Source organism: Streptomyces sp. NPDC002701 (genome assembly GCF_042889045.1).
In the GTDB taxonomy this organism is placed as follows: Bacteria; Actinomycetota; Actinomycetes; order Streptomycetales; family Streptomycetaceae; genus Streptomyces.
The window spans coordinates 882316-939490 of the sequence record NZ_JBIAQL010000001.1 but is presented as its reverse complement, the minus strand read 5'-3'; the positions used below and the strand labels follow the sequence as shown (position 1 = coordinate 939490).

The 57175-nt window shown below is 71.6% G+C and carries 49 protein-coding genes (1 of these 49 cut by a window edge); 26 read left to right on the top strand and 23 right to left on the bottom strand.

Annotation, left to right across the window (positions count from 1 at the left end):
- The 4 genes from ACFYXC_RS03990 to ACFYXC_RS03975 all read right to left on the bottom strand — a co-directional run.
- Positions 1-944 carry the 5' portion of a cytochrome bc complex cytochrome b subunit gene (locus ACFYXC_RS03990; protein WP_388925142.1) on the bottom strand. It extends 715 nt beyond the left edge of the window, so the window shows 944 of its 1659 coding nt (coding positions 1-944); it begins with the start codon at positions 942-944; the stop codon falls past the left edge of the window.
- On the bottom strand, positions 941-2008 hold the full coding sequence (locus ACFYXC_RS03985) for a Rieske 2Fe-2S domain-containing protein (RefSeq protein ID WP_388925139.1): 1068 nt from the start codon (positions 2006-2008) through the stop codon (positions 941-943). Before ACFYXC_RS03985 ends, ACFYXC_RS03990 begins: the two co-directional genes overlap by 4 nt.
- Entirely contained in the window at positions 2005-2814 is an 810-nt protein-coding gene (locus ACFYXC_RS03980; RefSeq protein WP_388925135.1) for a c-type cytochrome, read from the bottom strand. The genes ACFYXC_RS03985 and ACFYXC_RS03980 overlap by 4 nt, the downstream gene beginning before the upstream one ends.
- A gap of 64 nt (positions 2815-2878) precedes the next feature.
- Positions 2879-3499 (bottom strand): heme-copper oxidase subunit III, encoded by a 621-nt coding sequence (locus ACFYXC_RS03975; protein WP_107017430.1) that lies wholly within the window; start codon positions 3497-3499, stop codon positions 2879-2881.
- Between the two features lie 211 nt (positions 3500-3710).
- Between ACFYXC_RS03975 and ACFYXC_RS03970 the strand changes: the two genes are divergently transcribed.
- Complete coding sequence (locus ACFYXC_RS03970) at positions 3711-4112, top strand: hypothetical protein (protein ID WP_389546506.1); 402 nt, start codon at positions 3711-3713, stop codon at positions 4110-4112.
- Between the two features lie 94 nt (positions 4113-4206).
- Here the strand turns inward: ACFYXC_RS03970 and ACFYXC_RS03965 are convergent, their stop codons facing one another.
- The 4 genes from ACFYXC_RS03965 to coxB form a co-directional block, all read right to left on the bottom strand.
- Positions 4207-5505 (bottom strand): Ig-like domain-containing protein, encoded by a 1299-nt coding sequence (locus ACFYXC_RS03965; RefSeq protein WP_389546503.1) that lies wholly within the window; start codon positions 5503-5505, stop codon positions 4207-4209.
- A gap of 129 nt (positions 5506-5634) precedes the next feature.
- A complete protein-coding gene (locus ACFYXC_RS03960) occupies positions 5635-6033 on the bottom strand; it encodes a cytochrome c oxidase subunit 4 (protein ID WP_388925125.1) in 399 nt (132 codons plus the stop codon).
- A complete protein-coding gene (gene ctaD / locus ACFYXC_RS03955) occupies positions 6030-7763 on the bottom strand; it encodes a cytochrome c oxidase subunit I (RefSeq protein WP_388925122.1) in 1734 nt (577 codons plus the stop codon). Before ctaD ends, ACFYXC_RS03960 begins: the two co-directional genes overlap by 4 nt.
- A complete protein-coding gene (gene coxB / locus ACFYXC_RS03950) occupies positions 7760-8695 on the bottom strand; it encodes a cytochrome c oxidase subunit II (protein WP_389546782.1) in 936 nt (311 codons plus the stop codon). Before coxB ends, ctaD begins: the two co-directional genes overlap by 4 nt.
- Positions 8696-9171: 476 nt before the next feature.
- Between coxB and ACFYXC_RS03945 the strand changes: the two genes are divergently transcribed.
- Entirely contained in the window at positions 9172-10593 is a 1422-nt protein-coding gene (locus ACFYXC_RS03945; RefSeq protein ID WP_388925118.1) for a cysteine desulfurase/sulfurtransferase TusA family protein, read from the top strand.
- Positions 10594-10903: 310 nt separating this feature from the next.
- On the opposite strand, the gene ACFYXC_RS03940 is transcribed toward ACFYXC_RS03945, so the two are convergent.
- Positions 10904-11878, bottom strand: coding sequence for a carbohydrate kinase family protein (locus ACFYXC_RS03940; protein WP_389546499.1), 975 nt, complete (start codon positions 11876-11878; stop codon positions 10904-10906).
- Between the two features lie 161 nt (positions 11879-12039).
- Between ACFYXC_RS03940 and ACFYXC_RS03935 the strand changes: the two genes are divergently transcribed.
- Together ACFYXC_RS03935 and ACFYXC_RS03930 are read left to right on the top strand one after the other, a co-directional pair.
- On the top strand, positions 12040-12303 hold the full coding sequence (locus tag ACFYXC_RS03935) for a hypothetical protein (RefSeq protein WP_388925113.1): 264 nt from the start codon (positions 12040-12042) through the stop codon (positions 12301-12303).
- Positions 12304-12476: 173 nt separating this feature from the next.
- Entirely contained in the window at positions 12477-14063 is a 1587-nt protein-coding gene (locus ACFYXC_RS03930) for a hypothetical protein (protein ID WP_389546496.1), read from the top strand.
- A gap of 140 nt (positions 14064-14203) precedes the next feature.
- On the opposite strand, the gene ACFYXC_RS03925 is transcribed toward ACFYXC_RS03930, so the two are convergent.
- On the bottom strand, positions 14204-14560 hold the full coding sequence (locus ACFYXC_RS03925) for a HesB/IscA family protein (protein WP_388925107.1): 357 nt from the start codon (positions 14558-14560) through the stop codon (positions 14204-14206).
- Positions 14561-14898: 338 nt separating this feature from the next.
- On the opposite strand from ACFYXC_RS03925, the gene nadA reads away from it, so the two are divergent.
- Complete coding sequence (gene nadA / locus ACFYXC_RS03920) at positions 14899-16083, top strand: quinolinate synthase NadA (protein WP_388925104.1); 1185 nt, start codon at positions 14899-14901, stop codon at positions 16081-16083.
- A 68-nt stretch (positions 16084-16151) separates the two neighbouring features.
- Here the strand turns inward: nadA and ACFYXC_RS03915 are convergent, their stop codons facing one another.
- The 5 genes from ACFYXC_RS03915 to ACFYXC_RS03895 all read right to left on the bottom strand — a co-directional run bounded on the left by ACFYXC_RS03915 (position 16152) and on the right by ACFYXC_RS03895 (position 22778).
- Entirely contained in the window at positions 16152-19250 is a 3099-nt protein-coding gene (locus ACFYXC_RS03915; RefSeq protein ID WP_389546492.1) for an efflux RND transporter permease subunit, read from the bottom strand.
- A gap of 205 nt (positions 19251-19455) precedes the next feature.
- On the bottom strand, positions 19456-20136 hold the full coding sequence (locus ACFYXC_RS03910) for a response regulator (protein WP_388925098.1): 681 nt from the start codon (positions 20134-20136) through the stop codon (positions 19456-19458).
- Entirely contained in the window at positions 20133-21443 is a 1311-nt protein-coding gene (locus ACFYXC_RS03905) for a sensor histidine kinase (RefSeq protein ID WP_388925095.1), read from the bottom strand. Before ACFYXC_RS03905 ends, ACFYXC_RS03910 begins: the two co-directional genes overlap by 4 nt.
- A gap of 220 nt (positions 21444-21663) precedes the next feature.
- A complete protein-coding gene (locus ACFYXC_RS03900) occupies positions 21664-21945 on the bottom strand; it encodes a hypothetical protein (protein ID WP_389546488.1) in 282 nt (93 codons plus the stop codon).
- A 35-nt stretch (positions 21946-21980) separates the two neighbouring features.
- Complete coding sequence (locus tag ACFYXC_RS03895) at positions 21981-22778, bottom strand: PspA/IM30 family protein (RefSeq protein ID WP_388925089.1); 798 nt, start codon at positions 22776-22778, stop codon at positions 21981-21983.
- 277 nt (positions 22779-23055) lie between these two features.
- Between ACFYXC_RS03895 and ACFYXC_RS03890 the strand changes: the two genes are divergently transcribed.
- A complete protein-coding gene (locus ACFYXC_RS03890; RefSeq protein ID WP_388925086.1) occupies positions 23056-23682 on the top strand; it encodes a DUF3043 domain-containing protein in 627 nt (208 codons plus the stop codon).
- Positions 23683-23765: 83 nt separating this feature from the next.
- Positions 23766-24467, top strand: coding sequence for a class I SAM-dependent methyltransferase (locus tag ACFYXC_RS03885; protein WP_388925083.1), 702 nt, complete (start codon positions 23766-23768; stop codon positions 24465-24467).
- Between the two features lie 159 nt (positions 24468-24626).
- On the opposite strand, the gene ACFYXC_RS03880 is transcribed toward ACFYXC_RS03885, so the two are convergent.
- Positions 24627-24839 carry a hypothetical protein gene (locus ACFYXC_RS03880; protein ID WP_388925080.1) on the bottom strand — a complete coding sequence of 71 codons (213 nt, stop codon included), beginning with the start codon at positions 24837-24839 and terminating at the stop codon, positions 24627-24629.
- Between the two features lie 218 nt (positions 24840-25057).
- Here ACFYXC_RS03880 and ACFYXC_RS03875 point away from each other — a divergent pair, with 218 nt between their 5' ends.
- Positions 25058-26257 (top strand): bifunctional adenosylcobinamide kinase/adenosylcobinamide-phosphate guanylyltransferase, encoded by a 1200-nt coding sequence (locus tag ACFYXC_RS03875; protein ID WP_388925077.1) that lies wholly within the window; start codon positions 25058-25060, stop codon positions 26255-26257.
- 2 nt (positions 26258-26259) lie between these two features.
- Here the strand turns inward: ACFYXC_RS03875 and ACFYXC_RS03870 are convergent, their stop codons facing one another.
- Positions 26260-27435, bottom strand: a complete 1176-nt coding sequence (locus ACFYXC_RS03870; protein ID WP_389546484.1) for a class I SAM-dependent methyltransferase — start codon at positions 27433-27435, stop codon at positions 26260-26262.
- Positions 27436-27635: 200 nt separating this feature from the next.
- Here ACFYXC_RS03870 and cobT point away from each other — a divergent pair, with 200 nt between their 5' ends.
- Entirely contained in the window at positions 27636-28727 is a 1092-nt protein-coding gene (gene cobT, locus ACFYXC_RS03865) for a nicotinate-nucleotide--dimethylbenzimidazole phosphoribosyltransferase (RefSeq protein WP_389546481.1), read from the top strand.
- A 381-nt stretch (positions 28728-29108) separates the two neighbouring features.
- Here cobT and ACFYXC_RS03860 read toward each other — a convergent pair whose 3' ends face one another.
- The gene (locus tag ACFYXC_RS03860) at positions 29109-29849 is read right to left on the bottom strand and encodes a hypothetical protein (protein ID WP_389546478.1); all 741 of its coding nucleotides are present in this window, start codon (positions 29847-29849) and stop codon (positions 29109-29111) included.
- Between the two features lie 61 nt (positions 29850-29910).
- Here ACFYXC_RS03860 and ACFYXC_RS03855 point away from each other — a divergent pair, with 61 nt between their 5' ends.
- The 7 genes from ACFYXC_RS03855 to ACFYXC_RS03825 all read left to right on the top strand — a co-directional run bounded on the left by ACFYXC_RS03855 (position 29911) and on the right by ACFYXC_RS03825 (position 41486).
- The gene (locus ACFYXC_RS03855; RefSeq protein ID WP_389546475.1) at positions 29911-30753 is read left to right on the top strand and encodes an adenosylcobinamide-GDP ribazoletransferase; all 843 of its coding nucleotides are present in this window, start codon (positions 29911-29913) and stop codon (positions 30751-30753) included.
- Between the two features lie 229 nt (positions 30754-30982).
- On the top strand, positions 30983-32524 hold the full coding sequence (locus tag ACFYXC_RS03850) for a leucyl aminopeptidase (protein WP_389546473.1): 1542 nt from the start codon (positions 30983-30985) through the stop codon (positions 32522-32524).
- A gap of 305 nt (positions 32525-32829) precedes the next feature.
- Positions 32830-34218, top strand: coding sequence for a dihydrolipoyl dehydrogenase (lpdA, locus tag ACFYXC_RS03845; RefSeq protein ID WP_388925059.1), 1389 nt, complete (start codon positions 32830-32832; stop codon positions 34216-34218).
- Positions 34219-34283: 65 nt separating this feature from the next.
- Entirely contained in the window at positions 34284-36122 is a 1839-nt protein-coding gene (sucB, locus tag ACFYXC_RS03840) for a 2-oxoglutarate dehydrogenase, E2 component, dihydrolipoamide succinyltransferase (RefSeq protein ID WP_389546468.1), read from the top strand.
- Between the two features lie 315 nt (positions 36123-36437).
- Positions 36438-37091 (top strand): GntR family transcriptional regulator, encoded by a 654-nt coding sequence (locus ACFYXC_RS03835; protein ID WP_388925053.1) that lies wholly within the window; start codon positions 36438-36440, stop codon positions 37089-37091.
- Between the two features lie 292 nt (positions 37092-37383).
- Entirely contained in the window at positions 37384-40086 is a 2703-nt protein-coding gene (gene aceE / locus ACFYXC_RS03830) for a pyruvate dehydrogenase (acetyl-transferring), homodimeric type (protein ID WP_389546465.1), read from the top strand.
- 413 nt (positions 40087-40499) lie between these two features.
- Positions 40500-41486 carry a helix-turn-helix transcriptional regulator gene (locus tag ACFYXC_RS03825; protein WP_389546463.1) on the top strand — a complete coding sequence of 329 codons (987 nt, stop codon included), beginning with the start codon at positions 40500-40502 and terminating at the stop codon, positions 41484-41486.
- A gap of 16 nt (positions 41487-41502) precedes the next feature.
- Here ACFYXC_RS03825 and ACFYXC_RS03820 read toward each other — a convergent pair whose 3' ends face one another.
- Positions 41503-42471: an SDR family oxidoreductase gene (locus ACFYXC_RS03820; protein ID WP_389546460.1), complete on the bottom strand. Its 969-nt coding sequence runs from the start codon at positions 42469-42471 to the stop codon at positions 41503-41505.
- Positions 42472-42593: 122 nt separating this feature from the next.
- Between ACFYXC_RS03820 and ACFYXC_RS03815 the strand changes: the two genes are divergently transcribed.
- Positions 42594-43112, top strand: a complete 519-nt coding sequence (locus ACFYXC_RS03815; RefSeq protein ID WP_388925149.1) for a DUF4240 domain-containing protein — start codon at positions 42594-42596, stop codon at positions 43110-43112.
- Between the two features lie 36 nt (positions 43113-43148).
- Here the strand turns inward: ACFYXC_RS03815 and ACFYXC_RS03810 are convergent, their stop codons facing one another.
- Complete coding sequence (locus tag ACFYXC_RS03810) at positions 43149-43943, bottom strand: peptidoglycan recognition protein (RefSeq protein ID WP_389546457.1); 795 nt, start codon at positions 43941-43943, stop codon at positions 43149-43151.
- 188 nt (positions 43944-44131) lie between these two features.
- Between ACFYXC_RS03810 and ACFYXC_RS03805 the strand changes: the two genes are divergently transcribed.
- Complete coding sequence (locus ACFYXC_RS03805; RefSeq protein WP_389546454.1) at positions 44132-45316, top strand: MarP family serine protease; 1185 nt, start codon at positions 44132-44134, stop codon at positions 45314-45316.
- Between the two features lie 375 nt (positions 45317-45691).
- Positions 45692-46351, top strand: coding sequence for a TetR family transcriptional regulator (locus tag ACFYXC_RS03800; protein WP_388925034.1), 660 nt, complete (start codon positions 45692-45694; stop codon positions 46349-46351).
- A 28-nt stretch (positions 46352-46379) separates the two neighbouring features.
- Here ACFYXC_RS03800 and ACFYXC_RS03795 read toward each other — a convergent pair whose 3' ends face one another.
- Positions 46380-46868 carry a GNAT family N-acetyltransferase gene (locus tag ACFYXC_RS03795; protein WP_389546450.1) on the bottom strand — a complete coding sequence of 163 codons (489 nt, stop codon included), beginning with the start codon at positions 46866-46868 and terminating at the stop codon, positions 46380-46382.
- 93 nt (positions 46869-46961) lie between these two features.
- Here ACFYXC_RS03795 and ACFYXC_RS03790 point away from each other — a divergent pair, with 93 nt between their 5' ends.
- Together ACFYXC_RS03790 and ACFYXC_RS03785 are read left to right on the top strand one after the other, a co-directional pair.
- The gene (locus ACFYXC_RS03790) at positions 46962-47861 is read left to right on the top strand and encodes a TIGR01777 family oxidoreductase (protein ID WP_389546447.1); all 900 of its coding nucleotides are present in this window, start codon (positions 46962-46964) and stop codon (positions 47859-47861) included.
- Between the two features lie 218 nt (positions 47862-48079).
- Positions 48080-49450, top strand: a complete 1371-nt coding sequence (locus ACFYXC_RS03785) for an NAD(P)/FAD-dependent oxidoreductase (RefSeq protein WP_389546444.1) — start codon at positions 48080-48082, stop codon at positions 49448-49450.
- A gap of 204 nt (positions 49451-49654) precedes the next feature.
- Here the strand turns inward: ACFYXC_RS03785 and ACFYXC_RS03780 are convergent, their stop codons facing one another.
- Positions 49655-51133, bottom strand: a complete 1479-nt coding sequence (locus ACFYXC_RS03780) for a regulator (RefSeq protein WP_389546441.1) — start codon at positions 51131-51133, stop codon at positions 49655-49657.
- A gap of 281 nt (positions 51134-51414) precedes the next feature.
- Here ACFYXC_RS03780 and lipB point away from each other — a divergent pair, with 281 nt between their 5' ends.
- The 4 genes from lipB to ACFYXC_RS03760 all read left to right on the top strand — a co-directional run bounded on the left by lipB (position 51415) and on the right by ACFYXC_RS03760 (position 54730).
- Entirely contained in the window at positions 51415-52203 is a 789-nt protein-coding gene (gene lipB, locus ACFYXC_RS03775; protein WP_388925013.1) for a lipoyl(octanoyl) transferase LipB, read from the top strand.
- Positions 52204-52512: 309 nt separating this feature from the next.
- Positions 52513-53478, top strand: a complete 966-nt coding sequence (gene lipA / locus ACFYXC_RS03770) for a lipoyl synthase (RefSeq protein ID WP_388924702.1) — start codon at positions 52513-52515, stop codon at positions 53476-53478.
- A 302-nt stretch (positions 53479-53780) separates the two neighbouring features.
- Positions 53781-53981, top strand: a complete 201-nt coding sequence (locus ACFYXC_RS03765) for a hypothetical protein (protein ID WP_388924705.1) — start codon at positions 53781-53783, stop codon at positions 53979-53981.
- Between the two features lie 50 nt (positions 53982-54031).
- Positions 54032-54730 carry a DUF4191 domain-containing protein gene (locus tag ACFYXC_RS03760; RefSeq protein WP_189776609.1) on the top strand — a complete coding sequence of 233 codons (699 nt, stop codon included), beginning with the start codon at positions 54032-54034 and terminating at the stop codon, positions 54728-54730.
- A 205-nt stretch (positions 54731-54935) separates the two neighbouring features.
- On the opposite strand, the gene ACFYXC_RS03755 is transcribed toward ACFYXC_RS03760, so the two are convergent.
- A complete protein-coding gene (locus tag ACFYXC_RS03755) occupies positions 54936-55403 on the bottom strand; it encodes an RDD family protein (protein WP_388924710.1) in 468 nt (155 codons plus the stop codon).
- A 199-nt stretch (positions 55404-55602) separates the two neighbouring features.
- Between ACFYXC_RS03755 and glnA the strand changes: the two genes are divergently transcribed.
- Entirely contained in the window at positions 55603-57012 is a 1410-nt protein-coding gene (glnA, locus tag ACFYXC_RS03750) for a type I glutamate--ammonia ligase (protein WP_388924713.1), read from the top strand.
- Positions 57013-57175 lie beyond the last annotated feature (163 nt).

Genomic DNA, 57175 nt, shown 5'->3' with positions numbered 1-57175 from the left:
TGGGCGCCCGTGGACACCTGGTCCGGCCGGTAGGGCCCGAGGACCCAGATCGGGTTGATGGACGCGACCGCGGACAGCATGGCGATGAACCCGAAGACCAGGAAGAAGAAGCCTCCGGCCTTGGCCATGTAGACCGGCAGCAGCGGCATGCCGACGACGTTCTTGTTGGTCTTGCCGGGACCCGCGAACTGGGTGTGCTTGTGGTAGAAGACCAGGATCAGGTGGCCGACCACGAGCCCCAGCATGATGCCGGGCAGCAGCAGGATGTGGATCGAGTAGAACCGCGCGACGAAGTCGCCGCCCGGGAACTCCCCGCCGAACAGGAACATCGAGATGTACGTGCCGACGATCGGCATCGACAGGATGGCGCCCTGGGTGAAGCGGACACCGGTGCCGGAGAGCAGGTCGTCCGGGAGCGAGTAGCCGGTGAACCCGGTGAACATGCCCAGGACGAACAGCAGGAAGCCGAACAGCCAGTTGATCTCACGCGGCTTGCGGAACGCGCCGGTGAAGAACACGCGCATCATGTGCACGAACATGCCGGCCAGGAAGACGACGGCCGCCCAGTGGTGGATCTGCCGGATGAGCAGACCGCCGCGGACGTCGAAGCTGATGTCCAGCGTGGAGGCGAACGCCTCCGACATCAGCTGTCCCTGGAGCGGGACGTAGCTTCCGTGGTACTCGATCTCGTTCATCGAGGGGTGGAAGAACAGCGTCAGATACACACCCGTGAGGATGATGATCAGGAAGCTGTAGAGGCAGATCTCGCCCAGCATGAAGGACCAGTGGTCCGGGAAGATCTTGCGCATGTTGGCCTTGGCCAGGGAGTAGATCCCCAGCCGGCCGTCGGCCCAGTCGGCGACCCGCTCGCCGGCCGGGGCCTTGTCGCGGGAACGCCCCGGCGCGTCGGCGCCCGAGGGGTTCGGAGTGGTCGTAGTGCTCATCCGCGCTCCCAGAATGCAGGACCGACGGGCTCTTCGAAGTCGCCGAGCGCCTCGAGGTAGCCCTCGTCGTTCACACCGATACGCAGCTGCGGCAGGGCGTGACCGGCCGGGCCGAAGATCACTCGGGCACCGTCGGAGAGGTCGAAGGTGGACTGGTGACAGGGGCAGAGGACGTGGTGCGTCTGCTGCTCGTACAGGGAGATCGGGCAACCGACGTGGGTGCAGATCTTCGAGTACGCCACGATGCCCTCGTGGGACCATTCGAGCTCACGCTTGTCCTTGATGTTCTCCGGCTGCAGCCGGACGATCATCAGGGCCGCCTTGGCGATCTCGACCTGGAACTCGTGGTCGTGCTCCTCCAGGCCCTCGGGCTTGGCGAAGGTGAGCGAGCCCACGGCGACGTCGGAGGGGCGCAGCGGCTCGTCGGTGTTCATGTTGACGAGCAGCTTGCCCTTGCGCCACATCGTGTGCCGCAGCTTGTCCTCCGGCAGCGGACCGAGGTCGCGCAGCAGGACGATGCCGGACAGCGGGAACAGGGTCAGCGCGCCGAACATCGTGTTGCGGATGAGCTTGCGGCGGCCGAGCGCGGATTCCTTCGCGCCCTGCTTGAAGTCGGCCAGCACCTTGGCCTTGACCTCGGGCTCCGCCGCGATGGGGTGGCGCTCGTCGGCGATCTCCACGTCGGACATCAGGGTGCGGGCCCAGTGGACCGCGCCCGCGCCGATGCAGAACAGCGCCAGGCCGAGCGTCATGCCCAGGGCGAAGTTCAGACCGCTGATGTGGCCGAGCGGGAAGATGTAGACGATCCGGTCGGCCGGGATCGTCACGAAGGACGCGATGAACCCGACCGTGGCCAGCATCGAGAGCGTGAACAGCAGGGCGACCGTGCGCTCGGAGCGCTTGGCGGCCCGCTCGTCGATGTCCTGGATGCGGTGCTCGTGCGGCGGCAGGCCGGGATCCGCGAACGGGTGCTTCTCGTCCGCCACGCTCACGTCACCGTGCGCGTGCTCGTCGACGGCCCGCGCGGCGGGCAGGTTCTCTTCTGGAATGTCTTGGCTACTCATGACTTCTTGGCCTTTGCGGTCCGGGCGGCGACCCACACGGCGACGGCGATCAGTCCGCCGAGACCGAAGATCCAGCCGAAGAGACCTTCACTGACCGGCCCGAGGCCGCCCAGCTCCAGACCGCCGGGGCTCTCCGAGTCGTCGCTGTTGACCGCGTCGAGGTACGCGATGATGTCCTTCTTGTTCTGCTCCGTCAGCGTGGTGTCGGGGAAGGACGGCATGTTCTGCGGGCCGGTCTGCATGGCCTCGTAGATGTGCTTCGGGTCGACACCCTCCAGCGACGGGGCGTACTTGCCGTTCGTCAGCGCGCCACCCTTGCCGGTGAAGTTGTGGCACTGGGCGCAGTTGGTGCGGAAGAGGTCTCCGCCCTTGGCGATGTCCGCGCCCTTGGGGTCGTACTGCTCCTCGGTCGGCACGTTGGGACCGGCACCCAGCGAGGCGATGAACGCCGCGAGCTGGTCGATCTCGGCCTGCGAGTAGATGTTCTTCTTTTCCGGAACCTGCGCGCCGGGCTGCTGGGCCGGCATACGGCCGGTGGCGACCTGGAAGTCCACGGCCGCGGCGCCCACGCCCACCAGGCTCGGACCGTCGGTGCTGCCCTCACCGCCGGTGCCGTGGCAGGTCGCGCAGCCGACGGCGTAGAGCTTCTTGCCCTCGTCGATGGCGAGGGACTGGGCGGCGGTGTCGGCCTGTGCCTTGTCCGCGGGCGCGAACGCGGTGTACAGCCCCCCGGTGGCCGCCAGCGCGAGGAGTAGGACGACGACCGCCGCCAGCGGATGGCGTCGTCGTGCGGAGAGCTTTTTCACGGATTACCCCGGTGTCAGGATCTTCTGCGTCGATGCTTCTGGAATGTACGCGGGACGGACCCGGCTACTTGATCATGTAGATCGTGGCGAAAAGGCCGATCCAGACGACATCGACGAAGTGCCAGTAGTAGGACACGACGATTGCGGCGGTCGCCTGCTCGTGCGTGAACCTGCGGGCCGCGTAGGTGCGCCCGAGGACCAGCAGGAAGGCGATGAGGCCACCCGTCACGTGCAGGCCGTGGAAGCCGGTCGTCAGGTAGAACACCGAGCCGTACGGGTCCGACGAGAGCGACAGGCCCTCGTGCTTGACCAGCTCGGTGTACTCGTAGACCTGGCCGCCGATGAAGATCGCACCCATCACGAAGGTGACGATGAACCACATCCGCAGCTTCTTCACGTCCCCGCGCTCGGCGGCGAACACGCCCAGCTGGCAGGTGAGGGAAGAGAGCACCAGGATCGTGGTGTTGGTCGCCGAGAACGGGAAGTTCAGGGCGGACGCCATTTCCTTCCAGTGGTCGGGACCGGTCACCGATCGGAGGGTGAAGTACATCGCGAAGAGGGCCGCGAAGAACATCAGCTCGGAACTCAGCCAGATGATGGTTCCGACGCTGGTGAGGTTCGGCCTGTTGACCGACGGGTGCGCGTGCCCGGTATCTACTGTCGTTGCTGTCGCCACGACCGACATTATGTCGGTCGCTTATCCCGCCCTCACCCCGGGGGGTGCCGTTCGGGGTGTCCGCGGGGTGTGTCCAGCCCATATGGCCCATCGAAGCCCTGTCCGAACCGCTGTTGAGCACGGGGGCGAGGGAGTAGCATCCGCGCATCGGACGCTGTCCGTGTCTGTCCCGCCCTGTCTCCACGACCTGTCTCTACGACGCTGACGTCCCGGAGGAAGAATGCAGCCGACCGCAACGGTGCTGGTCTACAGCGACGACTCCAACACCCGCGAACAGGTGCGGCTCGCGACGGGGCGCAGGCCCGCCACCGACGTCCCCCTGGTGGAGTTCGTCGAGTGCGCGACCCCTGCCGCGGTCGTCAAGGAACTCGATCGCGGCGGCATCGACGTGTGCGTGCTGGACGGGGAGGCGGTTCCCGCGGGCGGGATGGGGATCTGCCGGCAGATCAAGGACGAGATCTTCGACTGCCCGCCGGTGCTGCTGCTGATCGGGCGGCCGCAGGACGCGTGGCTCGCCACGTGGAGCCGGGCCGAGGCGGCCGTGACCCTGCCGGTGGAGCCGGTGGAGTTCGCTGCCGCCCTGGCGGGGCTGCTCCGCAGTAAGCGGGCCCTGAGCGCGTAGCGCCGCCGGCGGTCACCTGCGCGGCGGGTGCGGTCCGTTGTGGCTGGTCGCGCAGTTCCTCGCGCCTCTGGGGGCGGGCTCCTGCGGGGCCGCCCTATGCGGACTCCGGGCGGAGTCTCGGGCGGTCCTCCGGGGCGGAGCCCTCCGTGGTGTCCGCCACCAGGGCGCTGCCCTGGCGCCAGTTCTTCCAGGTGAGGTTCCAGTCGCCGAAGCCGTTGCCGAACGGGTCCATCATGTCGCCGTACGAGTTGACGACCTTCACGAGGTCGCCGGCGCGGACGGTGTCGAAGAACCACTCGGCGTTGGCGGTGCTCATGCCGGTGCAGCCGTGGCTGACGTTGGCCGCCCCCTGTGAGCCGGCGGACCAGGGCGCGGCGTGCACGTACTCGCCGCTCCAGGTGACCCTGGTGGCGTAGTAGACGGGCAGGTCGTAGGAGTCGGCGGTGCCCTCGGCGATGCCGATGCTGGTACCGCGCATGCGTACGAAGTACTCCTTGCCCAGCACCACTTTGACGCCGTTTCTGGTGTCGAAACCCGGTTTGCCGGTGGTGACGGGGATCGTTCTGATCGCCTCGCCGTTGCGGTAGACCGTCATCGAGTGCGCGGCGGCGTCCGTCACGGCCTCTATGCGGTCGCCCGTGGTGAGCGTCAGGGGCTTGGCCCGGCCGCCCCAGAGGCGCTCGGCCACCTTGATGCCCGCGAGGTTGCTGTGCGCCCGGACGGTGGCGTGGGCGGGCCAGTACTCCTTCGGGCGGTAGTGCAGCTTCCGGTCGTCCACCCAGTGCCAGGCGCCCTGGACCGCGGGCTCGGAGCGGACCTTCAGGGCCCGCTCGACGACGGCACGCGCCGCCCTGTCCTTGACGGGGGCGCTCAGTTCGGCGGTGACCGGCTGGCCGACTCCGTAGGTGCCCTTGTCGGGTCCGAACGTCACGTCGAGCCGCTTCTTGGTCCTGGGCGTGCTGGTCCCGAAGGCGATGGTCTCGCGTCCGGGCGCGCCGTCCTCGTTCTCGGTGCTCACCCGCACCGTGTAGCGGGCTCCGGCGGCGAGGGGCGAGGTGCTGTGCCAGCGGCCTCCGTCGGCCGACAGTTCGCCCGCGACGTACCGTCCTGCGGCGTCCGTGGCCGTCACGTCGGTGATGCGGCCGCCGGAGTCCTCGGCGGTGATCTCCAGGGGCTTGTCGGGGTCGGCCTTCTTCCCGTCGCTCACGGCGGCGCTGAAGGAGATGTCCTGCCCCGCGTCGTAGGGATCGGCCGAGAGCGGGTGGCCGTCGGAACCGCAGGCGGTGACGGCCATGCCTATGGCGACGGTCAGTGCCGTGCAGCCCGCGGCGGTACGGTGCCGCGGTCGCGCCGTACCGCCGCCGGCGCTCCTGGAGTCAGCTGAGTGGTTCATGCCCCGAGCGTAGGAACCGCGGTCGGCCGCGGCGCGGCGATTGAGCCGTGCGAGGGACACCGCGCGTGGCAAAAGGGGGAAGCCCGGACCTCCTGACCGGTGTCCGGGCTTCCGTGCGCTCAGCGCGTGTTACTGGTTCTGGTTCTCTCCGCGGTAGTACTCGAAGACCCAGCCCCACAGGCCGATCATGATGATCGGGGCCGAGAACCAGAGCAGCCACCAGCCGAAGACGACGCCCATGAAGGCGAGCGCGCCGCCGATGCCGAGAGACAGCGGCTGCCAGCTGTGCGGACTGAAGAAGCCGACCTCACCGGCGTCGTCCGCGACGTCGGCCTCCTTGTTGTCCTGTGCGCCCGTGTCGACCCGCCGGGCCGTGAACCACAGGTAGTAGCCGATCATGACGCTCAGGCCGAAGCCCAGGAAGAGCGCCGTGGTGCCGGCCGGCTCCTTCGACCACACGCCATAGACGATCGCCATGACGAGGATGAAGACGGCGAGCCAGATGAACATCTTGCCCTGGACCTTCACTTGCCTGCCTCCTTGCCACCGGCGAGGGCCTTCTCACCGTGACCGGCGTTCTCGAGCTGGTCGATCGCGGCGATCTCCGGGTGGTGCAGGTCGAAGGCCGGGGATTCGGAACGGATCCGCGGCAGCGTGATGAAGTTGTGCCGCGGCGGCGGGCAGGACGTGGCCCACTCCAGCGAGCGGCCGTAACCCCACGGGTCGTCGACCTCGATCTTCTTGCCGTACTTGGCCGTCTTCCACACGTTGTAGAAGAAGGGCAGGATCGACAGACCGAGGACGAAGGAACTGATCGTCGAGATCGTGTTCAGCGCGGTGAAGCCGTCGGCCGCGAGGTAGTCCGCGTAACGGCGCGGCATGCCCTCGGCACCCAGCCAGTGCTGGACGAGGAAGGTCCCGTGGAAGCCGGTGAACAGCGTCCAGAAGGTGATCTTGCCGAGGCGTTCGTCGAGCATCTTGCCGGTGAACTTCGGCCACCAGAAGTGGAAGCCGGAGAACATCGCGAACACCACCGTGCCGAACACCACGTAGTGGAAGTGCGCCACCACGAAGTACGAGTCCGAGACGTGGAAGTCCATCGGCGGCGACGCCAGGATGACACCGGTCAGACCACCGAAGGTGAAGGTGATCAGGAACCCGGTGGCCCACAGCATCGGCGTCTCGAAGGACAAGGACCCCTTCCACATGGTGCCGATCCAGTTGAAGAACTTCACACCCGTCGGCACGGCGATGAGGAACGTCATGAAGGAGAAGAACGGCAGCAGCACCCCGCCGGTGACGTACATGTGGTGCGCCCACACCGTCACCGACAGCCCCGCGATGGCGATGGTCGCGCCGATCAGGCCCATGTAGCCGAACATCGGCTTGCGGGAGAAGACCGGGATGACCTCACTGATGATGCCGAAGAACGGCAGCGCGATGATGTACACCTCTGGATGCCCGAAGAACCAGAAGAGGTGCTGCCACAGCAACGCCCCGCCGTTGGCCGAGTCGAAGATGTGCGCGCCGAACTTCCGATCCGCCTCCAGCGCGAACAGCGCGGCGGCCAGCACGGGGAAGGCGAGCAGCACCAGGACCGCGGTGAGCAGCACGTTCCACACGAAGATCGGCATGCGGAACATCGTCATGCCGGGGGCACGCATGCAGATGATGGTGGTGATGAAGTTGACCGCGCCCAGGATGGTGCCGAACCCGGAGAACGCCAGACCCATGATCCACATGTCGGCGCCGACTCCCGGTGAGCGGACGGCGTCGGAGAGCGGGCTGTAGGCGAACCAGCCGAAGTCGGCCGCGCCCTGCGGGGTGAGGAAGCCACCGACCGCGATCAGCGAGCCGAACAGGTACAGCCAGTAGGCGAACATGTTCAGCCGCGGGAACGCCACGTCGGGCGCGCCGATCTGCAGCGGCATGATCCAGTTCGTGAAGCCCGCGAACAGCGGGGTGGCGAACATCAGCAGCATGATCGTGCCGTGCATCGTGAACGCCTGGTTGAACTGCTCGTTCGACATGATCTGCGTGCCGGGACGAGCCAGCTCGGCGCGCATGAACAGCGCCATGACGCCGCCGATGCAGAAGAACGCGAACGACGTGACCAGGTACATCGTGCCGATCGTCTTGTGGTCCGTGGTGGTCAGCCACTTGACGACGATGTTGCCCGGCTGCTTGCGCCGGACCGGCACCTCGTTCTGGTAGTGCTCGGTCTCAGCGGCACCCTGAGGTTCGTTGAGGATGCTCACAGTACGTTCGTCTCCCGTTCCTTCTCGTGGTCCGTCTGCTCGATACCGGCCGGGACGTAACCGGTCTGGCCCTTCTCGGCGAGCTCCTTGAGGTGGGCCTCGTAGCGCTCGGGAGAGACGACCTTCACGTTGAAGAGCATCCGGGAGTGGTCGACGCCGCAGAGCTCGGCGCACTTGCCCAGGAAGGTGCCCTCCTTGTTGGGCGTCACCTGGAACGAGTTGGTGTGACCCGGGATGACGTCCTGCTTCATGAGGAACGGCACCACCCAGAAGGAGTGGATGACGTCACGCGAGGTGAGGACGAAGCGGACCGTCTTGCCCTTGGGGAGCCAGAGGGTCGGACCGGGGTTGCCGGTCTGCTGGTTCCTCGTCTTGGGCGTACCGACGTCGTAGACACCGCCGGCGTTCGCCGGGAAGTCCTTCTTGAACCGATCCGGAATCGCGTCCAGGTTCTTGTCGGTCTTCGCGTCACCGGTCGCGCCGTCGACGTTCTCGATGTAGTTGAAGCCCCAGCTCCACTGGAAGCCGACGACGTTGACCGTGACGTCGGGCTTCTTGTCGAGGCTGAGGAGCTTCGACTCGTCGCGGGCCGTGAAGTAGAACAGCACCGAGACGATGATGAGGGGGACCACCGTGTACAGCGCCTCGATGGGCATGTTGTACCGGGTCTGCGGGGGAACTTCGACCTTGGTGCGGCTGCGCCGGTGGAAGAACGCGCTCCACAGGATCAGGCCCCAGACCAGCACGCCCGTGGCAAGTGCTGCGGCCCACGAGCCCTGCCACAGGGAGAGGATCCGAGGAGCCTCTTCGGTGGTCGGGGTGGGCATACCAAGGCGGGGGAAGTCCTCGTAGGTGCAACCGGTGGCGGTCGCCAGGACCAGGCCCGCAGTCAGTGCCTGCAGCAGCTTCCGCCGCATCGGGCGCCGCGGCATGGGGGTACCGCCCGCGCCCTCCAGGGCGTGGGGGAGGTCGGAGCCGTAGGGACTCACGTAGCGCCTTCCCGAGAGTCTCGCCCGCGCGGTCGGCTGCGGCCTTCTCGCTGGTAGGTCGCCGCCCTGCGTCGGGCAGGGGTTTGGATGTTTATGCGGACCAAACCCTACTGGACGCTTTTTGGGGTCGCGCGGGGAGGGTCCCCAACGCGCCGCCACTCACCCCGAAGGGGTGGAACAGGGGGTGGCGGCAGGGATGTGACGCCCCGTTCGCGGGTGCCTGCGGATGCCTGCGGCGCGCCTGGGAACTCGGGTGGGGCGGGGTCGTCGGCGGCTGCGGGCACGCTGTGGCTGATCCCGCAGTTCCCCGCGCCCCCAGGTGCCTGGGGGCGCGGGGAACTGCGCGGGCTACCCCCGCCGGCCCGCAGGCGACGCACAACGCAGGACACCCCCTCCGCAGGGAGCGTTAGCGTTACAGCGTGTCCTACTTCGACGCCGCATCCTCCGCGCCCCTCCACCCCGTCGCCCGCCAGGCTCTGCACGCCTCGCTCGACGAGGGCTGGGCGGACCCGGCCCGTCTCTACCGGGAGGGCCGCCGCGCCAGGCTGCTCCTGGACGCCGCCCGCGAGGCCGCCGCCGAGGCGGTCGGCTGCCGCCCGGACGAGCTGGTGTTCACCTCGTCCGGCACGCGCGCGGTGCATACGGGGATCGCCGGGGCCCTCGCCGGACGACACCGCGTCGGACGCCACCTGATCGTGTCCGCGGTCGAACATTCTTCGGTGCTCCATTCAGCGGAGGCACACCGGCACGCGGGCGGAACGGTGTCCGAAGTGCCCGTTCTGCGCACGGGTGCGGTGTCCGCCGACGTCTACGCGGACGCCCTGCGGCCGGACACCGCGCTGGCCTGTCTCCAGTCCGCCAACCACGAGGTGGGTACGGAGCAGCCGGTGGCCGCCGTCGCCGAAGCCTGCCGGGAGGCGGGCGTGCCGCTGCTGGTGGACGCGGCCCAGTCGCTGGCCTGGGGACCGGTCGAGGGCGGCTGGTCCCTGCTGACCGGCAGTGCCCACAAGTGGGGCGGCCCGGCGGGGGTCGGACTGCTCGCGGTGCGCAAGGGCGTGCGGTACGCGCCGCAAGGTCCCGCCGACGAGCGGGAGTCGGGGCGCTCCCCCGGCTTCGAGAACATCCCGGCCGTCGTCGCGGCGGCGGCCTCCCTGCGGGCCGTACGGGCCGAGGCCGCCGCCGGGTCGGCCCGGCTGCGGGAGCTGACGGACCGGATCCGCGCACGGGTGCCCGAACTGGTGCCGGACGTGGAGGTGGTGGGCGATCCGGTCGGCCGGCTCCCCCATCTCCTCACCTTCTCGTGTCTCTATGTCGACGGAGAGACCCTGCTGCACGAGCTGGACCGCGAGGGGTTCTCCGTGTCGTCGGGATCGTCCTGCACGAGCAGCACGCTGACGCCGAGCCATGTGCTGAGGGCCATGGGGGTGCTGAGCGAGGGCAATGTGCGGGTGTCGCTGCCGCTGGGGACGCCCGCGGGAGATGTGGACCGCTTCCTGGAGGTGCTGCCCCGCGCGGTGGCGGCCGTCCGCGAGAAGCTGGGCGCTCCCGCGTCGGGCGGGGTCGCGCCGGCGGTCCGGGCCGGCGTCTCCGCCCCGGACGCCCTGGTCGTGGACGCGCTGGTCGTGGACGCGCTCGGCAAGCGCTGCCCGATCCCGGTGATCGAGCTCGCCAAAGTCATCGACGACGTCCCTCCGGGTGGCACGGTCCGCGTCCTCTCGGACGACGAGGCGGCCCGGCTGGACATCCCGGCCTGGTGCGAGATGCGGGGGCAGGAGTACGTGGGGGAGGAAGCGGTGGCCGGGGGCACGGCGTACGTGGTCCGCCGCGCCCCGGCCCCCTAGGCGCTCCACGCCGGGGACCTGACCGGCCCGTGGTCGCCTGCGGCCCGGCGGGGGCTGATCGCGCAGTTCCCCGCGCCCCTGAAAACTCAGGAACGCGGGTTACCCATATGGTTCCCCGCGCCCCCGCACCCGCCAGGGGCGCGGGGAACTGCGCGACCAGCCCCCACACACCCGCAGCGAACCGCTACGCGCCACCCCCGCCCGCCCGCCTGAGGCACCCGCCAGGGGCGCGGGGAACTGCGCGATCGGCCCCGAACGCACCCGCGGGCGACGGAGCCACCCGAGCCGTTCCGGCCCCTGGGCAGTGGCCCTAAGCCAGATGCCCCTGAACTTCGGCCGCGGCGTCGTGCCCGTACGCCTTCGTGAACCGGTCCAGGAAGTGCGACCGCCGCAGCTGGTACTCCTGCGTCCCCTTCGTCTCGATGACGAGCGTCGCCAGCATGCAGCCCACCTGCGCGGCCCGCTCGTGCGAGACCCCCCAGGCCAGCCCCGACAGGAACCCCGCACGGAAGGCGTCGCCGACCCCCGTCGGGTCGATCTTCGCGGTCTCCTCCGGGACACCGACCTCGATCGGGTCCGCGCCGACGCTCTCGATGCGCACACCGCGCGCCCCGAGCGTCGTCACCCGGTGGCCGACCCTGGCCAGGATCTCGGCGTCGGTCCAGCCGGTCTTGGACTCGATGAGCCCCTTCTCGTACTCGTTCGAGAAGAGATACGTCGCCCCGTCGAGGAGCAGACGGATCTCGTCACCGTCCATCCGGGCGATCTGCTGGGAGAAGTCGGCCGCGAAGGGGATCGAACGGCTCCGGCACTCCTCGGTGTGCCGGAGCATCCCCTCGGGGTCGTCCGCGCCGATCAGGACGAGGTCGAGTCCGCCCACCCGGTCGGCGACCTTCTTGAGCTCGATGAGCCGGGCCTCGCTCATGGCACCGGTGTAGAACGAGCCGATCTGGTTGTGGTCGGCGTCCGTGGTGCAGACGAAGCGCGCGGTGTGCAGCACCTCGGAGATCCGGACGGACGCGGTGTCGACGCCGTGCCGGTCCAGCCAGGCCCGGTACTCGTCGAAGTCGGCGCCCGCGGCTCCGACCAGGATGGGCGAGGTGCCGAGCTGGCCCATGCCGAAGGCGATGTTCGCGCCCACGCCGCCCCGGCGTACGTCCAGATTGTCGACCAGGAAGGAGAGGGAGACCGTGTGCAGCTGGTCCGCGACCAGCTGGTCGGCGAAGCGGCCGGGAAAGGTCATGAGGTGGTCGGTGGCGATGGAGCCCGAGACAGCGATACGCACGGCTAGGACACACTCCTGCGAGGAGGGGGATTGACAGTTCACGCTACCGGGTCGGCGTTCGACAGACGGTGGGGTCCTGAAGGAGTCCCCGACGCGGAAGCAGGCAAAACTACCCGATAGTAGGGCTTTTCCCTCCGGCTTCCGGTGCATACGGTTCCGGTATGACGAACCCCAGGATCCATGGTGACGCTCCGCTGGGCCCCGACCGCACGGAAGGCGGGCCGCACAAGGAGGACTGGGAGGCCGGGGAAGGCGCCGCGGGCGGTCTCGCGGAACTGCGGGGCGACTGCGCGCGGATGGTCCCGCACTGGGAGGCTCCCGTCCGGCTCACCGCCCGCCCGGTGTCCCCGGCACTCATCCACGGCGTGACCGTGCCGCCGGCCTCCGCCCGTCTGCTGGACGCCATGTCCGACTACGGCGACTGACCGCCGGCGGGCGCACGCGTCCGAACCCGCTCCCCGGGAAGGGAACCGCACGCTCCCCCGCCGCGTCCCACCGCTGTCCCCCGTAAAGGGGAGGCAGGATACGACCCTGCTGTGCCCTGATCCGGTCGGGGACGGGTCCCGTGGGACGACGGCGTGGCGGAAGGAGCAATGCGGTGGACACCGAGCGACCCGACAACGACGCGGCGGGGACCGCCGACGAGGACCGGCCGCGCCGAGGGCGTTCGCCGGTGGTCGTCGCCTCGGTGGCGGCAGCGGTGCTCCTCGTCGGTGGCGGCGGGGCGTACTTCGCCGCCACCGCGTCCGGCGGCTCCGGAGGCGGGAACGGTTCCGGCACGCCGGGCGGCGACGGGACTCCTCCGCCCCTCGCCCTCGACGGCTCCGCACCGAGCGGTACGAGCGGCTCCGGCACGAGTGGGGTGGCTCCCGGCGAGCCCGACCCGAACGGCGCGGTCTACCGCGCCGAGGGCGAGCTGCCCGACGGCCCCTCCTCCGCGCCCGTCTACCGGGCGAAGGGCGCGGTCACCGCGGCGGAGGTGGCGCGGCTCGCCAGGGCACTGGACGTGGAGGGCACCCCGAAGGCGGAGGGTGACGCCTGGCAGGTCGGCGCCACGAAGGACGGGTTCGGTTCCGGTCTGCGGGTGAGCAGGCAGGCGCCCGGCGCCTGGACGTTCAGCCGCTTCGCGCCCGGCACCGACAACTGCAAGGGCACCACCACCTGCGCGAACCGCGGCGCGGGCGTGAGCGAGAGCGCCCGGGGCGCCGCGGTGGACCCGGTGAGCGCGGCCGCCGCGAAGAAGGCCGCGGCGCCGGTCCTGAAGGCGGTCGGCCAGGACGACGCGAAGCTCGACGCGAGCCAGCTCATGAACGCGGTGCGCGTGGTGAACGCGGAGCCGGAGGTCGGCGGGCTGCCCACGTACGGCTGGACGACCGGCGTCCACATCGGCCCGGACGGCCGGGTGGTGGGCGGCAGCGGCCAGTTGAAGGCGCCGGTGAAGGGGGACACGTACCCCGTGATCAGCGCCGAGAAGACGCTCGGCCTGCTGAACGGACCCGGGACCGGCGACGGGCGGGTGGGCATCGGCGGCTGTGCGAGCCCGGCACCCCTGGACACCGGCGGGAAGGCCGGCGGCAAGGACGGGAGCGCGGCGGTCTGCGAGCCGTCGAGCGCGGCGCCGAAGCCCGATCCGGTCGTCGTCGAGGACGCCGTGTTCGGGCTGGCCGCGCACTTCGTGGACGGCCGGCAGGCACTGGTGCCGTCCTGGCTCTTCGAGGTACGGCCCGCGGGGGCGGGCGCCGGCTTCACGGTGACCCATCCCGCGGTGGACCCCGAGTACCTGGCCGGTCCGCAGCCGCCGGGCGCCGGCGCGAGCGGGGACCCCGGCGAGGACCCGACGGCCCGGCCGAGTCCGCGGACGAGCGAGCCCGGCGGTGGCGGCGCGAGCGGGGCGCCCGACACCCGCGAGGTCCGGGTCGACGGCTACAGCGTGGACGGCAAGGAACTGACCGTCCGCTTCACCGGCGGGGTGTGCAGCGAGTACGCGGCGTCGGCGGACGCGGCCGGCGACACGGTGACGGTCCGGGTGACCGAGACCTGGCGGTCGGACCAGCCCTGCATCCTGATCGCCAAGGTCTTCCACGAGAAGGTCGACCTCGGCAAGCCGCTCGGGGACCGCGAGGTGGTCGACTCCGACGGAGACGCCGTACCGGCGGAAAAGGACCTGCCGAACCCGACCGGCTGACGCCGGCCGCCCACCGGCAACCGCCCCCGCCGCCCGGGGACGCGTCCGCCGCGGTACCACGGACGACGCGGGAACGCGGAAGGCGGCGCCCCGTTGGAGGGGGCGCCGCCTTTCTGCGTCGCTCGGGATGCGGCTCGGGACTAGCTGAACGAGTCACCGCAGGCGCAGGAGCCCGTCGCGTTCGGGTTGTCGATCGTGAAGCCCTGCTTCTCGATGGTGTCCACGAAGTCGATGGAGGCGCCGCCCAGGTACGGAGCGCTCATGCGGTCGGTCACGACCTTCACGTCACCGAACTCCTTGACGACATCGCCGTCGAGGGAACGCTCGTCGAAGAAGAGCTGGTACCGCAGGCCGGAGCAGCCGCCGGGCTGAACGGCGACGCGCAGCGCCAGGTCGTCACGGCCCTCCTGTTCGAGCAGGCCCTTGACCTTGGCCGCGGCGGCGTCCGACAGGAGGATGCCGTCGCTCACGGTGGTGGTCTCGTCCGATACGGACATCTGCTTCTCTCCCGGGTTGTACGGAGACTGCTTGCCGACGGTTCCAACCGGCGGGGCCGCGGATTCATTCCGCGCCGTGCGTCAAGTCTTCGGCTTCTCTCTTCATGCTCGCACACCCGGTCGCGAGCGGAAAACGACCTGTGGACAACCCCGCGGCACCCCCACGGGACCGGGACGTGGACCCTTTCGGGATTCACGTCACATCGACGTTATGGGCATCGTCAACATGACGTGAAGCGGTTATGATAGATAACGTCATTTCGACGAAAAGGCGTGTCCTGCTTGACCGCGCCAGACGGACGGTCCAAGTGAGCCGCAGAACAGAAAGGGTGCGTGTCGTGACCACCGCCCAGATCCAGGAGCTCGACGTACAACCGACGCCCCTCGCCCTGCTGCTGCTCGGCCGCGAGGCCGACCCGCGGAGCGAGCGCGGCGTCGAGTGTCCAGGTGACCTGCCCTCGCCGTCCGACCCGGACCTGGTGGAGCGGGCCCGCGCGGCCAAGGAGAAGCTCGGCGACAAGGTCTTCGTGCTCGGCCACCACTACCAGCGCGACGAGGTCATCCAGTTCGCGGACGTCACGGGCGACTCCTTCAAGCTGGCCAGGGACGCGGCGGCGCGGCCCGAGGCCGAGTACATCGTGTTCTGCGGTGTCCACTTCATGGCCGAGTCGGCGGACATCCTGACCTCCGACGACCAGAAGGTGGTCCTGCCGGACCTGGCCGCCGGGTGCTCGATGGCCGACATGGCCACCGCCGAGCAGGTCGCCGAGTGCTGGGACGTGCTGACCGAGGCGGGGGTGGCCGAACAGGTCGTGCCCGTGTCGTACATGAACTCGTCCGCGGACATCAAGGCGTTCACCGGGAAGCACGGCGGCACGATCTGCACCTCGTCCAATGCCGAGAAGGCGCTGAACTGGGCGTTCGAGCAGGGCGAGAAGGTGCTGTTCCTCCCCGACCAGCACCTGGGCCGCAACACCGCCGTGCGGGACATGGGCCTGTCGCTCGACGACTGCGTCCTCTACAACCCGCACAAGCCGAACGGCGGGCTGACCGCCGAGCAGCTGCGGGACGCGAAGATGATCCTGTGGCGCGGGCACTGCTCGGTGCACGGCCGCTTCTCGCTGGAGTCGGTGGACGACGTACGCGCCCGCATACCCGGCGTGAACGTGCTCGTGCACCCCGAGTGCCGGCACGAGGTCGTGGCCGCGGCCGACTACGTGGGCTCGACGGAGTACATCATCAAGGCGCTGGAGGCGGCCCCGGCGGGCTCCAAGTGGGCCATCGGCACGGAGCTGAACCTGGTCCGCCGCCTGGCGAACCGGTTCGCCCCCGAGGGCAAGGAGATCGTCTTCCTCGACAAGACGGTCTGTTTCTGCTCGACGATGAACCGCATCGACCTGCCGCACCTGGTCTGGACCCTGGAGTCCCTGGCCGAGGGCAACCTGGTCAACCGCATCGAGGTGGACCGGGAGACCGAGCAGTTCGCCAAGCTGGCGCTCGAGCGGATGCTGGCGCTGCCGTAGAGCAAGAAAAATTGCGCAGTTCCCCGCGCCCCTGAAAAGGGGCGCGGGGAACTGCGCGATCCGTGGGCCTACACCCCCACGGGCTCCCGCTCGGCGGCAGCCTCCCGCTTCGCGGACTTCTTCTGCGCGCGCCGCTCCTTGCGGAGCTCGACCATCGCGTACAGCGTCGGTACGAGCAGCAGCGTGAGCAGCGTCGACGAGATCAGGCCGCCGATCACGACCACCGCGAGCGGCTGGGCGATGAAGCCGCCCTCGCCGGTGATGCCCAGGGCCATCGGCAGCAGGGCGAAGATCGTCGCCAGGGCCGTCATGAGGATCGGACGAAGGCGGTGCCTGCCGCCCTCCAGCACGGCCTCGACGACGCCGTAGCCCTGCCTGCGGTACTGGTTGATCAGGTCGATCAGCACGATCGCGTTGGTCACGACGATGCCGATGAGCATCAGCATGCCGATCATCGACGGGACACCCATCGGGGTGCCCGTGATCACCAGCAGACCGATCGCGCCCGTCGCCGCGAACGGGATCGAGACGAGCAGGATCAGCGGCTGGATCAGCGACCGGAAGGTCGCCACCAGCAGCATGAACACGATCGCGATCGCCGCGAGCATCGCCAGGCCGAGGGACGCGAACGCGTCGTCCTGGTCCTCGGACACACCGCCGATGGAGGCCGTGGCACCGGCCGGCAGCTTCAGCTTGTCGAGCTTCGTCGTGAGCTCGTTGCTGACCGCGCCGGTGTTGTCGCCGGTCGGCTTCGCCGTGATGGTGGCGGCTCGCTGACCGTCGATGCGGGTCATCGACACCGGACCGTCGACCAGCTTCACCGTCGCGATGTCACCGAGCTTCACCGCGCCGAGGCTGAGGTTCCGCAGCTCGGACAGCGTCTTCGCCGGCTTCGCCGACTTGATGACGACGTCCCGCTCGGTGTTGTCCAGGATGGCCTTGCCGCTGGTGGTGCCGCGCACCGCCTGGCCGACGGCCGCGCCGAGGGTGGTGTCGTCGAATCCGGCCGCCGCCGCCCGGTCGTTCGCCCTGACCGAGATCCGCGGCACGGACTGGGCGAGGTCGCTGGTGACGTCGGTGACGTCGTCGAGTTCGGCGACCTCGTCCCGAACCTTCTCCGCCGCCTCGCGCAGTACGTCCGCGTCGGCGGACTTCACCACGACGCTCAGGTCCTGGCTGCCGAAGCCGTCACCGGCCGCGACCGTCGTCGTACCGATGCCGGAGAGCTTTCCGAGCCCTTCCTCGATGCGGTCCTGGACGTCGTCGAAGGAGGCCGAGTCGGACACCTTGACGGTGTACGAAGCCTGGTTGGTGTCGGTGCCGCCCCCGAAGGCGGCCATGAAGCCGGAGGAGCCGATCGTGACCTGGTAGTCCTCGACCCCTTTGACGCCGTCGAGCATCTGCTCGACCTTCTTCGCCTGGTCGTCGGTCGCGGCCAGGCTGGTGCCGGGCTTCAGCTCCTGCTTGACGGTGAGGACCTCCTGGTCGCCCTGGTCGAAGAAGTTCGTCTTCAGCAGGGGCGCCATGCCGAACGTGCCGAGGAGCACCACCACCGCGATCGCCACACTGGTGAGGCGGCGGCGGGTGGCGAAGCGCAGCACGGGCACGTAGAAGCGCTGGAGGCGGCTGCGCGCCTCCTTCTCCTCCGCCTTGCGGCGCGCCTCCTCCGGGTCGGCCCCGCGCACGTCCTTGGGGGCGCGCAGGAACCAGTAGGACAGCACCGGTACGACCGTGAGCGAGACGAGCAGCGAGGCCAGCAGGGCCGCCGTGACCGTCAGGGAGAACGAGCCGAACAGTTCACCGACCATGCCGCCGGTCAGGCCGATGGGCAGGAAGACGGCGACGGTGGTGAGCGTCGAGGAGGTGACCGCGCCCGCGACCTCGCGTACGGCGGCGAGGATCGCCTCCTGGCGCTCCTCGCCGTAGCCGAGGTGCCGCTTGATGTTCTCCAGGACCACGATCGAGTCGTCGACGACCCGGCCGATGGCGATGGTGAGGGCGCCCAGCGTCAGGATGTTGAGGGACTCACCGCGCACCCACAGCACGATCAGCGCGAGGACGACCGACATCGGGATGGAGACGGCGGTGACCAGCGTCGAGCGGACCGACGCCAGGAAGACGAGGATGACGACGACCGCGAAGAGCAGTCCGAGCGCGCCTTCGGTGGTCAGGCCCTCGATGGACTTGGAGACGGCGGGTCCCTGGTCGCTGACGACCGTCAGGGTGGCGCCGGAGCCGAGGTCCTTGCGCAGGCCCGGCAGCTTGTCCTGGACCGCGTCGGAGACCGCGACCGCGCTGCCGTCGTGGTCCATGGTGACGGAGACGGCGAGGCTCGGCCTGCCGTCGGTCCGGGTGATGGACTCCGTCCTGGCGGGCTTCTCCTCGACGGTGGCGACGGTGGCGAGGCGTACGGGCTTCTTGCCGCCCTCGCCGGTGACCATCAGGTTTTCGATCTGCCGCAGCGAGGTGAAGCCGCCGCCGACCTGGACGGTGCGGTTGCTGCCGTCCTCGTCGAAGGAGCCGGCCGGGACGGTCGCGCCGCCCGCCTGGAGGGCCTGGCCGAGCGCGGCCGTGGTCAGCCCCGCCCTCGCGAGCTTCGCGTCGTCGGGCGTGACCGCGACCTCCAGGTCCTGGACGCCGTCGACCGTGACCTGGCCGACGCCGTCGATGCCCTTGAGCGCGGGGACGACGGTACGGTCCAGCTGGTCCGAGAGGGCCTGCTGGTCCCGGTCCGAGGTGACGGCGAGGACGACGGTCGGGATGTCGTCGGTGGAACCGGCGACGACCTGCGGGTCCACGTCGTCCGGGAGCTGGACGCGGGCGCGGTTCACCGCCTGCTGGACGTCGGCCACGATCTGCGCGGAGTCGTTGCCGTAGTCGAAGGAGGCCATGATCAGGGCGTTGCCCTCACTGGCCGTGGAGGTGACGCCCGAGATCCCGTCGACCGCTTCGAGGTTGTCCTCGATGGGCTCGACGACCTGCTTCTCGACCACGTCGGGGGACGCGCCCTGGTACGGCGCCAGGACCGACACCATGGGCAGTTCGATGGTGGGCAGCAGCTGCTGCTTGAGTTGCGGGATCGCTATCGCCCCGAAGACGAGCGCGATGATCGACATCAGCCCGATGAGGGCACGCTGGGCGAGGCTGAAGCGGGACAGCCAGGACATGGGTGGCGGGTCTCTCTTCTGTTGCTTGTCTGGTGCTGACGGCTGAGGGCCTGAAGGGGGTGGGGCTCGTGGGGTGGGAGCGGCGCGATGGGCTCATGTGAGCGTTCGCCTATCACTCTGAGCCATGGGTGAGGCCGGTCCCGTCGCCCCCAGGTCCCGTTCCTTATACGGCGCATACCGCGACCGCAGTACGTACGGGCGGAGCTCACTCCACCCTTGGGCGTACCAGTCCGGATTCGTACGCGATGACCACGAGCTGGGCCCGGTCGCGGGCTCCGAGCTTGGCCATGGCCCGGTTGACGTGTGTCTTGACGGTGAGCGGGCTGACCTCGAGCCGCTCGGCGATCTCGTCGTTGGAGTGCCCGCCCGCGACCTGGACGAGGACTTCGCGCTCGCGGACGGTGAGCGCTCCGAGGCGCTCGGCGCGCGCGGGGTCCCGGTCGTCGTCGCCGTCGCCCTGGGCGAGGAACTTCGCGATCAGTCCCTTGGTGGCGGCGGGCGACAACAGCGCGTCGCCACCGGCCGCGACACGGATGGCGTTGAGCAGCTCGTCCGGCTCGGAGCCCTTGCCCAGGAAGCCGGAGGCTCCCGCCCGCAGCGACTGCACCACGTACTCGTCGACCTCGAAGGTCGTCAGCATGACGACGCGGACGTGCGCGAGGCCGGGGTCGGCGCTGATCAGCCGGGTCGCGGCCAGGCCGTCGGTGCCGGGCATCCGGATGTCCATCAGGACGACGTCGGCCCGTTCCTCGCGGGCCAGCCGGACCGCTTCCGCGCCGTCCGACGCCTCTCCGACGACCTCCATGTCGGGCTCGGAGTCGACCAGGACACGGAAGGCGCTGCGCAGCAGTGCCTGGTCGTCGGCGAGCAGGACGCGGATGGTCATGCGGGGTTCCCCTCGGCGGTCGCGCTGGTGGAGGTGGCCGCCGGGTGGGCGGCCGTCCCGGCGGCTGCGGTCGTGGCGGCGGCCGCTGACACCGGGCTTCCGGTGCGGCTCTCGACCGGCAGGATCGCATGGACCCGGAAGCCGCCTCCGTAGCGGGGTGCGGCGGTGCAGGTGCCGCCGAGCGCGGTGACGCGTTCGCGCATGCCGAGGAGTCCGTGGCCGCCGTTCTCCTCCAGGCGGGCCGCCGCGTCGTCACCGGGGCCGTCGTCCAGGACGGTGATCTCCACGTTCGGTCCCACGCGTACGACGCTGACCTCGGCCTTCGCCTCCTGACCCGCGTGCTTGCGGACATTGGTGAGGGCTTCCTGGATGACGCGGTACGCGGCGAGGTCGACGGCGGCGGGAAGGGCCGTGCCCTGGTCGGTGCGGGCCACCTCGACGGGCAGGCCCGCGCTGCGGAAGGTGCCGACGAGCTCTTCGAGGCGGTGCAGGCCGGGCGCCGGTTCGGTCGGGGCCTCGGGGTCGCCCGACTGCCGCAGCAGGCCGACCGTGGCGCGGAGTTCGTTGAGCGCGGAGCGGCTGGCCTCGCGGACGTGGGCGAGGGCTTCTTTCGCCTGGTCGGGGCGCTTGTCCATGACGTGCGCGGCGACTCCGGCCTGCACGTTGACCAGGGCGATGTGATGGGCGACGACGTCGTGCAGGTCGCGGGCGATGCGCAGGCGTTCCTCCGCGACCCGCCGGCGGGCCTCCTCCTCGCGGGTTCGTTCGGCCCGGTCGGCGCGCTCCCTTATGGCGTGCACGAAGGCACGGCGGCTGCGGACCGCGTCGCCCGCGGCGGCGGCCATGCCCGTCCAGGCGAAGATCCCGAGGTTTTCCTGCGCGTACCAGGACAGGGGTCCCGCGAGCATGGCGATGCCGGTCAGGACCGTCATGGTGAGGAGGCCGACGCGCCAGGTGGTGGGGCGGTCGGTCGTGGAGGCGACGGTGTAGAGGGCGACGACGGCGGACATCGCGACGGGGGCCCGGGGGTCGCCGGTCACGAACTCCACGGCGGACAGGGCACCGGTCGCGGCGAGGACCCTCAGCGGGTGGCTGCGGCGGAAGACCAGGGCGGTCACGGCCAGCAGCATGAGCGTGAGGTTGAGGGCGTCCGGGGTGCGGGTGCCCCATTCGGTGCCGCCGTGCCGGCCGTTCGGCTCCGCGAACGAGCCGATGATCATGCACGCGAGGACTGCCGTGGCCAGGGCGCCGTCGACCACCAGGGGGTGGGAGCGGAGCCAGTCCTGGGTGCGCGTCAGTGTGCTCACACCTGTTTACGGTACGGGTCCCTAGCCGGGGGCGGGGCGGGGGCGGGGTGCGGCCCCCTGGCGGGGCGGGGCGGTGGTGGGGATGTGGCCGCGGGTCCGTGAGGGCTGGTCGCGCCGTTCCCCGCGCCCCTGAAAAGACTGCGCCGTTCCCCGCGCCCCTGAAAAGCGGGGCTCCGCCCCGGCCCTTCAACCCGTCCGGCGTCGGGGGCGGAGGAAGAGTTCAGCCGGGGATCAGTCCTTCGGTGTCGTTCAGCATTTTTCGGACGTCTGTGAGTGTTGCTTCGGGGGACGGGAGGATCAGTTCCGATGGTTCCAGCGAGTCGTCGGGGTGCGGCGTCCCGAGACGCCGCACCGCGTCGAGCAGCGCTCCCAGCGTCCGCCGGAACCCCTCCTCGTCGCCGGACTTCGTCTCCGCGAGGAGCTCGTCGTCCAGCTCGTTCAGTTCGGCGAGGTGGCTGTCGTCCAGCCTCACCTGTCCCTCCCCCATGATCCGTACGATCATGACGCCCTCCTCGGCGTGGGACGGACCGCCCGCGGTCACTGCTTGTCGAAGCGCGGGGTGTCCTGCGGCTTCTGCTGGGACTGAGTCTGACCCGCACCGCCCTCGATCGCCTGCTGGGAGGACGAGGAGCCCCCGGCCAGCTCGGCCTTCATGCGCTGCAGTTCGAGCTCCACGTCCGTGCCGCCCGACAGCCGGTCCAGCTCGCTCTGGATGTCGTCCTTGGCGAGCCCGGAGTGGTCGTCCAGGGCGCCGGAGGCGAGCAGTTCGTCGATGGCACCGGCCCGCGCCTGGAGCTGCGCGGTCTTGTCCTCGGCCCGCTGGATGGCCATGCCGACGTCGCCCATCTCCTCCGAGATGCCGGAGAAGGACTCGGCGATGCGGGTCTGCGCCTGGGCGGCCGTGTACGTCGCCTTGATCGTTTCCTTCTTGGTGCGGAAGGCGTCGACCTTGGCCTGCAGCCGCTGGGCGGCGAGGGTGAGCTTCTCCTCCTCGCCCTGCAGGGTCTGGTGCTGCGTCTCCAGGTCGGTCACCTGCTGCTGCAGGGCGGCCCGCCGGGACAGCGCCTCACGGGCCAGGTCCTCCCGGCCGAGGGCGAGCGCCTTGCGGCCCTGGTCCTCCAGCTTGGAGGACTGGCCCTGCAGTTGGTTCAGCTGCAGTTCCAGGCGCTTGCGGGAGGTCGCCACGTCGGCGACGCCGCGGCGCACCTTCTGCAGCAGCTCCAGCTGTTTCTGGTACGAGTAGTCGAGGGTTTCGCGCGGGTCCTCAGCCCGGTCAAGGGCCTTGTTCGCCTTCGCGCGGAAGATCATCCCCATACGCTTCATGACACCGCTCATGGGCTTCGCGCGCCCCCTTCTGACGGACTCCAGCTCAGCGACTACAACAGAACCCACAGTACGGGGCCTGCCTCCATTACCGCACTGTTCGGGGACGGATGCGCTCATCCCCAAGGACGACTGATGACGATCTTGCTCCGGCGTGAGGAGTAGGTGTCTCCCAGGGTTCGTCCCGGGGTCGGCCGCCGGAACCGCACACCTCCACCCCCGTTCGGGCCTCTCTGTCCCCCTACAGACGACCGGTGTTGCCGGATCGTTCCCCACTCGGCGGACGTCCATGCCTCCGTACCCCTTACCCTTGGGTTTTGTGTTCCGTAGCCGTGCCAAGGATGAGAAGGCCCACGCCGACAAGGCGCCGGTGACCGACTCCACTCAGACCCGTGACCCGCAGGCCCCCAAGGGTCGGCCCACGCCCAAGCGCAGTGAGGCCCAGTCCCAGCGCCGCAGCGTGGCCAATACGCCGACGTCGCGGAAGGAGGCGGCCAAGCGACAGCGTGACGATCGCCGTGCCCACATGGAGAAGCAGCGCCAGGCACTGGCGAGCGGCGACGAGCGCTATCTGCCCGCCCGCGACAAGGGCCCCGTGCGCAAGCTGGCGCGGGACTTCGTCGACTCGCGGTTCTGCATCGCCGAGTTCTTCCTGCCGCTCGCCGTGGTCATCCTCGTACTGAGCATGGTCCGGATCGCGCAGCTGCAGAACGTGGCGCTGCTGCTGTGGCTCTTCGTGATCGTGCTGATCGTGCTCGACTCGATCGGCATCGCGATCCGTCTGAAGAAGCAGCTGAACGCGCGCTTCCCGGACGAGCCCAAGCGCGGTGCCGTCGCCTACGCGCTGATGCGCAGCCTCCAGATGCGTCGCCTCCGGCTGCCGAAGCCGCAGGTCAAGCGCGGAGAGCGGCCCTGAGCGCGGCAGCTTTCCCGGGGGGCGCGGCGGACGCCTGGCTGAACGGGCTGGGCGGCCTGCGTGATGTCGTACGGCAGGAGCTGGTGGCCCGGCAGCTCGACGAGCAGATAGCCGGGCGGTTCCCCGTGGGGCAGCGGCTGCGGGTGCTCGACGTGGGCATGGGCCAGGGCACGCAGGCCCTGCGGCTGGCCCGGGCCGGGCATGAGGTGACCGGGATCGAGCAGGACTCCACGATGATCTCCGTGGCGCGTGAGGCCCTGGCCGCCGAGCCGGAGGGGATCCGCGGCCGGGTGCGGATCGTCGAGGGCGACGGCCGGGACACCGGCGTCCACTTCCTTCCCGGCAGCTTCGACGTGGTGCTGTGCCACGGCGTACTCATGTACGTCGAGGAGCCGGACGCGCTGCTCGCGGGCCTCGCCCGGATGCTGGCCCCCGGCGGGCTGCTGTCGCTCCTGGTGCGCAACGCCGACGCGCTGGCCATGCGGCCGGGGCTGGCCGGCGACTGGGCGGGAGCGCTGGCCTCCTTCGACACCAGCGCGTACACGAACCGGCTGGGGCTCGACGTCCGGGCCGACGGGCTCGACACGCTCACCGGCACGCTGGCCGGGATCGGGGCACCGCTGCACGCCTGGTACGGGGTGCGGGTCTTCACGGACACGGTCGCCGACGACGCGGCGGTGCCGGACGACGTGGACGTCCTGCTGGCCGCCGAGGAGCGGGCCGGGCGGACGGAGCCGTACCGGCGGGTGGCGGCGCTGCTTCACCTGTGCGGTGTGCGGGGCTGACCGTGGTGCGGGGTGGGGTGGTTGCGCCGTTCCCCGCGCCCCTGAAAGCAAAAGACTGCGCCGTTCCCCGCGCCCCTGAGTCCCCGCGCCCCTGCGGAGGCCGCGGTCTTCGGGGCCGCGGCCTCTCGGGGCGTCGTTCGTGCGGGGTGCGCGGCGTGCCTAGGACGCCTCGGCGTGCAGGCTCATCGGGCCGTAGATCTCCGAGGCGTCCTCGAAGATCCGGACCTGGTCCGCTCCCCCTTCGGCCAGCTCCTTCCAGTGCTCGCCGAGCCAGGACTCCGCGTCGCCCTGGGTGGTGAACTCCTCGGGCTGGACCGCGGGCTGGACCTCCGTCCCGTCGGCCTTCTCGAACCGCCACGTCCATGCCGCCATGTCAGCCTCCCAAAAGTACCGAGCAAGATCGGGCTCTTGGCCGTCAGCCTAGGCGCTCCACCGGTTGTCCGGTGTTCAAAAGTGCAGGTCGAGAACTGTGGGGTGCCGGTGACGGGTGGACGCGGGCCGGTAGCGCCCGGCTCCGCGCCGCCGAAGAGGTGTGCCCTTGTGCACCGCCTGGCGGGCACGAGCCGCTCCGACACGGAAAAATCAGCTCCGTGGAAGTGACTCTGCTTGGTACCGGCGGGCCCCTGGGGCTGCCCAGGCCCGATTGTTCGTGCGCCGTCTGCGCGGTGGCCCTCGGAGGGGCCGCGCGGGCGGCGACCGCCCTGTTGGTGGACGGGGCGCTGTTGCTGGACCTGACGCCCGGCGCGGTCTTCGCGGCGGCCCGGGCGGGGCGTTCGCTGAGCGGGGTGCGGCAGGTGCTGCTCTCGCATCCGCACGACGGGCCCGCCGTGGAGGTGCCGGCGGGGCTGCCGCAGCCGGGGCGGGTGCCGGACGGCCAGGAGCTGACGCTGCTGACGGGGCACCGGGTGCGGGCGCTGGCGCTGGACGCGCCGGGCACCGGGTACGCGGTCACGGGCCCGGACGGGACGCGGCTGCTCTACCTGCCGCCGGGCGGGGCTCCGGCGGGCCTGGACGAGACGACCGCGACGTACGACATGGTGGTCGGCGATGTCGTGGGGCGGCCGGACGCGCTGGCCCGGCTGCGACTGGTGGGAGCCGCGGGGCCCGCCACCGACGTGATCGCGGTGCACCTGGACCACGACGTGCCGCCGGGCCGGGAGCTGCGGCGGCGGCTCGCGGCCGCGGGGGCGCGGGCGGTGCCGGACGGGACGACGTCGACCGTCGGGGTGTACGAGGACGTGCCCGACGTGCCGCGCCGGACGCTGGTGCTCGGCGGGGCCCGGTCGGGCAAGTCGGTGGAGGCGGAGCGACGGCTCGAAGCCTTCCCCGACGTGCTGTACGTGGCGACGGGCGGCACGCGCAACGGGGACGGGGAGTGGGCGGCCCGGGTGCACGCGCACCGCGAGCGGCGCCCCGGCTCCTGGCGTACCGCCGAGACCTGCGACCTCGTGCCCGTCCTGAAGGAGGACGGGCCGCCGGTGCTCATCGACTGCCTGTCCCTGTGGCTGACGGACGCGATGGACTCCGCGAACGCGTGGGACGACGCCGAGTGGGCGGGCGGCGGCGAGCGCGCGCTGCGGGCGCGCGTCGAGGAGCTGACCGCCGCTGTCCGCGAGTGCCGCCGCACGGTGGTCGCCGTCTCCAACGAGGTCGGCTCCGGCATCGTCCCCGCCACCCCGTCGGGCCGCCGCTACCGCGACGAACTGGGCCGGCTGAACGCGGCGTTCGCGACCGAGTGCGAACACGTGCTGCTGGTGGTGGCGGGGCAGGCCCTCCCCCTCAAGGGCTGAGGTCAGTGGGCGGCCGGCTCCCGGGGGTTCTTGCGGGCGATGATCCGGTACGCGTTCGAGAAGCGGGTGCGGCGCAGGAGCGGGGCCAGGGCGTGGTCCAGAACGAAGGCGGAGGCGAGCAGCGGGGTGGTGGCCCGGGTGAGGGCCGTTCGCAGGGTGCGCTGGAGGTCGGTCGGCGGGGCGGGGCGCCAGGGCTCGTCCCCGCCGGGCAGCCGGCTGCCGATCGCCAGCGCCAGGGCGCCGGTCAGGTCGTAGGGGATGTGCGGTTCGCGGCGGTCGGTGGAGACGACCGAGCAGCCCAGCTCGTCGAGTTCGTCCAGCAGGTTGCGCAGCGGCATGAGGTGCAGGTGCTGCGGCTGGCAGTAGGACACCCACCACTTGCCGAGCAGCGCGCCGAACGCGCAGTCCGGGTCCGGGACTTCGACGAGCAGGTGCCCGCCGGGGCGCAGCACGGCGAGCGCGGCGCGCAGTTCCTCGCGCGGGTCGGGGCTGTGCTCCAGGTGGTGGAACATGCTGACCACGTCGTAGCGGGCGCGCAGCCGTCCGACCAGGTCGGGCAGCCGGCCGCGGTGTGCCTCCTCCACCCGGCCCGCGGCCCGGGCCCGGTCGACGCGTGAGGTGGGGTCGAGCCCGTCGAAGGACGTGTACGTGAAGAGCTCCTTGGCCGCCGCCGGGAAGTGGCCGTGGCCGGTGCCGACGTCGAGCCAGCTCTCGGGCTCCGGGAACGGGAGCATCGCGCGGGCCGCGGCCTCGTGGCGCCGGCGCCCGGCGTGCGAGCGCAGGGCCCGCTCGGCGAAGCCGGTGTGCTCCTCGCGGCCCTCGCTCCTGTCCTGGTTCTCGTAGAAGTCCCGGTAGTAGAAGGCGAGGCCCTCCGTGGTCAGGCGGGGGTTCTGGAAGGCGTGAGCACAGTCCTCGCACTCGTCGACGACGAAGGTGCCGGGCTTGTGCTGGAGCAGGTCCGGGGTGCGCAGGCGGGTGCGCAGCCTCTCCGAGCCGCACCAGGGGCAGTCGGGTCTGCGGGGTTCGTGGAAGCGGTCGGTGCCCTGGGCCAGCTCTCCCAGGTACACGGCGCGGCGCTGGGCCACGGTCGGCCGGGCGGGAAGTGTGATTGGGGTGACGGGCTGGGGACGGGGCTGGAACGGGGGCTGGGGCTGGGGCTGGACGGGTGTGGGGGGCATGGTCTGTCTGCTCCTGCCGGTCCGACTGGGTAAAACCCTGTAGAGGCTGATATGAGCTGTTACCAGCTGATACAAACCGGTATGACAATCCACTGCAAACCGGAACGTATGGGATCGCGATCTTCGATGCAAAGACCTCGCCCCACGCACTGACCGCCCGTCAGGATCCCGGGCGGATCACTGCCGGTACTGTTCGGCGAATGAGCTCGCTTAATCTCGACGACTTCACCGATCTGATCGAGCGCCCGGACGGTGGCGTACGCCGTGACGCGGAGGCGCGCCGGGAGCGCCAGGTCGTGCCGCCCGGCGCGCTGGGGCGTCTCGACGAACTCGGTGAGTGGCTGGCGGCGGCGCAGGCGGCCGTGCCGGTGCGGGCGATCGAGCGTCCGCGTGTGGTGCTGTTCGCGGGCGACCACGGGGTGGCCGGCCTCGGGGTGTCGGCGCGGCCCGCCGGGAGCGCCGACGAACTGGTGCGCTCCGTACTGGACGGCTCCAGCCCGGTGTCGGTACTGGCCCGGCGCCTCGGGGTGCCGGTGCGGGTGGTGGACATGGCCCTCGACTGCGAGCCCGAGGGGCTGCCGGACGAGGTCGTACGGCATCGGGTGCGGCGCGGGTCCGGGCAGATCGACGTGGAGGACGCGCTGTCACCGGAGGAGGCCGAGGCCGCCTTCCGGGCCGGGGTCGCCGTCGCGGACGAGGAGGCCGACTCCGGGACCGACCTCGTCGTGCTCGGGGACGTGAGTGTCGGCGGGACGACGGCGGCGGCCGTGCTGGTCGCCGCGCTGTGCGGGACCGACGCGTCGGTGGTGACCGGGCGCGGGGGGCTCGCCATCGACGACCTCGCCTGGATGCGCAAGTGCGCGGCGATCCGTGACGCCCTGCGTCGCGCCCGGCCCGTTCTCGGGGACCAGTTGCAGTTGCTCGCCACGGTGGGCGGGGCCGATCTCGCCGCGATCACCGGATTCCTGCTGCAGAGCGCTGTCCGCAAGATGCCGGTGATTCTGGACGGGGTCGTCTCGGCGGCCTGTGCGCTGGTCGGACAGCGGGTCGCCTTCCGGGCGCCGGACTGGTGGCTGGCGGGGCAGAGCAGTGGGGAGCCGGCGCAGGCGAAGGCGTTCGACCGGATGGCGCTCGAGCCGCTGCTGTCACATGGGGTGACCGTGGGGGGCGGGGCGGGGGCGCTGCTTGCGTTGCCCTTGGTCCAGGCGGCGGCGGCCCTGGCAGCGGAGCTGCCGGAGTCTCCCGCGGATCCTTCGGCTCCCTCGGCCCCTTCGGCCCCGGACGCCGAGTAGCGGACTCGGCGCACCTTGGCGTGCGGGCCATTCGTCTGCGGGCCGGCGGGGGCTGAGCGCGCAGTTCCCCGCGCCCCTTAAAAGCAGGGCTACGCCCTGCTCCCGAGGACAGGGGCGCAGCCCCGTCCTCAAGGGGCGCGGGGAACGGCGCGCTCAGCATGAGACGGCCCGCACTCAACCCACAACATCACCCCCACCCACCCCCAGGGGCGCGGGGAACTGCGCGACCAGCCCCCACCGCCCCGCACGACCCGCAACACCACCCCCCACCCACCCCCAGGGGCGCGGGGAACTGCGCGGCCAGCCCCCGCCGGCCCGCACTCCACCCACAACATCGCCCCTCCCCCAGGGGCGCGGGGAACGGCGCTCGGCGGGGGCGGGTCACTGAGGGGTGGGTTTGCCGCCGATCAGGTCCTGGATCCGGCGGCGCGGCCCCGCCCACCGCAGATCGTGGCGGTAGGCCCGCAACTGCGCCCGCGCCCGGGCACGCGGCCGCCGACGGTAGACGCGCCGGGCCCAGGGCGAGGCGGGCCGCGCCAGCCGGACCGCGCCGACCAGGGCGACGAGCGGGACGATCACCCCGAAGATCGCCATCCGCGCCTTGCCCTTGCTCAGCGCCAGCAGCGCGAGGCCGAAGTTCAGGCCGACGCTCAGGATCACGCTCGCCCGGTCGTAGAGCTCGTCGTCGGAGAGGTCGTCGACGCCGAACGGCAGGAAGCCGCTGAGCATCAGACCGACCAGGGCCGCCGTGACCACCACGACCTCGACACTCTTGCGCCCCTCCTCGCTCCAGTACACGTCGTCCAGATGCAGGATCAGCGCGAACTCGTCGAGCACCAGACCCGCGCCGATCCCGAACACCACCGCGAACACGGCGGAGCCGAAGCCGTGCCGGTCGCTGCCCACCGCGCCGAAACCGCCGATCACGGTGAGGACGACGCCGGGGACGACGTGGTGGACGTGGAGACCGCCGGCCTTGACGTTGCCGAACGGGCCCCTGCCCGCCCGGATGAGCCGGACCACGATCCGCGTGATCACGAACGTGAGGACGAAGGAGGCGAGCGCCAGCAGCAGCGGCAGCTTCCCCGGCTCGATGATGTTCCGTGTCCACCAATGCCCCATGTGCGCACTTTATCCACGTCCGACGTACGCGTCCTGCGGGCCGCCCCGGTACCCTGCGCCGGTGTCCACGCCCCCGCCCGCGCCCCCGCCCACACCTCCCTCCGCACCCTCGCCCGGGGCCCCCGGGGCGTCCTGGACCGACGGGCTCCGCTTCGCCTTCGGCACACTCACCGCACTCCCGGTCACGGTGCACCGCTGGGACCGCGGCGCCGCGCGCGCCGGCATGCTGAGCGCGCCCGTGGCCGGGCTGGCCGTGGGCGTCCTCGCGGCCCTGACGGGCCTGTTCCTGCTGGTGTGCGGGGCAGGCGCGCTCCTGGCGGCCGTGGCGACCGCCGCCGTACCCGCCGTCCTCACCCGCGGCCTCCACCTCGACGGCCTCGCCGACACCGCCGACGGCCTCGGCAGCGGCAGACCCGCCGAGGACGCGCTGCGCATCATGAAGCAGTCGGACATCGGCCCGTTCGGGGTCATCACCCTGCTGTTCGTCCTGCTCGCCCAGGTGGCCGCGCTCGCCCAGGCGTACGGGACCTCGTGGACCCGGGGCGCCCTCGCGGCCGTCGTGTCGGCCGCGGCGGCACGGCTCGCGCTCACCCTGGCCGCCCGCGCGGGGGTGCCGCCCGCCCGCCCCGAGGGCCTGGGCGCCGCGGTCGCGGGCACGGTCCCCGTCCGGGCCGCGCTCCTCACGGCGGCCGGCGTCGTGGTGGTGGCAGCCGGCGCGGGCGTCCCCCTCGGCGCCCACGGCGCGCTCGGTTCGGCGCTGGCCGTCCTGCTCGCCTGTGCCGCCGCCGAGGCCCTGCTGCGGCACTGCACGCGCCGCTTCGGCGGAGTGACGGGCGATGTCTTCGGCGCCCTCGAAGAGACCGCCGCGACGGTGGCCCTGGTCGCCTTCTGCCTCCTCGCCTAGGACCCTGACCAGTACCTTGACCGGGACCCTGACCGGGACTCTGATCAGGGCCCGACCGGGGTCCAACCCGGCGGGGGAGTTCGCCGCCCGCCGCCGCCCCTGCCCGTCGCGGCCCGGAGGGGCTGCTTTTCAAGGGCGGCGCGTAGGCTCGTGCCCGGGACTCCGAACGCCCGGGCCGACCTCACCCATGACGGCCACAGCAACTCAATGGAAGCGAGATTTCACCACCGTGACTGCTCTCACTCTCAGCACCGCCGCGGCGCCCGGCCTCCGGGTCGACGCGATCGTCGTCGGTGTCGCCAAGGTCCCCGGATCCACGTCCGGGGCCCTGGTCGTCGCGCCGGGCGCCGAGGCCGTGGACAAGGCGTACGACGGCAAACTCGCCGACGTTCTGGAGACCCTCGGCGCCTCGGGCGGCGAGGGTGAGGTGACGAAGCTGCCGGCGCCGTCCGGCTTCAAGGCGCCGCTCGTGCTCGCGGTCGGTCTCGGCGCCCTGCCCGAGAAGGACGACTCCTTCTCCGCGGAGACCCTGCGCCGCGCGGCCGGCGTGGCCGCCCGCGCGCTGGCGGGCACCAAGAAGGCCGGGTTCGCCCTGCCGGTCACGGACGCCGCCGACGCGGGCGCCGTCGGCGAGGGCGTGCTGCTCGGCGCGTACGCCTTCGACGCGTACAAGGAGATCGCGAAGAACGGCAGCGGCGACAAGAAGGGCAAGGCCCCCCTCGTCGAGGCCACGCTGCTCGGCGGCAAGCCCCGCGACAAGGCGTTCAAGGCGGCGGTCGAGCGCGCCACGGCCGTGTCCGAGGAGCTGAACCGAGCCCGCGACCTCGTCAACACCCCGCCGAACGACCTGAACCCGGAAGCCTTCGCCGCCGTCGCCCAGGCCGCGGCCAAGGAGCACGGCATCAAGGTGCAGGTGCTCGACGAGAAGGCCCTCGCCAAGGGCGGGTACGGCGGCATCCTCGGCGTCGGCGCCGGTTCCGCGTCCGCGCCCCGGCTGGTGAAGCTGTCGTACACGTCCTCCAAGGCGAAGAAGCACCTCGCCTTCGTCGGCAAGGGCATCACCTACGACTCGGGCGGCATCTCGCTCAAGCCCGCCGGGCACAACGAGACGATGAAGTGCGACATGAGCGGCGCCGCCGCCGTGTTCGCCGCGGTCGTCGCCGCCGCCCGCCTCGGCCTCCAGGTCAACGTGACCGGCTGGCTCGCGCTCGCCGAGAACATGCCCTCCGGCTCGGCCACCCGGCCGGGTGACGTGCTGCGCATGTACAGCGGCAAGACCGTCGAGGTCCTCAACACCGACGCCGAGGGCCGGCTCGTCCTCGCCGACGCACTCGCCAAGGCGTCCGAGGAGACGCCCGACGCGATCGTCGACGTGGCGACCCTGACCGGCGCGATGATGCTGGCGCTCGGCAACCGCACGTTCGGGATCATGGCGAACGACGACGCGTTCCGCTCCGCGGTGCACGAGGCCGCCGAGGAGGTCGGCGAGCCCGCCTGGCCGATGCCGCTGCCGGACCACCTGAAGAAGGGGATGGACTCCCCCACGGCCGACATCGCCAACATGGGTGAGCGGTACGGCGGTGGCCTGGTGGCCGGGCTGTTCCTGAAGGAGTTCGTCGGCGAGGGCATCACGTGGGCGCACCTCGACATCGCCGGGCCCGCCTTCAACGAGCAGGGGCCGTTCGGTTACACCCCGAAGGGTGGTACGGGGTCTGCCGTGCGTACGTTGGTTCGGCTGGCCGAGCTGACCGCCTCCGGCGATCTGGGCTGACGCCCGCCCACTGATCGAGCCCGCACCCGTCGTGCGGCGGGTGCGAGCCGCATGTGGCTGGTCGCGCAGTTCCCCGCGCCCCTGACGGAGCGCCCCTGGCGGGGCGCCCTTTTCGGGCGCGGGGACGCCGTGTGATCGATCAGACGTCTCACAGCGCAGCCCGGCGTCCCGCCTTGCGGCGACAAGTGCGAAGATGGGTTCTCGGCAGGACAGGGCCCGCCAGGGCCGAAGAAAGAGCGGCCGGACACCAGCCGCCGCCCGGTCACTGGAGACCGGCGCCGGCGCACATGCATGGAGGACGTGACGTGGCGAACGACGCCAGCACCGTTTTCGACCTAGTGATCCTCGGCGGTGGTAGCGGCGGCTACGCCGCGGCCCTGCGCGGAGCGCAGCTGGGCCTGGACGTCGCCCTGATCGAGAAGAACAAGCTCGGCGGCACCTGCCTGCACAACGGCTGCATCCCCACCAAGGCCCTGCTGCACGCCGGCGAGATCGCCGACCAGGCACGCGAGAGCGAGCAGTTCGGTGTCAAGGCCACCTTCGAGGGCATCGACATCGCCGCCGTCCACAAGTACAAGGACGACGTGATCAGCGGCCTCTACAAGGGCCTGCAGGGCCTCGTGTCCTCGCGCAAGGTGACGTACATCGAGGGTGAGGGCCGGCTGTCGTCCCCCACCTCCGTGGACGTCGGCGGCCGGCGCGTCGAGGGCCGCCACGTGCTCCTCGCGACCGGCTCCGTGCCGAAGTCGCTGCCGGGCCTGGACATCGACGGCAACCGCATCATCTCCTCGGACCACGCGCTGACGCTGGACCGCGTCCCGCAGTCCGCGATCGTGCTGGGCGGCGGTGTCATCGGCGTCGAGTTCGCCTCGGCGTGGAAGTCCTTCGGCACCGACGTCACGGTGATCGAGGGCCTCAAGCACCTCGTCCCGGTCGAGGACGAGAACAGCTCCAAGCTTCTGGAGCGCGCGTTCCGCAAGCGCGGCATCAAGTTCAACCTGGGCACGTTCTTCGAGAAGGCCGAGTACACGCAGGACGGCGTCCGCGTGACCCTCGCCGACGGCAAGACCTTCGAGGCCGAGATCCTGCTGGTCGCCATCGGCCGCGGCCCGGTCTCCGCCGGTCTCGGCTACGAGGAGCAGGGCGTCGCGCTGGACCGCGGTTACGTCCTGGTCGACGAGTACATGCGCACCAACGTGCCGACCATCTCGGCCGTGGGCGACCTGGTCCCGACGCTTCAGCTCGCGCACGTCGGCTTCGCCGAGGGCATCCTGGTGGCGGAGCGTCTGGCCGGTCTCAAGACCGTCCCGATCGACTACGACGGCGTGCCCCGGGTGACGTACTGCCACCCCGAGGTCGCCTCCGTGGGCATCACCGAGGCCAAGGCCAAGGAGATCTACGGTGCGGACAAGGTCGTCGCTCTGAAGTACAACCTCGCGGGCAACGGCAAGAGCAAGATCCTCAAGACCGCGGGCGAGATCAAGCTCGTCCAGGTCAAGGACGGTGCCGTGGTCGGCGTCCACATGGTCGGCGACCGCATGGGCGAGCAGGTGGGCGAGGCCCAGCTGATCTACAACTGGGAGGCGCTGCCCGCCGAGGTGGCGCAGCTCATCCACGCCCACCCGACGCAGAACGAGGCGATGGGCGAGGCCCACCTCGCGCTCGCCGGCAAGCCGCTGCACTCGCACGACTGAGCGACCCTCGGTCACATACGACGCGACGACCAGACTTCCGCAATTCCTAAGGAGCAACCGAAACCATGGCGGTTTCCGTAACCCTTCCGGCGCTCGGCGAGAGCGTCACCGAGGGCACCGTCACCCGCTGGCTGAAGGCCGAGGGTGAGCGCGTAGAGGCCGACGAGCCGCTGCTCGAGGTGTCCACCGACAAGGTCGACACCGAGATCCCCTCCCCTGCCGCCGGTGTGCTCGCCTCCATCAAGGTCGCCGAGGACGAGACCGTCGAGGTCGGCGCCGAACTGGCCGTCATCGACGACGGCTCGGGCGCCTCCGCCGAGTCCGCCCCGGCCGCCGAGCCCGAGCCCGCGCAGGCTCCCGCCGAGGAGTCCGCTCCGGAGCCGGCCCCGCAGACCACCCCGTCCACCGAGACCGACGCTCCGGCGCCGGCCCCGACCGCCGAGGCCGCCTCCGGCGGCGGCAGCGCCGAGGGCACCGACGTGGTGCTCCCGGCCCTGGGCGAGTCGGTCACCGAGGGCACCGTCACCCGGTGGCTCAAGGAGGTCGGCGAGGAGGTCGCGGAGGACGAGCCGCTGCTCGAGGTCTCCACGGACAAGGTCGACACCGAGATCCCGTCGCCCGCCGCCGGCGTGCTGCTGGAGATCGTGGTCGGCGAGGACGAGACCGCCGAGGTCGGCGCCAAGCTGGCCGTCATCGGCGCTCCCGGCGCGGCTCCGGCGACCCCCAAGGCCGAGGCCCCGGCCCCGGCCGAGCAGGCTCCGGCCCCCGCTGCCCCGGCTCCGGCCCCGGCCGCCCCCAAGGCCGAGGCTCCCGCCCCGGCCCCCGCCGCTCCGGCTCCGCAGGCGCCCTCGGCTCCCGCCCCGCAGCAGCAGCGGACCCCGGCACCCGAGCCGGCCCCGGCCGCGCCGGCACCCGCCCCCGTCACCCCGGCCGCACCGGCTGCCCCGGCGCCCGCCGCGACCTCCGGTGACGACGGCGCGTACGTGACCCCGCTGGTGCGCAAGCTCGCCGCCGAGAACAGCGTCGACCTGTCCACCGTCAAGGGCACCGGCGTCGGCGGCCGTATCCGCAAGCAGGACGTCATCGCCGCCGCCGAGGCCGCGAAGGCCGCCGCCCCGGCTCCGGCCGCGGCCGCGGCCGCGCCGAGCACCGCCAAGAAGGCACCGGCCCTGGAGGCTTCCCCGCTCCGCGGCCAGACCGTGAAGATGCCCCGCATCCGCAAGGTCATCGGCGACAACATGGTGAAGGCCCTGCACGAGCAGGCCCAGCTGTCCTCGGTCGTCGAGGTCGACGTCACCCGGCTGATGAAGCTGCGCGGGAGGGCGAAGGACTCCTTCGCGGCCCGCGAGGGCGTCAAGCTCTCCCCGATGCCGTTCTTCGTGAAGGCGGCGGCCCAGGCGCTGAAGGCCCACCCGGCCGTCAACGCCCGGATCAACGTCGAAGAGGGCACGATCACCTACTTCGACACCGAGAACATCGGTATCGCGGTGGACTCCGAGAAGGGCCTGATGACCCCGGTCATCAAGCACGCGGGCGACCTCAACATCGCCGGTATCGCCAAGGCCACCGCCGAGCTGGCGGGCAAGGTCCGGGCGAACAAGATCACCCCGGACGAGCTGTCCGGCGCGACCTTCACCATCTCCAACACCGGCTCGCGCGGCGCGCTCTTCGACACGATCATCGTGCCGCCGAACCAGGTCGCGATCCTGGGCATCGGTGCCACGGTCAAGCGGCCGGCCGTCATCGAGACGGAGGAGGGTACGGTCATCGGCGTCCGCGACATGACGTACCTGACGCTCTCCTACGACCACCGTCTGGTGGACGGCGCGGACGCCGCCCGTTACCTGACGGCGGTCAAGGCGATCCTGGAGGCGGGCGAGTTCGAGGTCGAGCTCGGCCTGTAGGCTCCGCCTCGCCGCACGAAGAGGTGCCCCTGCCCGGCTTGCCGGGCGGGGGCACCTTTGCGTTGTCCGGCCGTCACGTCGTCGTCCGCGGGCCGGTGGGGGCCGTTCGCGCAGTTCCCCGCGTCCCTGAAGGGGCGCCCCTTCAGGGACGCGGGGAACTGCGCAATCTTTTAGGGGCGCGGGGAACTGCGCGACAAGCCCCCACCGGCCCGCAGCCGCCACTCCAGGTCAAGCCCCTCCCCTGGACGCGCCCCGCCCACCCCCGGAGGGAGCGCGCGGCCTTATTGTCTAAAGGTCAATACGAAGGAGCCATTCATGACCGCGCCCGTCGTCCACTCGCTCCGCGAGCAGATCCGCGAGCACATCGTGGAGGGGATCGTCAGCGGGCGCTGGAAACCGGGCGAGCGGATCGTGGAGCGCCGGATCGCCACGGAGCTGGAGGTCAGCCAGACCCCCGTACGGGAGGCGCTGCGCGAGCTGGAGTCCCTCCGGCTGATCGAGTCGGCCCCGAACAAGGGCGTCCGCGTACGGAACCTGACCGCCGCGGACCTGGAGGAGAGCTACCCCGTCCGGGCCGGCCTGGAGGCCATCGCGGCCGAGCTGGCCGCCGAGCGCCTCGCGGCGGACTGCTCGGCCCTGGAGCCGCACGTCCTCGCCCTGTACGAGGCCGACCGCAGGGCGGACGGCACGGGCCAGGTCCGCCACACGGTGGCCTTCCACCGCGAACTCGTACGCGCCGCCGGCAACTCCGTGCTGCTGCACACCTGGGAGGGCTTGGGCATCGAGGTCTTCACGGCCCTGTCGATCCGCTGGCTGGGCACGGTCCAGCAGTCGTACGCGGAGGAGCACGAGGCCCTGGTGGAGGCGTTCCGGCGGCGGGACCCGCTCATCGCGGAACTGGTGAAGGCGCATGTGCTGGGCTGCGCTCCGAGGACGGGCAGCGAGCCGGGCAGCGAGCCCGCTCCCTGACACCGAACAGGTGGGCGCCGCCCCGCTCAGAAGTACCGGCGCGAGACGTCGAAGACCCGTCTCACCTGCGACGACGCGGCACCCCGTGCCTGTGGCGAAGGCACGCCGTGCCTACTTTCTCGTGATCAAGAGGTTTTGCCTTGAACCCTTTGATCGATCATCGATCAGGGAGTTATTGTCATCGGCGGGCTTCCACACGAGCCCGCCGCCCTGTCCTGCCAAAGACCAAGGGCAACCCCCGTAGAACCCCTTGCCGACGAGGGAACCCCCTCCGCATCCGGAAGGCGGCGCAATGACCGACCCCACCGCAATCCAGCCGAGCGAGCTCGACCAGCTCCCGGACCGCGACCCCGAGGAGACCGCCGAATGGCGGGCCTCCCTCGACGCCGTCACCCGGGCGGCCGGGCCGCACCGTGCCGCGTACCTGATGCGCCGCACCCTGGAGCGCGCCGAGGGCAACGGTCTCGCGCTGCCCAAGCTGCTGGAGACGGACTACGTCAACACCATCCCGACCGCCGCCGAGCCCACCGTGGACGGCGACGAGGCGCTGGAGCGCCGGATCACCGCGTGGAACCGCTGGAACGCGGCCGCGATGGTCACCCGGGGCGCGAAACACGGCGTCGGCGGCCACATCGCCACCTTCGCCTCCGCGGCCTGGCTCTACGAGACGGGCTTCAACCACTTCTTCAAGGGCAAGGAAGCCGACGGATCGGGCGACCAGCTCTACATCCAGGGCCACGCCTCCCCCGGCATCTACGCCCGCGCCTTCCTCGACGGCCGCCTGAACGAGACGCACCTCGACAACTTCCGCCAGGAGGCGGGCGGCAACGGCCTCCCGTCGTACCCGCACCCGCGCCGGCTGCCCTGGCTGTGGGAGTTCCCGACGGTGTCGATGGGCCTCGGCCCGCTCTCCGCGATCTACCAGGCCCGCTTCAACCGCTACCTCACCAACCGCGCCATCAAGGACGTCTCGGCGTCCCACGTGTGGGCGTTCCTCGGTGACGGCGAGATGGACGAGCCCGAGTCGACGGCGGCACTCGCCCTGGCCGCCCGCGAGGGCCTCGACAACCTGACCTTCGTCATCAACTGCAACCTGCAGCGCCTCGACGGTCCGGTCCGCGCGAACTTCAAGATCGTGCAGGAGCTGGAGGCGCAGTTCCGCGGCGCCGGCTGGAACGTGATCAAGTCGCTGTGGGGCAACGCCTGGGACGAGCTGTTCCGGCTCGACACCACGGGCGCGCTCGTCCGCCGCCTCCGTGAGGTCCCGGACGCGCAGGTGCAGACGTACCAGACCCGTGACGCCGCCTACATCCGCCAGGACTTCTTCGGCGCCGACCCGGCGCTCGTCGAGCTGGCGAAGCTGCTGAGCGACGACAAGATCCTGGAGTGCTTCCACCTGTCCCGCGGCGGGCACGAGGCGCGCAAGGTGTACGCCGCGTACAAGGCCGCCGTCGAGCACAGGGGCGCTCCGACGGTCATCCTGGCCCAGACGGTCAAGGGTCACACCCTGGGTACGGGCTTCGCGTCGAAGAACGCCAACCACCAGATGAAGAAGCTGTCGACGGACGAGTTCAAGCAGATGCGCGACCTGCTGGAACTGCCGATCAAGGACAGTGACTTCGTCGACGGCGTGGTCCCTTACGGCCACCCGGGCGCCGACTCCCCCGAGGTCCGCTACCTCCAGGAGCGCCGCGCGGCCCTCGGCGGTCCGGCCCCGGCCCGCCGTACGCACCCGCTGGCGCCCCTGCCCGCCCCCGCCGACAAGGCGTTCGCGGCCTTCGACAAGGGCTCCGGCTCGCAGAACGTCGCGACGACCATGGCCTTCGTACGCCTGGTCAAGGACCTGGTCCGCGACAAGACGTCCGGGAAGCGCTGGGTGCCGATCGTCCCCGACGAGGCGCGCACCTTCGGCATGGAGAGCCTCTTCCCGTCCCTCGGGATCTACTCGCCCAAGGGCCAGACGTACGAGCCGGTCGACCGTGACCAGCTGATGTACTACAAGGAGGCCAAGGACGGCCAGATCCTCAACGAGGGGATCACCGAGGCCGGTTCCATGGCGGACTTCATCGCCGCGTCCACCGCGTACAGCACGCACGGCGAAGCGATGATCCCGTTCTACATCTTCTACTCGATGTTCGGCTGGCAGCGCACGGCCGACCAGATGTGGCAGCTCGCCGACCAGCTCGGGCGCGGCTTCCTCGTCGGCGCCACGGCGGGCCGTACGACGCTGACGGGCGAGGGCCTGCAGCACGCGGACGGGCACTCGCCGGTCATCGCGGCGACGAATCCGGCCGCGCTGAGTTACGACCCGGCGTTCGCGTACGAGGTCGCCACGATCGTCAAGGACGGTCTGCGGCGGATGTACGGCGAGCCGGCGCCGGGCGAGGACCCGAACGTCTTCTACTACCTCACCGTCTACAACGAGCCGATTCCGCAGCCCGCGAAGCCGGCGGGGCTCGGTGTCGACGAGGGCATCGTCAAGGGGCTGTACCGCTTCAACACGGCGGAGTCGGCGGGCCTGTCGCCCGTCGCCAACGCCGCGCGGATCCAGCTGCTCGGCTCCGGTACGGCGATCCACTGGGCCCTGGAGGCGCAGAAGCTGCTCGCCGGGGAGTGGGGTGTGGCGGCGGACGTCTGGTCCGCCACGTCCTGGACGGAGCTGCGGCGGGACGCGCTGGAGGCGGACGCGGCGCTGCTGCGGGGCGAGGAGCGGGTGCCGTTCCTCCGGCAGGCGCTGCAGGGGGCCGAGGGGCCCGTGCTCGCCGTCTCCGACTACATGCGGCAGGTGCCCGACCAGATCGCGCAGTGGGTGGAGCAGGACTGGTCGTCGCTCGGTGCGGACGGGTTCGGTCTGTCCGACACCCGGGTCGCGGCTCGCCGGCACTTCGGTGTCGACGCGCAGTCGATCGTCGTCGCGGCGCTCGCGCAGCTTGCGCGGCGGGGTGAGGTGCCGGCCTCCGCCGTGAAGGAAGCCCGCGAAAGGTACGGCCTGTAGGTCCTACAGGGCTCCGCCCCGGCCGACCCACACCTGCGGGCCGGCCGGGTCCCGCTCGCGCAGTTCCCCGCGCCCCTTGGAAGACCGGCTGTCGACTGCGGGCCGAACGTGGCCGATCGCGCCGTTCCCCGCGCCCCTGAAAGACCGGCCGTCGACTGCGGGCCGTGCGTGACTGGGCGCGCAGTTCCTCGCGCCCCTGAAAAGCAGGGCTGCGCCCCGGCTTTTCGCCCTTAGGGGCGCGGGGAACTGCGCGAACGGCCACGACGGCGCCGCAGCCCACCACATGCCCGCAGTCCCCGCCCCTCAGGGGCGCGGGGAACTGCGCGAACGGCCACGACGGCGCCGCAGCCCACCACGCACCCGCGCCCACCCCACCCCGCCCACCCGGCGGAGCCACCGGCATCATGGGAGGCATGCGCGCTGCCCGGCTCATCAAGATGGTGCTGCTTCTGCAGACCCGGCCCTCCATGACCGCCGCCGAGCTGGCCCGTGAGCTGGAGGTCTCCGAGCGGACGATCACGCGGGACGCGCAGGCCCTGTCGGAGGCCGGCGTCCCGGTGTACGCGGACCGCGGCCGCACCGGCGGATACCGTCTCGTCGGCGGCTACCGGACCCGGCTGACGGGACTCGCCCGGAGCGAGGCCGAGGCCCTGTTCCTGTCCGGCGTACCGGGCGCGCTGCGCGAGATGGGCCTGGAGGACGCCGCCTCGGCCGCCCGCCTGAAGGTGTCCGCCGCCCTGCTGCCGTCCCTCAAGGACGCCTCCCGCAGCGCGGCCCAGCGCTTCCACCTGGACGCCCCCGCCTGGTTCGCCGAGCCGCAGACCCCCGTACTGCTGCCGGCGGTCGCGGAGGCGGTCTGGGACGACCGCCGGATCACCGCGCGCTACCGCCGCGGGGAGACCGACGTGGAGCGCGAACTGGAGCCGTACGGGCTCGTCCTGAAGGCGGGCGTCTGGTACGTGTGCGCCCGCGTGACCGGCCCCGGCTCCTTCCGGGTCTACCGCCTCGACCGGTTCACCTCCGTCGAGGCGGCGGCGGACGACGGGCGCTTCGAGCGCGACGAGACCTTCGACCTGCCGGCCTTCTGGGCGGAGCAGGCCGAACTGTTCGCGCGCTCGCTCCTGCGGGCCACGGTCGTGGTGCGGCTCACCGAGGCGGGCGCGCGGCGGCTGAAGCACACCGTCGACCCGCTCTCGGCACAGGAGGCCCTGGCCGAGGCGGGCCCGCCCGACGACCGGGGCCGCGTCACCCTCACGCTGCCGGTCGAGTCGTACGACGTCGCGTACACCCAGTTCCTCTCCCTCGGCCCGGAGGCGGAGATCCTGGAACCGGCCGAGCTAAGGAAACGTTTCTCCGAAGCGGCGGCCCGGACCGCCGCGTACTACGGCGACCCGGGCTGACCGGCCTGGTCAGGGGCTACCGGTAGCCCGTCACGTCCGCGGGCTTGCCCTGTGACTCCACCTCCAGCAGGTAGCGCCAGGCGTCGGGCGCGGAACCGTCGACGTCCGTGAAGCCGTACTCCTGCGCGAGACCGCCACTGGAGAGCGACCGCCCGTTCCAGCGGGCCACCCCGGGGTCGGCGGCGAGCGCGACCAGGGCCCGCCCGATGTACGTGGGCGACTCGGAGATCGCGAAGTGCGGTGCCTGCTCGCAGGCGTCCCGCCAGTTCTCCTCGGTGACCTCGAACGCGGTGTCGAGCATCGCCTCCGAGCGCAGCCAGCCCGGGGTGATGCAGACCGCCGTGCAGCCGTACTCCTTCAGTTCCTCCCCGAGGTCGTACGCCATCCGGATCGGGACCGTCTTCGCGAGGTCGTAGAACAGCGGTTTGCGGTAGCGCCGGTTGTACTCCTCGGTGCCGTCGGTCACCTCGACCAGCAGACCGCCGGGACGGCGGACGAGGAGCGGCAGCGCGCAGTGGCTCGTGACGAGGTGCGACTCGATGCCGAGGCGCATGATCCGCAGCCCCTTGTCGAGGTCCATCTCCCACATGTCTGGCTGCTTCTCGACCGTGAAGTCCAGGTGGACGTCACCGCCCCAGACGTCGTTGACGAGGATGTCGAGACGGCCCTGCTCCCGGTCGACGCGGTCGACGAGCGCGCGCACCTGCTCCGGTTCGAGGTGGTCCGTCGGTACGGCGATCCCCCGGCCCGCGGCGCCGGCGGCCGCGTCGACCAGCTCGGCCGTCCCCTCGATCGTCTCGGTGCTCCGGCCGACCTCGCTGACGTGGTCCCGGGTGGTGCGTCCGGTCACGTACACCGTGGCCCCCGCCCGTCCCAGCTCGACCGCCATGGCCCGTCCGGCGCCGCGCGTGGCACCCGCGACCAGGGCGATCCTCCCGTCGAGCGGTCCCGTTTTCCCCTGTGCTGCTTCCTGTGCTCTCTCCATGGACCGAGCATCCCGCGGAAAGACGACACCTCCTGTCGGACTTTCCGCGGGCATGTGCGCGCATAACGATCTGTCCGTCCCCGGGTGCGCGGGCCGGGTACAGGCCCGATGCTTGTCCCGTGATGGACGAGACGGAGTTCTGGGAGCTGGTGGACGCGACCCGCGAGGCCGCCGAGGGGGACCCCGAGGAGCAGGCCGACCTGCTCGTCGAACGGCTGCTGCGGCTGGACCCCGAGATGGTCCTCGACTTCGCCCGTCACTTCGAGGCCCGCTACAACCGCGCCTACACCTGGGACCTGTGGGGCGCCGCCTGGATCCTGCTCGACGGGGCGAGCGACGACGCCTTCGACTTCTTCCGCTGCTGGCTGATCGGCCAGGGCCGGGAGACGTACGAGGGCGCCGTGCACGATCCGGACAAGCTGGCCGATCTGCTGACGGACTTCGACGACGAGGTAGACGGGGACGCGGAGGAGCTGGGGTACGCGGCGGACGAGGCGTACGAGCAGCTCACCGGCACGGTCGCCCCCGACCTGGGGATCCCGGCGGCCTCTCCCGAGCCGCTGGGCACCCCGCTCGACCTGGAGAACCAGTCGCTGCTGGCGGAACGCTTCCCGCGGCTGTGGGACCGTTTCGCGGACTGACCCGACCTGAGCGGACTTCCCGGCCGCCGACGGCCGTCAACGGCGGCCCTGGAGGCGGGCCGCTTGGTGTCTGATCCCGGGCAGCCGGGCCATGAGGGCGGCCCCCGGGCACGCGGTCCAGTAGCCGTCGGTGTGGCCGGAGACGGCCGTGAACGTGCCGCGGGTGCCCGCCGGGTACCTGCTGAGGCTGTTGGTGGACACGAGCCGTACGGGGGCGCGCGGGTCGATGCCCGAGAGCCCCAGCTTCCAGGCGGCGACGGCGGCGATGGCGTCGGTCATCGCCCTGGGGACGGCCACGCCCGCGGTGAAGGTGCCGAGCGCGGCGATGCCCGTGGTCCCGACGTTGAAGCCCTGCGTGTGGGCGCCGACGACGGGCCGGTCCGGGCCGCCCGCCCGGCCCTCGTAGACGGTGCCGCAGCGGTCGACGAGGAAGTTGTAGCCGATGTCGTCCCAGTGCCGGACGCCGGCCTGGCCCGTGTACAGGGACTGGATGATGCGCGGGGCGTCGGCGCAGTCGTAGTCGTTCGGTGAGTCGGTGTGGTGCACGAAGACGGCGGACACGCGGTCGGCGTACCGGGTGGGCGCCTGGGTGACGGACGCGTCGCCCAGCCAGCGTTCCCTGGGGACGACGGGCGGCCTGGGGGCGGTGTGCCCGACCGTGGCCCGGGCCGCGGCGGAGGGCCCGGGGCCGCCCGCCGTCCGGTCGATCCCCACGCCGCACAGCACCAGCCCGGCGACGGCCGCGAGACCGGGGACGCAGGTGAGCGCGACCCGCAGACGGCGGGGTATGCGGGTCAGGAACGGCGGACGCGCGGGCCGGTGGGCGCACATGGGACCCACTCTCCGGGACAGCCGGGGTGCCCGCGATGTGTGGTGTGCCACCCGGTGGAACCAACGCCCCGGTCCGGGACGTTTCTACAGGTCCACGCACGTGTGCCGAACAGCCGGTTCCACGCGCGCGTACCTGATCACCGGGCCCGCCCGGCGCGTATTGAGGGGCCCAAGAGAAAGGTTGCCCCGTGGACCTGCTCGACATCCTGCTGCTGCTCTTCATCGTCGTGTACGCGGCGTCCGGCTACCGGCGCGGACTGGTGGCGGGCTGTGTCTCGTTGGCCGGCTTCGTCGGCGGTGCCGTCATCGGCGTGTGGGTGCTGCCCTGGGTGATGGACCTGGTGGAGTCGGGGACCACGGCGGCGACGGTCACGGCGGTGCTCACGGTGCTGCTGCCCGCCGCGGTGGGCCACGAGCTGGCGGGGCGGCTGGCGCTGAAGCTGCGCCGCGAGCTGGACCAGGGCCCCCTGCGGGTGGCCGACGGAGTGGGCGGCGCCGCGGCGAACACGGTCGCCGTGCTGCTCGTGGCGTGGGTGGCCGCGAGCGTCCTCGGCGCGTCCGCCTCGCCCGTCGTCACCAAGTCCATCCGTGACTCGGCGCTGCTCGGCGCGGTGCAGGACACGATGCCGGAGACGACCCCGGGCTGGTTCTCGCACGCCACCTCGGCGCTCACGGAGGCCGGCTTCCCGCAGGTCTTCAACCCCTTCGAGAACGAGCCGACGGCCGAGGTCGCCGAGCCGTCCGGAGACAGCGTCACCCCGGCCGCCACGCGGGCCGCGCAGCGCTCCACGGTGAAGGTCGAGGGTGCCGTGGGCACCCAGGGCCGTGAGGGCAGCGGGTTCGTGTACGCGGCCGAGCGCGTGATGACCAACGCGCATGTGGTGGCGGGCATCGACGACCCGACCGTGCGGGTGGGCGGCACGGGCCGGGCGTACGAGGCGAAGGTCGTCCTCTTCGACCCGGACAAGGACGTGGCGGTGCTCGACGTGCCGGGGCTGAAGGCCCCGGTGCTGCCCTTCGACACGAGTGCGAAGCGCGGCGACGCGGCCGTGGTCGCGGGCTACCCGCAGGACGGCGGGCTCGACCTCCAGGCGGCGACGGTCGCGAGCAGGATCAACGCCAAGGGCCAGGACATCTACGGCTCCGGCCTGGTCACCCGCGAGATCTACTCGGTCCGCTCCACGGTCCGTCCCGGCAACTCGGGCGGGCCCCTGCTGACCACCGACGGCAAGGTCTTCGGCGTCGTCTTCGCCCGCTCCACGAGCGACGCGGAGACGGGTTACGTACTGACCGCCGACGAGGTCGCGACCGACGCGGCACGAGCGACGAGGACTTCCTCACCGGTGGACACGGGCGCCCTCGTCTCCTCCTGACCGCCAACCGGTCCACCGCCCACCTGACCGGCACGCCCCGCCCAGCACGACGGGGCTCCCGCCCGCCCGGCACGACCCGCCTTGCACGGCGGGACACCGCCCGCCCAGGCACGGCGGGACACCACCCGCCCGTCCGACCGGCGGCGGCCCGTCCGACCTGGCGCGACCCGTCCGACCGGCACGACGCGACACCGCCCGACCGCCCGGCACGTCCCTCCCGGCACAGCGGGCACCCGCCCGTCCGGGCCACGGCGGAACACCGCCCGTCCGCCCGGCACGGCCCGTCCGGCACGGCGGGGCGCCCGCCCGTTCGGCCGGCGGGTGTGGCGGTCGGGTGGGGCGGGGCCCGGGGGCCTTGGACGTACGCTTTCTTGGGTGAGTACGAAGCCGTCCGCAGCGACCAGGACACCGTCGCTGACCGAGCGCCGCAAGGCGGCGACCCAGTTCGACATCGCCCTCGCCGCCGCCGAGCTCTTCACCGAGCGCGGCCCGGACGGCACCACGGCCGAGGAGATCGCCGTGCGCGCGGGCGTCGCGCTGCGCACCTTCTACCGCTACTTCCGCAACAAGCAGGACGCCGTCGGCCCGCTGCTCGCGGTCGGCGGCGACCACTGGCGCGAGCGGCTGGCGAGGGCGGAGCCCGGCACCGCGCTGCGTGTGGCGCTGGAGTCGGCCGTCACCGAGTCCCTGACCGTCCCGCACGAGGCCAAGGCGGAGGGCATGCGCTGGACGCGGGGTCTGCTGCGGGCCGCCGGCCAGGATCCGGCGCTGCGCGCGGTCTGGTACCGGGTGAACCGGGAGTCCGAGGACAAGCTCGTGCCCGTCGTGGCGCGGCTGGCCGGGCAGGGCGCCGACCCGCTGGAGGTCCGGCTGGCCGCCGCGGCCGCCACGGACGCGATCCGGGTCGCCCTGGAGACCTGGGCCGAGTCCGACGCCGGCCTGGAGGGCCCCGGTTCTCCCGCGCAGCTCGCCGTGCGCTGCCTGCGCGAACTGACGGGCGGCATGCGGCTCCTGGGGGAACCGCAGACCTCCTAGCCCCCTGCGCAACGCCCGCGTCGCACGCTCAGAGCCTGCGTCCCATGAGGACGTCGTCCACGTACGTGCCGTCCAGGCAGAACTCCTCCGGCTGGACCCCCTCAACCACGAAGCCCTCCGACTCGTACAGCTTGCGGGCGGGTGTGTTGTGGCCGAGGACGCGCAGGGTGATCCGGAGTGCGCCCTGGCGGCGGGCCTCCGCGACGGCGGCGCGGATCAGCGCACGGCCCACACCCTCGCCGCGGGCCTCCCCGGCGACGGCGAGGCCCTGGATCTGCCGTACGTGCGCGTTGGAGGCGAGCGGGGTGGGGAATCCGATCCGTACGTAGCCGACGACGCGCCCGCCCAGTTCGGCCACCAGATGGTCGCGGGGCCCGAAGCGCTCGGTGAAGAACGGCTCGTACGGCGGCTGCTCCGGGGGCCTGACCGCGTGCCGGTAGGACCACACCGCGCGGTCGAGACGGCCCAGCGTCTCCTCGTCGTCGGGCACTGCGGGGCGTATGTACGGCTCGGACATGAGGTCACTCTAGATCCGGCGCACCGGACCCCGCCCCCGGCCGCGAGCGCCCTCGGCGCGCTGCTCCCGCAAGGACTGACGCAGGATGGAGTCATGGAAGCTTCGCGAATCGCCGTGGCCGGCGCGTCCGGCCTCATCGGTACGGCTCTGGTGCGCTCACTGACCGCGGACGGGCACGAGGTGGTGCGCCTGGTGCGCCGTACACCCCGGGCGGACGACGAGGTGGAGTGGGACCCCGGACGGCAGTACGTCGACGCGGCGGGGCTCGCCGGCTGTGACGCCGTGGTGAACCTGGCGGGAGCCGGCATCGGCGACCGCCGCTGGAGCGACGAGTACAAGCGGACGATCCGGGACAGCCGGGTCCTCGGCACCGCCACGCTCGCGGAGGCCGTCGCGACCCTGGACCGGCCGCCGCGGGTCTTCCTCAACGGCAGCGCCCTGGGCTTCTACGGGGACACCGGCGAGCGGGCCGTGGACGAGGACTCACCCCCCGGGGACGGGTTCCTGCCTTCGGTGTGCGCGGAGTGGGAGGAGGCGGCGGCTCCCGCGCAGGAGGCCGGCGTACGGACCGTCTTCGCGCGGACCGGACTGGTGGTGGCCGCGAAGGGCGGCGCCTGGGGGCGGCTCTTCCCGCTGTTCAAGGCGGGACTCGGCGGCCGGATGGGCGACGGACGGCAGTACTGGAGCTACATCGCGCTGCACGACCACGTGGCCGCGCTGCGGCACCTGCTCGATTCCGGGTCACTGTCCGGGCCCTTCAACCTGACGGCCCCGGAACCGCTCACCAACCGCGAGATCACGGCGGCCATGGGGCGCGTCCTGCACCGGCCCACCCTCTTCGCGGTGCCCGCGCCCGTGCTGCGGGCCGTGCTCGGCGAGATGGCGCAGGAGGTGCTGGGCAGCCAGCGCGTGCTGCCCAGCCGGCTGCTGGAGTCGGGCTTCGCCTTCGCGTTCCCCGGCATCGAGGACGCGGTCCGGGCGGCCGGGGCGTAGGCGCCGGCGCCGCTCCCCTCCCTGGCCGGGCAGGTGGCCCGGGCATACGCCCCGGGCCGGCCGCCCCGACCGCATGCGACCGGCGTGCGACCGTGCCCGGTCCGCGCGCGACTTCCCCCGACCGGCCCCGGCCCTACCCTCGGCCCGAACTCGGTTGTTCCGGAAGCCCGTTGGGGGCATGACGTCCCCAACAGTCGCGCGACCTCGAGGAGGGGCACGTGCATGAGCCCGCGTATCAGGCGGATGTCGTCGTGGTGGGGGCCGGGGTCGCGGGACTCGCGGCCGCCCACCGGCTGAACAGCGCAGGTGTGACGGCCGTCGTCCTGGAGACCGCCCCGCACGTGGGTGGCCGTATGACGACCGAGAAGGTCGACGGCTTCCGTCTCGACCGGATCGGCCGGCTCCTCTTCACGTCGTATCCCGAACTGCGGCTGACCCCCGGGCTGGACGCCCTCACCCTGCGCCCGTTCGCCCCCGGGGTCCTCGTCCACGCCGAGGGGCGGGTGCACCGGGCGGGTGAGCCCGCGAGCGCCGGGGGCACAAGGGGCGCACTCGATGCGGCACGCGCCTTCATGAGCCCCCCTCGACGGGCCCGGCCGTGGGCCACGCCCGTCGCCCCGCCCGTGTCACGGGCGTTTCCCCCGCTCGGGGGCGCACTCGACCAGGCCCGGCTGGCCGCGGCCCTCGGCCGGATCGCGACGGTGCCCGTGGAGCGGCTGCTGGCCCGGGCCGAGCGGCCCGCCGGGCGGGCGCTCGCGGCTCGCGGCATGCCGGCCCGTACGGTCGAGGGCTTCCTGCGGCCTCTCCTGGCGGCGCTGCTCTGCGACCCGGAGCTCACGACGTCCAGCCGGTGCGCCGACCTCGCGCTCCGGGCCTTCGCCACGGGGCGGCTGTGCGTCCCCGAGGGCGGCGCGGACACCCTGCCGGAGCTGCTCGCGGGTGCGCTGCCACCGGGGACGGTCCGTACCGGGGTGCGGGTCACCTCCGTGTCGACCACGTCCGTGACGACGGCCGAACACGGTGAACTGCGGTGCCGGGCCGTCCTGGTGGCGACGGGGGCCCGCGCCGCCGCCGGGCTGCTGCCGGGCCTGCGGCTGCCGCCGTGCCATCCGGTGACGGTGGTGCACCACACGGCGGACGAGCCGCCGCTGACGGAGGCGGCGCTGCTCCTGGACGCGGACCGGCGGGGCCCGGTGGCCCACACCGCGGTCATCAGCCAGGTCGACCCGTCCCGCGCCCCCGCGGGCCGCGCTCTGATCTCCTCGACGATCCTGGGCGCACCGCCCGCGGACACGGACCGGGCGGTACGCGCGCAGCTGGCCGTCCTCTACGGCACCGCCACGCACCGCTGGGAGCTGCTCGCGGTCCACCACACGCCCGACGCCGTCCCGGCGATGGTGCCACCGCACGACCTGCGGCGCCCGGTCCGGCTGCTGGCGGGCCTGTACGTGTGCGGCGACCACCGGGACACCAGCACGGTTCAGGGCGCCCTGCACTCGGGCCACCGGGCGGCCACGGCCCTCCTGACGGACCTCGGCCTCACCGCACCGCCCAGGGCGACCCCGTTACCGACCCCCACGGCCGCGTAACCCCCGGGAACCGGGGTGGAGGTCCCGACGCGGGGCAGGACCTCCACCCCCTCACACCCCGGCGAACAACGTCTTTCTTCACGCGAAACCGCGCCCGCTCCTTCCAGGGCAGGGGCCCGCGACCGCGCCCCTCAGGGGCGCGGGGAACTGCGCGACAAGCCACGACGGCGCCGCACCCGAACGCGAGACCTCCTCGCCCGGCGCTCAGCCGAGTGCCGCGACCCTGTCGCGATACCCCCGCACCGGCGCCGCGTCCCGATACGGCTCCAGCCGCCGCTCGAAGTCGCGCACATACTCCAGCGCCCGCACCGACCGCATCTCCGCCGCCTGCGCCGCCGCCTCCGCCCCCAGCTGGCACGCCTGGTCGAGCTCGCCGAGACCGAGCCGGGCCGAGGCGAGGACGACCCGGCAGAACAGCCGGCTGCGCGCGTACCCGGGCGCACGCAGCTGCAGCGAGCGCTCGGCGTGCTGCGCGGCCGCCCGGTACTGCTGCAGATCCCGGTGGCAGTGCCCGAACTCGTCCGCGAGCTGCGCCTCGTCGAAGAACCGCGCCCAGTACGGGACCTCGTCCCCCGGCCGGGCGGTCTCCAGGGACCGCTCGGCCCGCACCAGCGAGGCCGTGGCCGCGCGCACCTCGCCGAGCACCCCGTGGCCGCGTGCCTCGACGGCGTACAGCAGCGCCTGGACGACGGGCGGCGCGGAGGACCCCACCCCCTGCTGGGCGACCCGGGCCAGCTGCACCGCCTCCCGGCCGTGCCCGAGGTAGACGGCCTGCCGGCTCATCGTCACGAGCACGTAGGAGCCGTACGCCCGGTCGGCCGCCGCCTGCGACAGCCGCAGCGCCTGCACGAAGTACCGCTGCGCCAGTCCGTGCGCGGCGATGTCGTACGAGGTCCAGCCGGCGAGCCGGGTCAGGTCGGACGCCGCGGCGAACAGGCGGCGCCCCGTCTGCTCGCCGTACGTGCCGCGCAGCATCGGTTCCAGCTCGTGTTCCAGGTACCGCACGAGGGCCTGCCGGGCATGCCCTCCGCCGTACGTGTTGTCGAGCGTGCGGAAGAGTTCGCCGACCGAGCGCAGGGCGGCGATGTCGCCCGCAGTCACCCGCTGTCCGGGACCGCGCTCGGCGGCCGCGCGCTGTCTGGACGGCTGCCTCCCCTGCTCGGGCACGGCAGGGAGCCGTACGGGGGCCGGACGGCCCTGTACGGGGATGCGCGCGGTACCGGGGTCGCCGCGGCCCACCCGGTCGTCGGCCCGGCCGATCAGCCAGTCCCGGCTGGGCACGACGAGCCCGGCCGGGGTGAACGCGATCTTGCGCAGCTCGGCGTGGCTTCCCGAGTCCTTGCGCCACAGCCCGCCGACGATGTCGACGGCCTCCTCGGGTGTGGCGGCGAACTCGAGGCCCGCGTACACGGGCGCGCAGGCGTCGAGTCCGAGGTCCTGTGCGCTGAGCCGGCGGCCGAGGCGGCGGGTGAACACCTCGGCGATCAGGGCGGGGGTGGTGCCCCGTGGCTGCTGCCCACGCAGCCAGCGGGTCACTGATGTCTTGTCGTATCTCAGATCGAGACCGTGTTCGAGGCCGAGCTGGTCCACTCGTCGGGCGAGCCCCGCGTTGGAGAACCCCGCTTCTGCGATAAGTGCGGCGAGCTGACGGTTGGGGGTGCGCTGCGCGGGTCGTTCCGTCATCTGCGGTGCGAACTCCTGCCTTCCGGGCTGGGGGCCTGTACGGGCAGGCCCGGGCGAGGGTCGGCCGCCATGCGATGAGCAGCCCTGATTAGCCTCGTGAACGGCGCGAATGTAGCGGTCCGTAAGCACCCGATCGCACACTTCGACGCGCATTCATCCGATCGTGTGAGGATTGCCCCCAGGGCTGACGCACGCCGGGCGGACGTACAGTTGCTTGGGGCAGTTATGAGCCTTACCAGGGCCCGTCATGGCCTTACATCTCTTGCAGGGAGGCGCTTGCCGTGAGTGAGCTGCGGTTCGTCCGCATGGGTTTCGGTGCGGAAGCCGTCGAGTACCAGCAAGCCTGGGACGAGCAGCGCCGCGTCCACACGGCCCGCTTCCAGGACGAGATCCCCGACACCTGTCTGCTCCTCGAACACCCTCCGGTCTACACGGCCGGCCGGCGCACGGCGGACAGTGAGCGGCCCCTCGACGGCACGCCCGTCGTGGACGTGGACCGGGGCGGGAAGATCACCTGGCACGGTCCGGGGCAGCTGGTCGGCTACCCGATCCAGAAGCTCCCGCGCCCGGTGGACGTCGTCGCCCATCTGCGGCGGCTGGAGGACGCGATGATCCGCGTCTGCGCGGAGTTCGGCGTGGAGACCAGCCGGGTGGAGGGGCGGGCCGGCGTCTGGGTCCTCGGCGACCCGGTGGACCGGCGGCCGTCCCTCGGCGGGCTGTCCCTCGACTTCGACCCCCGGCTGGCCGACGAGGAGTTCGACCCGCGGCTGAACGGGCCCGAGTACGCGCCCTCCAACGCCGGGCAGCGGCGCGAGGACCGCAAGATCTGTGCCATGGGGATCCGGGTGGCCAAGGGCGTGACGATGCACGGGTTCGCGCTGAACGTGAACCCGGACACGTCGAGCTTCGACAAGATCATCCCTTGTGGGATCCGGGACGCGGGGGTCACGTCGCTCGCGCACGAGCTGGGGCGTGACGTCACGATCGCGGAGGTGCTGCCCGTGGCCGAGCGGCACTTGGCGGACGTCCTCGGCAACGCGGAACTCCGGCCGCGGGCCGTCGCCGTGTAGGAACGTTTTCCGCCCCCGCCGCCCCTTCCCGTCCCGACCCTGGGGGCTGCGCCCCCAGACCCCCTGTCGCGCTGCGCGCTCGTCCTCAAACGCCGGACGGGCTGGATCTTCCAGCCCGTCCGGCGTTTGAGGACCGGGGGTTCGGGGGCTAACCCCCGAGTCAGTGACGGGAATGGGTAGGGGCGGCTGGGGCGAAAGAAGACCCCCGGGAATGCACCCCCGTTCCCGAAGGTTGCCCACCTCGGGGGCCGAGAACCGCACGGGCGTACCCTGGTGTACGCCGAAGAATCGAAGCTACAGGGAGCCGATGTGTCCGCAGTCGCACCCGACGGACGCAAGATGCTGCGCCTGGAGGTCCGGAACGCCCAGACCCCCATCGAGCGCAAGCCCGAGTGGATCAAGACCCGGGCGAAAATGGGCCCCGAGTACACGAAGATGCAGAACCTCGTGAAGAGCGAGGGCCTGCACACGGTCTGCCAGGAGGCGGGCTGTCCCAACATCTACGAGTGCTGGGAGGACCGCGAGGCCACGTTCCTCATCGGCGGCGACCAGTGCACGAGGCGTTGCGACTTCTGCCAGATCGACACCGGCAAGCCCGAGGCGCTGGACCGCGACGAGCCCCGCCGCGTGGGCGAGTCCGTGGTCACCATGGACCTGAACTACGCGACGATCACCGGCGTCGCCCGCGACGACCTGGCGGACGGCGGCGCCTGGCTGTACGCGGAGACGGTCCGCCAGATCCACCGGCAGACCGCGGACCGCGCCGAGGGCCGGACCAAGGTCGAGCTGCTGGCCCCGGACTTCAACGCCGAGCCGGCCCAGCTCGCCGAGGTCTTCTCCTCCCGCCCGGAGGTCTTCGCGCACAACGTGGAGACGGTCCCCCGCATCTTCAAGCGCATCCGCCCGGGCTTCCGCTACGAGCGCTCGCTGAAGGTCATCACGGAGGCCCGCGACTACGGTCTGGTCACGAAGTCGAACCTGATCCTCGGCATGGGCGAGACCCGCGAAGAGGTCAGCGAGGCCCTGCGCCAGCTCCACGAGGCGGGCTGCGAGCTGGTCACCATCACGCAGTACCTGCGCCCGTCCGTACGCCACCACCCCGTGGAGCGCTGGGTGAAGCCGCACGAGTTCGTGGAGCTGAAGGACGAGGCCGAGCAGATCGGCTTCTCCGGGGTCATGTCGGGCCCGCTGGTCCGCTCCTCGTACCGGGCCGGACGCCTGTACCAGATGGCCGTGGAGAAGCGCGGTTCGTACGTCGCCTCGCAGGCCGTCTGACACGGTCGCCGGGCGCGCACCGGGTGCCCCTCGCCGCCGTTCCGGTTGGCACTCGGTGCCGCCCCGGCGTGTGAACCTCCGCACAAGAAGCTACTGACGGGTAATGGCCGGTACGACACGGTCCCGACCGTCCTCGCAGATGAGGGCCATCTCGGGGCCGTGTCGGGGTTTCGGCCCTGCACAGCAAGGCTTCACCGGCGTTTGACCGGTCGGTCACGCCCTGGTAACACCATTCAGTGACCCTGGTTCTACACCCCGTAGACCCCTAGCCAGAGCCGCCGTCCCGAGGGGGGACTCCCATCATGCAGGCCGCGCCCGTACGCGCCACAGCGATTCCGTCGTTCACCGATGCACTCCGTGCCGTCGAGTCCCTGCTGCTGAGCAGTGGCCAGCGCACCGCCCGGCGCAACGCCTGGACCTCCGTCCTGGAGGACCGCCGCCGCGCCAAGGACCGGGTCGAGGCGCAGCGCGTCCTGGAGCAGTCCTTCCTCGCACACCACTGAGCCCGGCACCGCCGTCGTCGCCGCTTCCCCCGACCCGTAGACTTCTGAGCATGGCGAGGAAGGAACCCGCAGCGGACGCTGCGAACCCCGGGCGGCTCAAGCAGATCGCCCTGACTTACAAGATGACCCGCAAGGCCGACAAAAAGATCGGTCTTGTACTCGCGGCTGTCGGAATCGTCACCCTTGGTGTCTTCCTCGCGATCGGCTTCTGGATCGGTCACCCGATCTATCTCGGCATTCTCGGCCTCCTGCTCGCCTTCCTCGCGTCGGCGATCGTCTTCGGGCGCCGGGCCGAGCGGGCGGCCTTCGGGCAGATGGAGGGCCAGCCGGGCGCGGCGGCGGCGGTGCTCGACAACGTCGGGCGCGGCTGGACGACGACCCCGGCCGTGGCGATGAACCGCAGCCAGGACGTGGTCCACCGGGCCGTCGGCAAGGCCGGCATCGTGCTGGTGGCCGAGGGCAACCCGAACCGGGTGAAGAGCCTGCTGGCCGCCGAGAAGAAGAAGATGGCCCGCATCGTCGCGGACGTGCCGGTGCACGACATCCTCGTCGGCACGGGTGAGGGCCAGGTCGAGCTGAAGAAGCTCCGCACGACGATGGTGAAGCTCCCGAGGGTGCTGACCGGCCCGCAGGTCACCGCGACCAACGACCGGCTGCGCGCCCTCGGCGACCTGATGAGCAACATGCCGCTCCCGAAGGGCCCGATGCCCAAGGGCATGCGGATGCCGCGCGGCGGAAAGATGCGCTGACGCCGCCCCCGGGCTGAACTGGAACGGGGCGTCCCGGAATCACCGACGGTTCCGGGGCGCCCCGTCCTCATGTCCGCACCCGCCCCCGTGCCCGCACCCGCCCTTACGTCAGAACCCGACGCCCGGCACCCGAACGGCCCTGCTCCCGGTGCCCCACGCCCGCGCGCGGGTATACGGCGGCGGCGGTCTGCGGTCGGCGGACCGGTCAGATCCTGACCTCGGCCGTGCGGGCCAGGCGGTCGTGCAGCCCGCGTCCGTCGCGGTCCCAGATCAGGGCCGGCAGGGCGAGGCACAGCAGGACCGTACGCAGCAGGGCGCGCAGGGGGTTGACCGTGCCGGTGTCCAGGGCGAGGACCCGCAGGCCGAACAGCCGCTTGCCCGGGGTGAAGCCGATCGTGCCGACGGTCAGGACGCTCACGACGAAGAAGATGAGCAGGGCCCAGTTCCCGGTCGCCTGGCCGTAGCCGTCGGTGATCAGGCCGTATGCGATCAAGGTGCACAGGCCCCAGTCGACGACGAGGGCGCCCAGGCGCCTGCCGGGGCGCGCGATCGAGCCGGGGCCCGACTCGGGCAGGCCCAGCTGTTCCCCGCGGTATCCGAAGTCGGCACCGGCGTCCTCCGCGGCCGCGCGGGGTCCGGAGAGCCACGATCCGATTGCTTGCCTGTTGTCCACCCGTCCACGGTACTGCGGCCGTTTTGGCATGCGGACGGTCGGGGTACACCGGACCTCGTCCGGTTAACTTGGGCGAAACAAATGGGTCACGCTGGAGAAATCACCCGTCCTTAAGGTCGGGCTCAGCGTGTGCCACCGCACTGGCTGCACGAACGAACTACCACCCCGGTCCGAAGTGGGCGGGAGTAGGAGGAGCTGGATGTTCCAGAACGCCGACGAGGCCAAGAAGTTCATCGCGGACGAGGACGTCAAGTTCGTCGACGTCCGCTTCTGCGACCTTCCGGGGGTGATGCAGCACTTCACGATCCCGGCGGAGTCCTTCGACCCGGCCGAGGAGCTGGCGTTCGACGGGTCCTCGATCCGCGGCTTCCAGGCCATCCACGAGTCCGACATGGCGCTCCGCGCCGACCTGTCCACCGCGCGCGTCGACCCCTTCCGCCGCGACAAGACGGTCAACATCAACTTCTTCATCCACGACCCGATCACGGGCGAGCAGTACTCCCGCGACCCGCGCAACGTGGCCAAGAAGGCCGAGGCGTACCTCGCGTCGACCGGTATCGCCGACACCGCGTTCTTCGGCCCCGAGGCCGAGTTCTACGTGTTCGACAGCGTGCGCTTCGACACGAAGTCGAACGAGGCGTTCTACCACATCGACTCCGAGGCCGGCGCCTGGAACACCGGCGCCGTCGAGGACAACCGCGGTTACAAGGTCCGCTACAAGGGCGGGTACTTCCCGACCCCGCCGGTCGACCACTTCGCCGACCTGCGGGCCGAGATCTCCCTGGAGCTGGCCAAGTCCGGTCTCCAGGTCGAGCGCCAGCACCACGAGGTGGGCACCGCCGGCCAGGCCGAGATCAACTACAAGTTCAACACGCTGCTCGCCGCGGCCGACGACCTCCAGCTCTTCAAGTACATCGTGAAGAACGTGGCCTGGCGGAACGGCAAGACCGCGACCTTCATGCCGAAGCCGATCTTCGGTGACAACGGCTCGGGCATGCACATCCACTCGTCACTCTGGGCCAACGGCGACCCGCTGTTCTACGACGAGGCCGGTTACGCGGGCCTGTCGGACACCGCCCGCTTCTACATCGGCGGCATCCTCAAGCACGCCCCGTCGCTGCTGGCCTTCACCAACCCGACGGTGAACTCCTACCACCGCCTGGTCCCCGGCTTCGAGGCCCCGGTCAACCTGGTGTACTCGCAGCGCAACCGCTCCGCGGCCATGCGTATCCCGATCACCGGGTCGAACCCGAAGGCCAAGCGTGTCGAGTTCCGCGCGCCCGACTCCTCCGGCAACCCGTACCTCGCCTTCTCGGCGCTGCTGCTGGCGGGCCTCGACGGCATCAAGAACAAGATCGAGCCGGCCGAGCCGATCGACAAGGACCTCTACGAGCTGGCTCCCGAGGAGCACGCGGGCGTCGCGCAGGTCCCGACCTCGCTCCCGGCCGTCCTCGACCGCCTGGAGGCCGACCACGAGTTCCTCCTCGCGGGCGACGTGTTCACGTCCGACCTGATCGAGACGTGGATCGACTACAAGCGCACGAACGAGATCGCGCCGCTGCAGCTGCGTCCGCACCCGCACGAGTTCGAGCTCTACTACGACGTGTGATGTCGCCCCGGGTCAGAGCGGCTGGTGCGCTCTCCTGGGCCGTCTGTGGGGCCGTGGGGGGGGGGCCCCCCCCCCCCCCCGGGGCCGGCGCGCCCCCCCCCGCCCCCCCCCGGGGGTGGTGGGGTGGGGGGGGGGCCGCGGGACAACCCCCCCCCCGGGGGGC

Coding starts and splice junctions, on each gene's coding strand:
- ACFYXC_RS03985 (WP_388925139.1), bottom strand. CDS start 2,008: ATGAGTAGCCAAGACATTCCAGAAGAGAACCTGCCCGCCGCGCGGGCC.
- ACFYXC_RS03975 (WP_107017430.1), bottom strand. CDS start 3,499: ATGTCGGTCGTGGCGACAGCAACGACAGTAGATACCGGGCACGCGCAC.
- ACFYXC_RS03970 (WP_389546506.1), top strand. CDS start 3,711: ATGCAGCCGACCGCAACGGTGCTGGTCTACAGCGACGACTCCAACACC.
- ACFYXC_RS03965 (WP_389546503.1), bottom strand. CDS start 5,505: ATGAACCACTCAGCTGACTCCAGGAGCGCCGGCGGCGGTACGGCGCGA.
- coxB (WP_389546782.1), bottom strand. CDS start 8,695: ATGCCGCGGCGCCCGATGCGGCGGAAGCTGCTGCAGGCACTGACTGCG.
- ACFYXC_RS03935 (WP_388925113.1), top strand. CDS start 12,040: ATGACGAACCCCAGGATCCATGGTGACGCTCCGCTGGGCCCCGACCGC.
- ACFYXC_RS03925 (WP_388925107.1), bottom strand. CDS start 14,560: ATGTCCGTATCGGACGAGACCACCACCGTGAGCGACGGCATCCTCCTG.
- ACFYXC_RS03915 (WP_389546492.1), bottom strand. CDS start 19,250: ATGTCCTGGCTGTCCCGCTTCAGCCTCGCCCAGCGTGCCCTCATCGGG.
- ACFYXC_RS03910 (WP_388925098.1), bottom strand. CDS start 20,136: ATGACCATCCGCGTCCTGCTCGCCGACGACCAGGCACTGCTGCGCAGC.
- ACFYXC_RS03900 (WP_389546488.1), bottom strand. CDS start 21,945: ATGATCGTACGGATCATGGGGGAGGGACAGGTGAGGCTGGACGACAGC.
- ACFYXC_RS03895 (WP_388925089.1), bottom strand. CDS start 22,778: ATGAGCGGTGTCATGAAGCGTATGGGGATGATCTTCCGCGCGAAGGCG.
- ACFYXC_RS03890 (WP_388925086.1), top strand. CDS start 23,056: ATGCCTCCGTACCCCTTACCCTTGGGTTTTGTGTTCCGTAGCCGTGCC.
- ACFYXC_RS03880 (WP_388925080.1), bottom strand. CDS start 24,839: ATGGCGGCATGGACGTGGCGGTTCGAGAAGGCCGACGGGACGGAGGTC.
- ACFYXC_RS03870 (WP_389546484.1), bottom strand. CDS start 27,435: ATGCCCCCCACACCCGTCCAGCCCCAGCCCCAGCCCCCGTTCCAGCCC.
- cobT (WP_389546481.1), top strand. CDS start 27,636: ATGAGCTCGCTTAATCTCGACGACTTCACCGATCTGATCGAGCGCCCG.
- ACFYXC_RS03860 (WP_389546478.1), bottom strand. CDS start 29,849: ATGGGGCATTGGTGGACACGGAACATCATCGAGCCGGGGAAGCTGCCG.
- sucB (WP_389546468.1), top strand. CDS start 34,284: ATGGCGGTTTCCGTAACCCTTCCGGCGCTCGGCGAGAGCGTCACCGAG.
- ACFYXC_RS03835 (WP_388925053.1), top strand. CDS start 36,438: ATGACCGCGCCCGTCGTCCACTCGCTCCGCGAGCAGATCCGCGAGCAC.
- aceE (WP_389546465.1), top strand. CDS start 37,384: ATGACCGACCCCACCGCAATCCAGCCGAGCGAGCTCGACCAGCTCCCG.
- ACFYXC_RS03825 (WP_389546463.1), top strand. CDS start 40,500: ATGCGCGCTGCCCGGCTCATCAAGATGGTGCTGCTTCTGCAGACCCGG.
- ACFYXC_RS03820 (WP_389546460.1), bottom strand. CDS start 42,471: ATGGAGAGAGCACAGGAAGCAGCACAGGGGAAAACGGGACCGCTCGAC.
- ACFYXC_RS03815 (WP_388925149.1), top strand. CDS start 42,594: ATGGACGAGACGGAGTTCTGGGAGCTGGTGGACGCGACCCGCGAGGCC.
- ACFYXC_RS03810 (WP_389546457.1), bottom strand. CDS start 43,943: ATGTGCGCCCACCGGCCCGCGCGTCCGCCGTTCCTGACCCGCATACCC.
- ACFYXC_RS03795 (WP_389546450.1), bottom strand. CDS start 46,868: ATGTCCGAGCCGTACATACGCCCCGCAGTGCCCGACGACGAGGAGACG.
- ACFYXC_RS03790 (WP_389546447.1), top strand. CDS start 46,962: ATGGAAGCTTCGCGAATCGCCGTGGCCGGCGCGTCCGGCCTCATCGGT.
- ACFYXC_RS03780 (WP_389546441.1), bottom strand. CDS start 51,133: ATGACGGAACGACCCGCGCAGCGCACCCCCAACCGTCAGCTCGCCGCA.
- ACFYXC_RS03765 (WP_388924705.1), top strand. CDS start 53,781: ATGCAGGCCGCGCCCGTACGCGCCACAGCGATTCCGTCGTTCACCGAT.
- ACFYXC_RS03760 (WP_189776609.1), top strand. CDS start 54,032: ATGGCGAGGAAGGAACCCGCAGCGGACGCTGCGAACCCCGGGCGGCTC.
- glnA (WP_388924713.1), top strand. CDS start 55,603: ATGTTCCAGAACGCCGACGAGGCCAAGAAGTTCATCGCGGACGAGGAC.